Here is a 48,337-nt window from a genome sequence, read left to right as displayed (position 1 = left end):
CCTCGGCAGGCTGAGTGGAGGCGTTCATCCGGGGGTGGGCGCGCAGCGCCGTTCGGCGCAGCCGAACACATCGAGAGGAGGTCGAGCGAAGCCGACCGGAGGCGATGCCCCCGGATGAATGCCGGAGCGAAGGAACCCCGAGCCCAGGCGAGGGGCCGGACGTTCGGGGCGAGCGTTTTTTGGGTTACTTTTTTTAGGCGCTTGTAAAAAAAGTGACTCGCCGTCAGGGCGAAACCATAAGCCGCCGTTACCGAAGAAACGGATATGTACTCAGTCAACAAAGCAAACGCCGGCTATCAGGCCGCCTGAGCAGGCAAACCGGATTGCCGAACCGCCGCTTGATTGAGAATTAGAAATCCCGCTTGTAGAAGATGTCCAGCGAACTGGCCACGCCGCCGGCGGCTTCGAGGTAGACCTTTTTGCTCAGCTTGTAGCGCAAGGCAATGGTGTTGGCCGGTTCGAACACGCCGACGCCATAGCGCAGGCTGAGCTTCTCGGAAATATTGCCGCTGGCCACCACACTGGTAGCGTCGCCACTGCCCTGGGTGTCGAGCTGGAAGTCCTGGATGCCCAGGTTCTTGGCGATGCCGCTGGTCACACCGGAACTGCCCATCAAGCCCAACCCGAGGGCTGCCTGGGCGAGCATGTTGTTGTCTTCGCCATTGCTGCTCAGCGGACGCCCGAGCACCAGATAGGACAGGGCCTGCTCCTGGCTCATGGCCGGTTCGGAGAAGATCTGCGTGGTCGGCTGCTCGGCGCTGCCACTCAAACGGATGCCGGCAATGATGTCGTCGGTCTTGCGAATGGCCTCGATGTCCAGGTACGGCTGATCGATGGGCCCGGCAAACAGCAAACGCGCCCGGCGTACCGAAAGCCGCTGGCCGTAGGCGCGATAGCGCCCGTCGTTGAGCCACAGCTCGCCCCGGGTGTCCATGTTGTCGCCGATGTGCACATGCCCCTGCACATTCGCGGTCAGGCCAAATCCTGCAAAGCTCAGCTTGTCCTCGCCGACCACCACTTCGATGTCCATCTTCATTGCCAGCGGCGGTTTGCCCTCCTCGGTCTGCTGACCGACGATCACCGTGTCATCGGAGACCTTGACTGTCGACGGCGGCAACTCGCGAATGATGATGTCGCCCTTGGGCACCAGCACTTTACCGGCGATGGCCAACTCGTCGCCTTTCATCGAGATTTTCAGGTCCGGTGCGACTTCCAGTTTGGCGTATGGCTCGACGGTGACTGGCAACTGCGACCCCTTAAGCGCCAGATCCACCACCAGCGCCTGACCCCAGGCGACGTTGCCGTTCAGGCTGCCCTGCCCGGCCTTGCCACTGTTCCAGCCACCGTTCAATTGCACGCTTTCACCGACAATGAGCGCTTGCACGTGCAGGTTTTTCAGCTCCATCGGCAACTCAGGCCCGGAGATCTGACCGTCGCTGAGTTGCAGGCTGCCATTAACCTGCGGCGCCAGCAGTCCACCGGAAATCGTTCCGCTGCCATTCAAGCGCCCGGTCAGTTTCTCGACCATCGGCACGAACGGCCGTGCCACCGACAGGTCCAGCCCGCTCAAGCGGAACGAGCCGCTCAACGGTTTGTTCTTTGGCAACGGATTGAGCTGCGCTTGCACCATCAGCTCGCCGAGTTTGCCGCCGACGAAGTTGAGCTCGGTGTCGATGCGCTTGGGCGTGAGTTTGCTGGTGAGTTTCAGGGTCTGGTACGGGAAGTCCAGCCACTGGTCCTTTTCCTTGATGCGCAACGTGCCGCCGCCGGCATCGACGCTGACCTGGCCGTTCGGGCCACTGGCCGGCAGGTCCAGTTGCAGGTCGGCGTTGAGCCGGCCCTGCCAGGCGAAATCCTTCGGCAACCACTGCGCGAGGCTGTCGATCGGGAATTGCTTGAGGTGATAACGCAGCTTCGGCTCGGGCATCAGGCGCGAGTCTTCCCCGCACAGGCTGGCCTGGCCGGATGCCCAGCAATGGGCGCCAAAGTTGATTTTGCCGTCCGCCATACGTTCGAGCTTCGCCGGCCCTTGCAGCTTCCAGTCCTGGCCGCCGGCCTGGATATCACCGCTGGCCAGGCGTCCGCGCCAGTTGCCTTTATCCAGCGCACCATCCAGACCCAGCGCCAGTTTCAGCTTCGGCCCTTGCAGATCGAGGCTCAGCTTCTGGTTCTTGATATCGCCCTGGCCGCTGGCGGTCAGGGTTCCCAGTGAAGTGTCGCCGGCCTGGATGCCGCTGCCCTTGAGGTCGATTTTCGCCCGTTGCGCACTGTCTAGCGTCGCGTCGAGGTTCAGGCTTTGCAGGCGATTGTCCTGGAAAGCCAGTTGCGAGCCTTGCAGGTCAAGCTTGCCCTGGGGCGCCTTGAGCGTACCGGCGACATCCACGCGGCCATTGAGCTGGCCGCGCAGCTCCGGCCAGAGCTGGGCCAGGCGCGGCAGCTTGAGATCGATCTGGCCGGCGAGTTTCTGTTGCAGGCTGCCTTTGCCGCTGATGCTGTTATCGCCGAGGCGAACCTGCAGGGCGTTGAGGTTCCATTGCTCGCCACGGCCATCGGCCTTGGCCTGGATCACCGCTGGTTGACCGCGCAGTTTACCCTTGAGGTCCAGGTCGGCATTGAGGCTGAGCACTTCGTTCTTCATCTCGCCCGTGCTGCGCAACGGCCCGGCCAGTGTGCCCGGCAGCTGCGCGACCCAGTACGCCGGGTTGATCGCCGACAGGTCAAGCGCGGTGTCCCAGGCAATGCCGTCGGCGAATTGCAGGTTCAGGTGCCCTTCAGCCTTGCCCTGCCCGGCCTGGAGTTGAATCTGTTGCAGGTAGATCTTCGTCAGGTCGCCCGCGAACGGACTGGCAAGGGTGAAAGCGCCGGCCGGACCATCCGCCGCCGCAGCGAAATGACCGAGGTACTTGCCGTCGGTGTAAGAGACTTCGCCGGTGAACGTGCGAAGCGCTACCTGCGGTTCGTCGATGAGCGGATAGAGCCTGTGCCACGGAAAGTCCAGCCAGTCGATCTTCGCCTCGGCGCTCAGGCCCTTGCTCCAATCCACAAGCCCTGTGAGCTTGAGGCTTTGCTTGTCGCTGGCGGTCAGGTCCAGCGCGGCGATCTGCGCGCCCTTGGCGTCGACCTTGCCTTGCAGCACCACGGCGACTGGCCCTTGCTCGGCGGGCAGCGTGGCTTTGCCGAGCAGCGCGTAGCCGTTCTTCAAGTCGCCAGCGCCGGTGAGCTCCAGCTGATTGAGTTGCAGGGTGTCCGGCAGATCGGTACTGGGCTTGAAGCCATCGGCGGTGATCCGGACCTTGGCCGGCAGGTTTTCCGCCAGCGGTTGCAGTTCGCCGGTCAGTTGCCCGTTGAGGTAACCGCTGCTGTCGGCTTTCAGGTTCAAGGTCTTGAGCAGGTCGCCGTCGACTTTCAGCGCCAGCGCCAGGGGCTCAGGTGTCGACAACAGGGTCAGCTTGCCGGAAGCGCTGAGGGGCCAATTGCCGGCGGGTTGCAGCAGACCGGACAGGTTCAGGCTCAGGTCATCGCGCTGTATCGACACCGCGTCGATCTTCAAACCGGCCGAGGTCCAGTGCGCCGCCAGTTGCAAACCCTTGAGCTCCTCGCTGCCATTGAACAACAGGCTGCCGACCTTGATCTCCCCCAGTTCGAGGGCCAACGGTAACTTGAGCTCCGGGAGCGTGATCGGGCCGTTGTCTGGCTCTTCGGCAACCGGCGGGAACGTCAGGCTGACCTGATCGGCCTGCAATTGCTCGATGCACAAGGTCATGCGGGTCAGGCACAACGGCGACCAGGCGAAAATCACCTTGCTCAGTTCAACCCGGTTGCTGTCCTGTTGCCACAGCACCCGGTCGGCACTCCACTGCCCGCCCAGCCGGCCCTGAAAGTTTTCCAGGGTCAAGCCCGGCACGAAACCCAATGCCCAGCGGCTGCCCGTCGCCGTGCCCAGCACCGTGGCGAGCGTCAGGACAACCATTGCCACCAGCGCCGCCATCGTCAGCAGTGTTGCTTTCAAACCACGCTTCACAGCTCAGGCCCCATGGAAAAGTGCAGTCGAATGCCGCCATCGTCATCCAGCGCGTGGGCCAGGTCGAGGCGGATCGGCCCCACCGGCGATACCCAACGCACGCCGATACCGACCCCGGTCTTGAGGTCCGGCAATTCGAGTGTGTTGAAGGAGTTGCCCTGATCGACAAAGGTCGCGATCCGCCATTTTTCGGCGATGGAATACTGGTATTCCGCGCTGGCAGCGACCATGTAGCGGCCACCGATGCGGTCGCCGTCGGAGTTTTCCGGGGACAGGCTCTGATAGTCGTAGCCACGCACGCTCTGGTCACCACCGGCGAAGAAACGCAACGATGGCGGCACCGATTTGAAACCGTTGGTGGCACTGCCGCCGACCTGCAGCCGCCCGAGGAAGCGGTGATTATCGAACACCGTGGTCAGGCCTTTGACCAGCGCCGTGCCGTAGATCAGGTTGCTGTCGGAACCCAGGCCTTCCTTGGCCACTTTGGATTCGAATTGCAGGCGATAGCCGTTGTGCGGGTCGATGCGGTTGTCGCTTTTGAGGTACGAATAGCTCACGCCTGGCATCAGCAAGTTACTGAGTCCCGAGTCGTCGCCGAGCTGGTAATCCTCGCGCTGCCATTTGAGCGATACCACCCGTTGCCAGCCGCTGGGCAGTTTGCTGTGCCATTCGGGGCCCAGGGTCAGCAGCTTGCTGTGGGTGTCGGTGCCGGCAATGTCCTCATTCTGATAGCCACCGGCAAAACGCAGTTTGTCGGTCAGTGGCGGGTCCAGCGGAATGTCGTAGAACAGCCCGACGTTTTGCCGAGGTGCCGAGACTTCGGTTTCCCAGCCATAACTGTGCCCTTGCGCGTTGACCCAGTGCCGGGTCCAGTTGGCCTTGGCGCGTGGACCGACGTCGGTGGAGAAACCCAGGCCCAGGCCCATGGTCCGCGGCTTGCGGGTTTCGAGCTTGACGTCCACCGGGATCGCATCGTCCCTGGACCCCGTGGGTGCCGCGTCCACGCGAACACCTTCGAAGTAGCCGCTCGATTGCAGGTTCTGATTGAGTTCGGCGATCAGTTCCGAGTCATACGGCGTGCCGGTCTTGAACGGCACCATGCGTTGCAGCAGCTCGTCATCGAACGGCGTATCGCCCTCGAAACTGACCTTGCCCAAGGTATAGCGCGGACCGCTTTCATAGATCAGTTCGATATCGGCGACACCGGCACGGGGGTCGACCGACAATTTTGAACGGGTGAAACGGCCGCTGAAAAAGCCATAACGCGAAGCCTGATTCTGGATCAGCCGCTTGGCGTCCTCGTAATGCCCATGATTGAGCACGGCGCCAGGCTTGAGCGCATCGCTCTTGGGGACTCGAAAGGATTTGAGGGCGGCTGCCGGACCGTCAACACGCACCGTGACATTGCGCAAGTGCACCGGCTCGCCGGGGTCGACCTTCAGCACCAGGCGCGGCTTTTCGCCACCCTTCACCTCGCTGTCGATGTGCGGCTGGTAATAACCCAGGGCCTGGGCGGCCTTGCGCGCCTGTTCTTCGGCGCCACGGCTGAAGCGCAGCAACGCTTCTTCATCGCGATCGCCGAGGCTGCCGATATAGCCTTCAATATTGGCTTTCAGCTCATCATTGGACGGTTTGATCCGTACATCCAATTCACTTTGTGCCAACGCCGCACAGCTGGTCATCAGCATCAGTACGCCGCTGGTAATTCTTCCTGGAAACTTCATAGGCGCGGATGCTATCACGAGCTTGAGAGCGTGATAGAGCCTGACATGCCCGGAAAGTTCGCCGTTCAAGCCGTTGCAGTATGTAACACCTGGGGATTGGGGTGAAAAAACACGTGTTCGCGAATCGGTCCTACAGCAACTTCACCGATTTCCTCATAGCCCTGACGCTTATAGAACTCCAGGTAGCGAGGGTTCCCGGTATCGAGGATCACTCCCTGTGAATTTTCATCCACCGCGCACCAGTTGTGCACGGCTTGCAACAGTTGCTCGCCGAAATGTTTGCCCTGGAACTGCGGATGAACCCCCAGCAACGGCAGGACGTGCACCGATTCGTTCGGTACGCAGGCCTCCACGGCGGCGTGATAATCGAGGTAGCGACGGGTGCAGCGAAATCCCGTACTGAGCACCATGCGCAAGCGCCAAGCCCAACTTTCGGTGACGCCGAGACGACGTTGCGGGGGTGCGATCAGGGCGATGCCGATCAGGCGGTCGTTGACCAGCAGGCCGATGGCCGGCAGGTCCTGGAGAAAGTGCTGGGTCACCAGCTCGCGCACGGTGGCGCGAACCCGCTGTTCGTAGCCAAGGCGCTCGGCTTCGAACAGATAGCCGAAGGTCGGCTCGTGTCGATAAGCCTGGTACAGCAGCGAACGCGCTTCGCGGGCGTAGCCGCTGTCGAGCATATGGATATCGGCGATGACGGTTGAGGTTTCGGGCATGACGGTTGATCTCCCCGGCACAGCTCGGGTGGCTGCGCTCTTGTTGTTACGAGCCTGTCGGCGCTGACACAGTTCCTTACAGATCCGCAATGAGTGTAGGCAATGAAATCGCCTTCGCGAGCAGGCTCGCTCCCACAGGTGCCGTTGTGTGAGCAAATTCTGTGGACGATACAACCCACTGTGGGAGCGGGCTTGCTCGCGAAGGGGCCAGGACTGCCTACACAGATCTGACAGAACCCAGTAAATCCCCTCACCCCACACTGGCCCGATTCCCACATGTCAGCTAGCATCGCCCTTTTGCCAGGACTGCCGACCATGAAGATCGTCTCCTTCAACATCAACGGGCTGCGCGCCCGTCCCCATCAGCTGGCGGCGCTGATTGAAAAGCACCAGCCCGATGTGATCGGCTTGCAGGAAACCAAGGTCCACGACGATCAGTTCCCGCTGGCCGAGGTTCAGGCCCTGGGTTATCACGTGTACTTCCACGGGCAAAAAGGTCACTACGGCGTCGCCTTGCTCTCGCGCCAGGAGCCGCTGGCCCTGCATAAAGGTTTCGCCACCGACGAAGAAGACGCCCAGCGGCGCTTCATCTGGGGCACCTTCGCCGATGCCAACGGCGTGCCGGTGACCATCATGAACGGCTACTTCCCACAGGGTGAAAGCCGCGACCACCCGACCAAGTTCCCGGCCAAGGAACGTTTCTACGGCGACTTGCAGCAATTACTGGAAAGCCAGTTCAAGAACGACCAGCCGCTGGTAGTGATGGGCGATGTGAACATTTCCCCGGAAGACTGCGACATCGGCATCGGCCCGGATAACATGAAGCGCTGGCTGAAAACCGGAAAATGCAGCTTCTTGCCGGAAGAGCGCGAGTGGATGGCCCGCCTGAAGAACTGGGGCCTGGTGGACAGTTTCCGCCACCTGAATCCGGACGTGACCGACACCTTCAGCTGGTTCGACTACCGCAGCCGTGGCTTCGAAGACGAACCCAAGCGTGGCCTGCGTATCGACCTGATTCTCGCCTCCCAGGGCTTGCTGCCACGGGTGAAGGCTGCGGGGGTGGACTACGAACTGCGTGGCATGGAAAAACCATCGGACCATGCGCCGATCTGGCTTGAGTTGAGCTGATTTCTCCCGGCCACATCAATCCCCTGTAGGAGCGAGCTTGCTCCGGGCGGCGTTCCGACGATTGCGGTGTGACATTCAGCACCAATGTTGACTGACAGTCCGCCATCGCGAGCACGCTCTCTCCTACAAGTGTCATTTTTCGGAAACCTTACTGACTTAATCTCCCGACACCTCCTTTGGCTATGTAAGGTGCCGGCATGATGCTGCGCGTGTTGTTCCTGTTGATGCTGTGCACGGGCTTGCCGCAGGCGGCCTCGGCTGGCGACTTGCCGACACCCGAACACGGCCCGGTGCTGCGAATTCAGGGTTCCAACACCATCGGCGCCGCATTGGGACCGGCGCTGGTCGAGGGCCTGCTGAGTGAACAGGGCCTGCGCAGGATCCACCGCGAAACCCCGGACACCGCCAACGAACTGCGCATCGTCGGCGAAACCGTTCAGGGCCGTCGGGTCGTGGTAGAAGTAGCGGCCCATGGTTCCAGCACCGGTTTCACTGCGCTAAAAACCGCCAGCGCCGATCTTGCCGCCTCGTCGCGCCCGATCAAGGACAGCGAACTGGCCAGCCTGCAATCGCTCGGTGACCTGAAAAGCCCGAGCGCCGAACAGGTCATCGCCATCGACGGCCTGGCGATCATCCTTCACCCGGACAATCCGCTGAATCAACTCGACACCGTGCAACTGGCGCGCATCTTCAGTGGCGAGGTGAAGACCTGGGAAGACATCGGCGGTCGCGGCGGGCCGATTCATCTGTATGCGCGGGATGATCAGTCCGGGACCTACGACACTTTCAAGGAACTGGTCCTCAGCGGCCGTGGGAAAACCCTCGGCATCGCGGCGAAACGATTCGAGTCCAGCGATCAACTGTCCAATGCGGTCAGCGCAGACCCGCAAGGCATCGGTTTTATCGGTTTACCCTACGTGCGCCAGGCCAAAGCCGTGGCCATTGTCGACGGTCAATCGCAAGCCATGCTGCCGCTCAACAGCCTGATTGCCACGGAAGATTATCCGCTGTCCCGTCGGTTGTTCTTTTACCTGCCACCGACGGGGAAAAATCCCTGGGCCCAAGCGCTGGTGGCCTATGCCCAAAGCAGCAAAGGGCAAGCGATTGTCGCCGCCAACGGGTTTATCGCCCAGACCGTCCAGGCCATGGCCGTTACGCCGAATGCGCTGATGCCAGAGGGATACCAGTCCCTCAGCCGTCATGCCCAGCGGCTGTCGGTGAATTTTCGCTTCGAAGAAGGCAGTGCCAGCCTGGACAACAAGGCGCGGCAGGACCTGACGCGGGTGCTCGACTATATAAAGCAGCAAGACAAAATGTCCGGACAAGTGACGCTGGTGGGTTTTGGCGATGCCAAGAGCGACCCGGCGCGCGCCGATCTGTTGTCGAAGCTGCGGGCCATGGCGGTACGGCGGGAGTTGGTGAAGAACGGCGTGGTGTTTCGCGAGATACGCGGATTCGGTGCCGAGATGCCGGTGGCGGCCAATAGCGCCGATGAGGGAAGGATCAAGAATCGGCGAGTTGAGGTTTGGGTTTACTGATTTGAATACAGAACAATGTGGCGAGGGGGCTTGTCGGAACGCCGCACCGCCCCGTTCGGCTGCGAAGCAGTCGCGAATCATCCACCGCGTTGTATCAGAGCCAACACGGTGAATGGATTCAGGCCCGCTTCGCGGTCCAACGGGGGCAAGCCCCCTCGCCACAAATACTCACTGCCCACAAATTCTTTGCGGTCTTAGTGTCCGCTACGCATCATTTCCTTCGGCACATATTTGCCGATCTCAAACTTGCCGATCGCCGCACGGTGCACTTCGTCCGGGCCGTCGGCCAGGCGCAGGGTGCGCTGCATCGCATACATGTAGGCCAGCGGGAAATCGTTGGAAACCCCTGCCCCGCCATGGATCTGGATCGCCCGGTCGATCACCCGCAGCGCAACGTTCGGCGCCACGACCTTGATCTGCGCGATCTCGCTTTTCGCCACTTTGTTGCCGACGGTGTCCATCATGTACGCCGCTTTCAACGTCAGCAGGCGTGCCATGTCGATTTCCATCCGCGAGTCGGCGATCTTGTCGATGTTGCCACCCAGGCGTGCCAAAGGCTTGCCGAACGCCGTGCGGCTCACCGAGCGTTTGCACATCAGTTCCAGTGCGCGCTCGGCCATGCCGATCGAACGCATGCAGTGGTGAATCCGACCCGGGCCAAGGCGACCCTGTGCGATTTCGAAGCCGCGTCCTTCGCCCAACAGGACGTTTTCGTACGGCACCCGCACGTTTTCAAAGTGCACTTCGGCGTGGCCATGAGGTGCATCGTCGTATCCAAACACCGGCAGCGGACGCACGATCTTCACACCAGGCGCATCCACCGGCACCAGGATCATCGAGTGCTGGGCGTGACGTGGCGCGTCCGGATCGCTCAGCCCCATGAAAATCAGGATTTTGCAGCGCGGGTCGCAAGCACCCGACGTCCACCATTTCTTGCCGTTGATCACCCACTCGTCGCCATCGCGCACGGCCCGGGCGGCCATGTTGGTGGCGTCGGAGGACGCAACGTCCGGTTCGGTCATGGCGAATGCCGAGCGGATCTCGCCGCGCAGCAAGGGTTCGAGCCAGCGTTGCTTCTGCTCTTCGTTGGCATAGCGCACCAGCACTTCCATGTTGCCGGTGTCCGGTGCCGAGCAGTTGAACGGCTCTGGTCCCAGCAGCGAACGGCCCATGATTTCCGCCAATGGCGCGTATTCGAGGTTGGTCAGGCCGGCACCGAGCTCGGACTCAGGTAGAAACAAATTCCACAGGCCCTCGGCCTTGGCCTTGAGTTTGAGTTCTTCCATTATCGCGGTCGGCTGCCAGCGATCGCCCTCGGCGACCTGGCGCTCGAACACGGCTTCGGCGGGATAGACGTAGGTGTCCATGAACGCTGTTACGCGCTCACGCAGTTCCTGAACCTTGGGCGAATAAGCGAAATCCATGAGCGAGATACCTTCTTGGGGGAGGTTGTTTAGGTCATGTATCGATGCTAGAACAGCGTTGATAATTTACCTAGCCTATTCTCGGCGTGTATAAACATTCATCACCGATATATGATCGGCTGATCGTCACGGTCAGCCCGCCCACACAATAAGAGAGCCGCGTAATGAATCTGAGCAAGGTCGATCTCAACCTTTTCATCGTCTTCGACGCGATCTACACCGAAGCCAACCTGACCCGCGCCGGGCAGATTGTGGGCATTACCCAGCCGGCGGTGTCGAACGCTCTGGCCCGGTTGCGCGAAACCTTCAACGACCCGTTGTTTGTGCGCACCGCCCAAGGCATGGTGCCCACGCCCATGGCGCAGAACATCATCGGTCCGGTGCGCAATGCGCTCTCGCTGCTGCGCGTGTCGGTGCAGGAAAGCCGCATTTTCAATCCGCAGCAAGCGGTCAAGACCTATCGCATCAGCATGACCGACCTCACCGAAGCGGTGATCCTGCCGCTGCTATTCCAACGCCTGCGTCGCCTGGCGCCGGCGGTGATCATCGAAAGCTTCCTGTCCAAACGCCGGGAAACCACCAAGGAACTGGCGGCCGGTCGTCTCGACTTCGCGGTGGATGCGCCACTCAACACCGACCCGCAGGTGCGTCACGTCAAGTTGATGGAGGACCGCTATGTGTGCGCCATGCGCAAGGGGCATCCGCTGGCGGGCAAGGAGAAACTCACGCTGGATGATTACCTGAGCCTGACCCACATCCATATTTCCAGCCGTCGCAGCGGCCTCGGCTATGTCGACCTGGCTCTGGGCAAGATGGGCATCCAGCGCAAGATCGCCCTGCGCTCCCAGCATTACCTGATGGCCTCGCAAGTGTTGCAGCAGACCGACATGGTCATGACCGTGCCGGAGCGCTTCGCCCGCCGTAACGACCTGCACGCCTTCTATCTGCCGGTCAACGATGTGCCGCCGGTGGAAACCCACCTCTACTGGCACGAAAGCACCGACCAGGACCCGGCGAACCGCTGGATGCGCGAGCAGATGATCGAGTTGTGCCAGCAGGTGACGGCGCAGGAGAAAAAGCTCGAGAAGGTGTAGGGCCTTGTACCGAGTTATCGTTCATCGCGAGCAGGCTCGCTCCCACATTGAATCTACTGTGAACACGAAATCTGTGTACTACGAAGATCCCCTGTAGGAGCGAGCCTGCTCGCGATGGGGCCAGCAAGAACAGCAAAAATCGCTACCCCTTGACGTAAACGTCAACCTGCCATTAGCTTAGCGCCATGACCTTTTGCGAGCGCGCCCATGAGCAGCCAGACCTACAGCATTTCCGATCTCGCCCGCGAGCTCGACATCACCACCCGCGCCATTCGCTTTTATGAAGAGCAAGGCCTGCTCAGCCCCGAGCGTCGCGGTCAGGAACGCATCTACTCGCCCCGCGACAAGGTCAGCCTGAAGCTGATCCTGCGGGGCAAGCGCATCGGTTTCTCCCTGGCTGAATGCCGCGAGCTGATCGAGCTCTACGACCCGTCCAGCGGTAACACCAAACAGTTGCACAGCATGCTGGCGAAAATCAGCGAGCGCCGGGAGCAGCTTGAACAGCAAATGCTCGACATCGAACAGATGAAACTGGAACTGGATACCGCCGAGGAGCGCTGCGTGCAGGCGCTGGAGCAGACGCTCAAAAGCCAGGAATCAGTTCAGTAACCCGACACAATTCCCTGTGGGAGCGGGCTTGCCCGCGATGGGGGCATGCCATTCAACATTGATGCTGACTGATCCTCCGCCATCGCGGGCAAGCCCGCTCCCACAGGTTCTTTATAGCCTCAAGACAATAACAACAGGTCGAACCCCATGCCCCTCCCCACCCACGTACGCATTGTCGAAGTCGGCCCACGCGACGGCCTGCAAAACGAAGCCCAACCCATCAGTGTTACCGACAAGGTGCAACTGGTCGATGCGCTAACCGCAGCCGGGCTCGGCTATATAGAAGTCGGCAGCTTCGTTTCGCCCAAGTGGGTGCCGCAGATGGCCGGCTCTGCCGAGGTCTTCGCGCAGATCCAGCGCAAACCGGGTGTGGTCTACGGCGCACTCGCCCCCAACCTGCGCGGTTTCGAAGACGCCCTCGCCGCCGGAGTCAAGGAAGTGGCCGTGTTCGCGGCGGCATCCGAAGCGTTTTCCCAGCGCAACATCAATTGCTCGATCAGCGAAAGCCTGGAGCGTTTCGGGCCGATCATGGAGGCCGCCAGACAGCATGGTGTAACAGTGCGCGGGTATGTGTCCTGCGTGCTGGGCTGCCCCTATGAAGGTAACGTCGCCCCGGAGCAGGTCGCCGTGGTCGCTCGCGAGTTGTATGCCATGGGCTGCTATGAGGTTTCGCTGGGGGACACCATCGGCACCGGCACCGCTGGCGCAACCCGCAGGATGTTTGAAGTGGTATCGAAGCAGGTGCCCCGGGAGAAACTCGCAGGTCACTTCCACGACACCTACGGCCAGGCTGTGGCCAACATCTACGCCAGCCTGCTGGAAGGCATCTCGGTGTTCGACAGCTCCATCGCCGGTCTGGGCGGCTGCCCCTATGCCAAGGGCGCCAGCGGTAACGTCGCCACCGAAGACGTGGTTTACCTGCTCAACGGCCTGGGCATCGACACCGGAATCGACCTCGACGCCTTGATGCTCGCCGGCCAGCAGATTTGCACGGTATTGGGTCGCCCTACCGGTTCCCGCGTAGCCAGGGCCCGCAGCGCACAGTGAATGCGCTGAGTGTGTCCGGGTGTTACCGCTGAGTCTGAAACGTGGGCGCAAGCGAGTAACACGGAAACAAAATCTAGGGTTTTGCCTGACGCGTAAAACCCTACAAATTTGTAAGTAGTTGATTTTAAATGCTTTTAAAAAGTTGGCACGCCTCCTGCTATATCTATCGCACAACAAGAATAAAAAAATTGCGGCAAACCTAATAAAAACAAGACGTAACGACTCTGACATAACAAAAACAACACGGCAGAGACGCAGCTAACAGATTTTTTTGGAGAAGATGTGCTTTTCAGGGTGCTTTTCGGAGTTACCCGCAACCGGACAGAGAATAATAAAACTACCTTCAGGTAGCTCCCGTACTGGTTGGATCGCTCAGCGAGAAAGTAGATCAGCGCTCAAAAAAATACGTTTGCTCTTGATCCCGAATGGGGATCGCCAAAAACAGCGGTAAAGGGCAACGGTTGCCAAAAACAAAAACAGACCGACCCTCAATAATAAAAAAAGAGCACGCGCAACGAAAATTAAAGGGGAGCTTCGGCTCCCCTTTGTGCTGTCTGGCATTCGTGTTTGACACCAATCCCTGTGGGAGCGAGCTTGCTCGCGATGGCGGCGGATCAGTCAGCACAAATGTTGAATGTCACACCTTCATCGCGAGCAAGCTCGCTCCCACAGGGGATTGTGGTCAGCCCCGGGTCCCGCGCAACTCCTCGATACTGATCTCGCGCATCCGGAATTTCTGGATCTTGCCGGTCACCGTCATCGGAAACTCCTCGACGAACTTGAAGTAACGTGGCGTCTTGAAGTGCGCGATGCGCTCCTTGCACCAGGTTTGCAGCTCTTGCTCGGTGATGCTGTGGCCGGGGTGGAGCTTGATCCAGGCGACAATCTCTTCACCGTAGCGCGAGCAAGGAATGCCAATCACCTGCACATCCGCAACGGCCGGGTGAGTGAAGAAAAACTCTTCAAGCTCCCGTGGGTAAATATTCTCACCTCCGCGAATGATCATGTCCTTGTTGCGCCCGGCAATGCACACGTAACCCTCGTCGTTCATGCTCGCCAGGTCACCGGTGTGCATCCACCCTGCCTGATCGATGGCGTCCGCTGTGCCTTCGGGGTTGTTCCAATAGCCGAGCATCACGCTGTAACCGCGGGTGCACAGTTCGCCGATGGTGCCACGTGGCACCAGGTTGCCCGACTCGTCGATGATCTTGCTTTCCAGTTGCGGCTGCGTGCGGCCGACGGTGGTCACGCGCAGTTCCAGGTCGTCTGAAGGACCAGTCTGCAACGACACCGGACTGGTTTCCGTCATGCCGTAGGCAATCTGCACTTCGCTCATGTGCATTTCACTGATGACCCGGCGCATCACCTCGATAGGACAGGTTGCGCCTGCCATGATCCCGGTGCGCAGGCTCGACAAGTCGAACCCGACACGCTGAGGTTGATCGAGCATGGCGATAAACATGGTCGGCACACCGTACAGCGCCGTGGCTTTTTCTTCGGCCACGGTGCCGAGGGTCAGTAACGGATCGAATGCGTCGTTCGGGTAAATCATCGTACTGCCATGGGTGATGCAACCGAGGTTGCCCATGACCATGCCGAAGCAGTGATACAGCGGCACCGGGATCACCAGGCGATCGGCCGCCGTCAGACCCAGGCTCTCGCCGACCATGTAACCGTTGTTGAGAATGTTGTAGTGACTGAGGGTCGCGCCCTTGGGGAAACCGGTGGTGCCGGAGGTGTACTGGATGTTTACCGGCTGATCGAAATGCAGGCTGTCCTGGCGCTCATGCAGTTGCTCGACCGTCACACTGTCCGCCAGATCGGCCAGTTGCGACCATGGCAGGAACCCAGAAGGTGGCTGCGCATCCAGGCTGATGACGCCGCGCAGTTCCGGCAGGCGTTCACTGTGCAGTTTGCCGATGGATTGCTCGGCCAGCTCCGGCACCAGGCCTTGCAGCATCGCGTGATAGTTCGAGGACTTGAAGGCCCCGGCACACACCAGCCATTGGCAGCCGGACTGCTTCAACACGTATTCGAGTTCGGAACTGCGATAGGCGGGGTTGATGTTGACCAGGATCACGCCGATTTTTGCGGTGGCAATCTGGCTGATGCACCACTGCGCACAGTTCGGCGCCCAGATGCCCAGGCGGTCCCCGGCTTGCAGGCCCAGCGCAAGCAGTGCTCTGGCGTGCAGGTCCGCGGCCTCGGCCAATTGCCGCCAGGTGTAACGCAGCTGTTGGTGGCGCACCACCAGCGCCTCCCCGTCCTGGTACTGCGCAACCGTGTTGTCGAATGCCTGGCCAATGGTCATCGCCAGCAAGGCTTTGTCCTGGGAACCTCGGGTGTAACTGCGTTGCGGGCTTGCACTGGGTTGATCCATGACGACCCCTATTGTCTTTATTGTGTAGGAGCGCGGCTTTTTGTGGCGAGGGAGCTTGCTCCCGCTCGGCTGCGTAGCAGTCGTGAAATCAACCACCGGGATTTACCTGATGTACCCCGATCATCGATTTGCGACCGCTTCGCGCTCGAACGGGAGCAAGCTCCCTCGCCACGGAGAGCGACGCCGATCATTCAGAACTGCCTCTACTCTCGCTCAAGTTGACGTTAACGTAAAGGGTGATTGACAGCCATTCGTCACAGGCTTACGTTAACGTAAAGGTGAGAACCCATTGACAGTCTCACCAACCGACAAAAAAGCCAAAAGGTGACCCATGAGCTATCCATCCCTGAATTTTGCCCTCGGTGAAACCATCGACATGCTGCGCGATCAGGTTCAGTCCTTCGTCGCCAAAGAGATCGCCCCGCGCGCCGCTCAGATCGACATCGACAACCTGTTCCCCGCCGACCTGTGGCGCAAGTTCGGCGACATGGGCCTTTTGGGCATTACCGTGCCGGAAGAGTACGGCGGTGCCGGCCTGGGTTACCTGGCCCACGTGGTGGCCATGGAAGAAATCAGCCGTGGCTCGGCTTCGGTGGCGCTGTCCTACGGCGCGCACTCCAACCTGTGCGTCAACCAGATCAACCGCAACGGCAACCACGAACAGAAATCCAAGTACCTGCCCAAGCTGATCAGCGGCGAGCACATCGGCGCCCTGGCCATGAGCGAGCCGAATGCCGGTTCCGACGTGGTGTCGATGAAACTGCGCGCCGAGAAACGCGGCGACAAGTACGTGCTCAACGGCAGCAAGACCTGGATCACCAACGGTCCGGACGCCAACACCTACGTGATCTACGCCAAGACCGACCTGGAAAAGGGCCCTCATGGCATCACCGCGTTCATCGTTGAGCGCGACTGGAAAGGCTTCAGCCGCAGCAACAAGTTCGACAAGCTCGGCATGCGCGGTTCGAACACCTGCGAGCTGTTCTTCGATGACGTCGAAGTGCCGGAAGAAAACATCCTCGGCGTACTCAACGGCGGCGTGAAAGTGCTGATGAGCGGCCTCGACTACGAGCGCGTTGTCCTTTCGGGTGGCCCGACCGGGATCATGCAGGCGTGCATGGACCTGATCGTGCCGTACATCCACGACCGCAAGCAGTTCGGCCAAAGCATCGGCGAATTCCAGCTGATCCAGGGCAAGGTCGCCGACATGTACACCCAACTCAACGCCAGCCGCGCCTACCTGTACGCCGTGGCCCAGGCCTGCGAGCGCGGCGAAACCACGCGCAAGGACGCCGCCGGCGTGATCCTCTACAGCGCCGAACGCGCCACGCAAATGGCCCTCGACGCGATCCAGATTCTCGGCGGCAACGGCTACATCAATGAATTCCCGGCCGGCCGCCTGTTGCGTGACGCCAAGCTGTACGAAATCGGCGCGGGCACCAGTGAGATCCGTCGCATGCTGATCGGTCGCGAACTGTTTAACGAGACGAAATAAATTTCGTCAGCTGCAAGCGGCAAGCTTCAAGCCACAAGTAGAAGCGATCCTCTTGCAGCTTGTAGCTTACCGCTCAAAGCTGCTTACGGAGTAAGCCATGATTTTGCATACCCAGCTCAACCCCCGTTCAGCGGAGTTCGCCACCAACAGTGCGGCGATGCTCAAGCAGGTCGACGCGTTGCACACCCTGCTCGCCCAAGTGGCGCAGGGTGGCGGCCCGAAGGCTCAGGAACGCCACACCTCGCGGGGCAAGCTGCTGCCTCGCGAGCGCATCAACCGCTTGCTCGATCCAGGTTCGCCGTTTCTGGAGATCAGCCAACTGGCTGCGTACGAGGTGTATGGCGAAGACGTTCCGGCAGCTGGCGTGATTGCCGGGATCGGCCGGGTAGAAGGCGTCGAATGCATGATCGTCGCCAACGACGCCACGGTGAAAGGTGGATCGTATTACCCGCTGACCGTGAAAAAGCACCTGCGCGCCCAGACCATCGCCCAGCAGAACCGTCTGCCGTGCATCTATCTGGTGGATTCGGGCGGCGCCAACCTGCCGCGCCAGGATGAAGTGTTTCCGGACCGCGAGCACTTCGGGCGGATCTTCTTCAATCAGGCCAACATGAGCGCCATGGGCATTCCGCAGATTGCCGTGGTCATGGGTTCCTGCACCGCTGGCGGCGCCTATGTACCGGCGATGGCCGACGAAGCGATCATGGTCCGCGAGCAAGCGACGATCTTCCTCGCCGGCCCACCGCTGGTGAAAGCCGCGACCGGTGAGGTGGTCAGTGCCGAAGACCTCGGCGGGGCCGATGTACATTGCAAGATTTCCGGGGTGGCCGACCATTACGCCGAGAGCGATGAACACGCCCTGGCACTGGCACGCCGCAGCGTCGCCAATCTCAACTGGCGCAAGCAAGGTGAGGTTCAGCAACGTACGCCGATCGCCCCGCTGTACAGCAGTGACGAGTTGTACGGCGTGGTCCCGGCCGACGCCAAGCAACCGTTCGACGTGCGCGAAGTGATTGCGCGGCTGGTGGATGGTTCGGTGTTCGACGAGTTCAAGGCGCTGTTCGGGACAACGCTGGTCTGCGGTTTTGCCTACCTGCATGGTTACCCGATCGCGATCCTCGCCAACAACGGCATCCTGTTCGCTGAAGCGGCGCAGAAAGGCGCGCACTTCATCGAACTGGCGTGCCAGCGCGGCATCCCGCTGCTGTTTCTGCAGAACATCACCGGCTTCATGGTCGGCCAGAAGTACGAAGCCGGCGGCATCGCCAAGCACGGCGCAAAACTGGTGACGGCTGTGGCATGCGCCAAGGTGCCGAAGCTCACCGTGATCATCGGCGGCAGTTTCGGCGCCGGTAACTATGGCATGTGCGGGCGCGCCTACGATCCGCGCTTCTTGTGGATGTGGCCGAATGCGCGCATCGGCGTGATGGGTGCCGAACAAGCGGCCGGCGTGCTGGTGCAGGTCAAGCGCGAACAGGCTGAACGCAGCGGCCAGGGTTTCAGCGCCGAGCAGGAAGCCGAGATCAAGCAACCGATCCTCGACCAATACGAAGAACAGGGTCACCCCTACTATTCCAGCGCGCGCCTGTGGGACGACGGTGTCATCGACCCGGCCCAGACCCGCGACGTACTGGCCCTGGCCTTGTCCGCGTCGTTGAACGCGCCAATCGAACCGAGCCGCTTCGGCGTGTTCCGGATGTGATCGGGAGAAGAACATGAGCGACTTCAACACCCTCGAACTGCTGACCGACCCCCGGGGGTTTGCCACCCTTTGGCTCAGCCGTGAAGAAAAAAACAACGCCTTCAATGCCGAAATGATCCGCGAACTGATCCTTGCCCTCGACAAAGTCGCGAGCGATGCCAGCCTGCGGTTCCTGATCGTGCGTGGTCGCGGCAAGCATTTCAGCGCCGGCGCCGACCTTGCCTGGATGCAGCAATCGGCCGAACTCGATTACGCCACCAACCTCGATGACGCCTGGGAGCTGGCGGAGTTGATGTACAACCTGGCCAAACTGAAAGTCCCGACCCTGGCGGTGGTGCAAGGCGCAGCCTTTGGTGGCGCCCTGGGCCTGATCAGTTGCTGCGACATGGCCATCGGCGCCGATGATGCGCAGTTCTGCCTCTCGGAAGTGCGCATCGGCCTGGCGCCAGCGGTGATCAGCCCGTTCGTGGTGCAAGCCATTGGCGAGCGCGCGACCCGTCGCTATGCCTTGACCGCCGAGCGTTTCGGTGGGCAACGGGCACGGGAAATCGGTTTGTTGTCGGAGAGTTATGCAAGTGCCGAGCTGGAACAGAAAGTCGAGCAATGGATCGACAATCTGCTGCTCAACAGTCCGGCCGCGATGCGCGCCAGCAAGGATCTGTTGCGCGAAGTCGGCGACGGCTCACTGACCCCGGCATTGCGCCGATACACCGAAAACGCCATCGCCCGCATCCGCGTCAGCCCCGAAGGCCAGGAAGGCCTGCGCGCCTTCCTGCAAAAACGTCCGCCGAGCTGGCAAGCCGAAACCACCAAGGAGCCCCGTTGATGAGCGCACCTGTCCTCACCACCCTGCTGGTGGCCAACCGTGGCGAAATCGCTTGCCGTGTGATGCGTACCGCCAAGGCCCTGGGCATGACCACCGTGGCCGTGCACAGCGCCACCGACCGTGACGCCCGGCACAGTCGCGAAGCCGACATTCGGGTCGACCTCGGCGGCAGCAAAGCCGCCGACAGTTATCTGCAGATCGACAAACTGATCGCTGCCGCCAAGGTCAGCGGCGCCCAGGCGATTCACCCCGGCTATGGCTTTTTGTCGGAGAACGCCGGGTTCGCCCGCGCCATCGAAAACGCCGGCCTGATCTTCCTCGGCCCGCCCGCCTCGGCCATCGACTCCATGGGCAGCAAGTCTGCCGCCAAAGCCTTGATGGAAACCGCCGGCGTGCCACTGGTGCCCGGTTATCACGGCGAAGCCCAGGACCTGGAAACCTTCCGCGCCGCCTGCGACCGCATCGGCTACCCGGTGTTGCTCAAGGCCACGGCCGGTGGTGGCGGCAAAGGCATGAAAGTGGTCGAGGACGTCAGCCAACTGGCCGAAGCCCTGGCCTCGGCCCAGCGTGAGGCGCAATCGTCGTTCGGCGATTCGCGGATGCTGGTGGAGAAATATCTGCTCAAGCCACGTCACGTGGAAATCCAGATTTTCGCCGACCAGCACGGCAACTGCCTGTACCTCAACGAACGTGACTGCTCGATTCAACGCCGTCACCAGAAAGTCGTCGAAGAAGCCCCGGCGCCAGGACTGAGCCCGGAGTTGCGGCGTGCCATGGGTGAAGCCGCTGTCCGTTCGGCCCAGGCCATCGGTTATGTCGGTGCCGGCACCGTGGAATTTTTGCTGGATGCGCGCGGCGAGTTCTTCTTCATGGAGATGAACACCCGCCTGCAAGTGGAACACCCGGTCACCGAAGCCATCACTGGCCTCGACCTGGTGGCCTGGCAGATTCGCGTGGCACGGGGCGAAGCCTTGCCCATGACTCAGGACCAGGTACCGCTGGTGGGCCACGCGATCGAAGTGCGGCTGTATGCCGAAGACCCGGGTAATGATTTCCTGCCGGCGACCGGTCGTCTGGAGTTGTATCGCGAATCCGCCCAAGGGCCGGGGCGTCGAGTGGACAGCGGCGTTGAAGAAGGCGACGAGATCTCGCCGTTCTACGATCCGATGCTCGGCAAGTTGATTGCCTGGGGCGAAGATCGTGAACAGGCGCGCTTGCGCCTGCTGAGCATGCTCGACGAATTCGCCATTGGCGGGCTGAAGACCAACATCAATTTCCTGCGACGCATCATCGGCCACCCGGCATTTGCCGCTGCTGAACTGGATACCGGCTTCATTCCGCGCTATCAGGAGCAGTTGCTGCCGGCGCCAGCGGAACTCAGCGATGATTTCTGGCAGGCCGCCGCCCAGGCGTTTGCCCAGAGCCAGCCGCCTGCCACCCGCGCCGATGACCCGAGTTCGCCGTGGGCGACGGGTAACGGGCTGCGCGCTGGATTGCCGAGAGAAATCACCCTTCACCTGAGCTGTGAAGGCCAGGACCGGGCGCTGACGCTGGGCGACATCAATGCCCACAGCGCTCGGCTCAAGGGCGAACATCTGCTGACCGAACAGGCGGGTGTGCGCCGTCAACACCGCGCGATACGCCGTGGCGAACATGTGTATTTGCAGTGGGATGGCGAGTTGCACCGCATCGAGGCTTACGACCCGATCAGCGCCGTCGAGGCCAGCCACAGTCATCAGGGCGGGCTGACCGCCCCCATGAACGGCAGCATCGTCCGGGTGTTGGTGGAAGCCGGGCAATCGGTCGAAGCCGGGGCGCAATTGGTGGTACTGGAAGCGATGAAGATGGAGCACAGCATCCGCGCGCCCCACGCCGGGGTGATCAAGGCGCTGTATTGCCAGGAAGGCGAAATGGTCAGCGAAGGCAGTGCACTGGTCGAACTGGAAGAAGCGTGAAATGAAGATCGGTCCTACGCATCGCGAGGACCGATCTGATCAGAACTTGGCCGTTGCCTGAACCACTACGCCGATGATTCGACATTCTTCGGTGTACAAGGCTTTCGGATACGTCGGATTGAGCGGGACCAGATAACGCTGCCCGCCCTCTTCGATGAGCTTGCGGAACGTGGCTTCGGTGCTGTCCGGCCACTGGGCAATGACCAGTTTGCCAGGCTCGGCATCCACCGCCGGGTCCACCAGGATCAGCATGCCTTCCGGGATGCTGATGCCATTAGGTGCGGTCATCGCATCGCCTGCCACTCTCAACCAGAATGCCGGCCCCCGGGCGTGGTAATCGGACAGTTCAAAGTGCCCTTTTCCATACACCGCAACCTCGCCGTCGCGCACTTCGGCAGGTTCGCGCCAGTCACTGACCGGGTAGCGAAAGTACGGGTTGTACTTTTGTGTCAGGGGAATTTCGTCGTCCGTTGACACCTGCGGTTCCCGGATCACCAGCGCCACTTCGAGAAACTCAAGGCCCAGCGCCCGCAGCACACGGTTCATGTCTTCGATGCCGGGCTCACGACGTTTGTTGAGCCAGTGGCCAATGCCGCCCTGGGACATCCCGAGGCGCTCGGCGAGTATCTCTTGAGTGATTTTGAGCTCACTCATTTTGGCCTTGACCAATTCAATCCATTTATCCATGTGCGGCACGATACGTGGGCGACTCCAGCCATCAAAACACAAAATGTAGTATTTAAATTGTCGTCACAAATACAGTTCGTATTAGGATCAATCCACGGATCTGAATCTAACACGGAGCTTGCCATCGCCATGAACCAACCCACCAATGACCGCCCGGACATGCAAATCGACAACACCTTCACCTCGCCCCTGGACTCTGCGGCGGCACAACGCGCGCTGGACTATTACTTGAAACCAGCTATTTCAGAGGAAGTGGCCGAGCCGCGTTTTTTTGATGTGAACCGCAATATCAGCGGCGAAGAGGCGCTGGTCCATGCTCTGGACCTGTTGCGCTGCGCTGCCGCCACCGCGTACGAGTCAGCCAGTCACCTGCAAGGCGCAAACCGCGACCTGGCGTTTTCGACGGTGCACATGATCGACATGGCCAAGGCGATGGTCGATCGATCACTGGAGAAGTATGAAAACGGTTGAGGTGAGAAGGCAAATCGAGAGGACAGGAAAGAGTTTTCCTTTCGCGCAGGTAAAAACGCTTGACCTTCAAACGAGAATGATTATTATTGCACCAACTGATCGCGAGATCAGTCGATGGACCAGGTGACCTTAGGTCGGTCTCCTGGACTATCTCCTCATCAGGCTAATCACGGTTTTTGACCCGGCTTTTTGCCGGGTCTTTTTTTGCCAGTTTTTCCTGGCTTTGACTTCAGGCTAATGAAGTCTTTGGGTGCCGCAAATTCGATGGCGCGGATGATATCAAAAGAATGCAGGCTGGCAGGAGAAGCCCGGCATCATGGGTTGAAACCAGCGACAGATAGCACTTGAGAATCAATCGCACAGTCTCTAAGCTGCGACGGCGTCAAGGAGGACGCCCCCCACCTCTGCACCCCGCAATTTCCCTCGGTTTCACCCCACTCTTGCGTGTAAAGTAGCCGCCATAAAAAATCATATTCAGGACCCGATTATGGCCGTGGCTAAATCCTCTTTCGACATCAGTGCCAACTTCGACAGCGGCAACATCCAGGTGATCGACCTCAGCGACCCGCTCAAGCCCCTGCTGGCGATCCGCCCTGATACCAAAAGCGACCATTTCCAATGGTTCCACTTCAAGGCCAGCGGCCTGCATGTCGGCCAGGAGCATTGGTTTCGCCTGAACAATGCCAGCCAATCCTCCTATAACAAGGCCTGGACCGGCTATCAGGCGGTGGCATCCTACGATCACGTCAACTGGTTCCGCATACCGACCATCTTCGAAGGCGACTGCCTGCGCTTCAGCCTCGAAGCTGAGCAGACCCACGCCTGGTTCGCCTACTTCGAACCCTACAGCCGTGGTCGCCACGACTGGCTGATCGAGCAGGCGCTGACCAAGGCCGGCACCGAACTGCTGGCCACCGGCAAGAGTGTCGAAGGGCGCGACATCCAGTTATTGCGCAAAGGCACCGGTGCCGAAGGCCAGCGCAAAGTGTGGATCATCGCCCAGCAACATCCGGGCGAGCACATGGCCGAGTGGTTCATGGAAGGCGTGATCGAGCGCCTGGAAAAGCACGACGACCCGGTGCTGAACAAACTGCTGGCCAGCGCCGACCTGTACCTGGTGCCAAACATGAACCCGGATGGCGCGTTCCACGGTCACCTGCGCACCAACGCCATGGGCCAGGACCTGAACCGCGCCTGGCAGAACGCCAGCCAGGAAATCAGCCCGGAAGTCTTTTTCGTACAGCAGCAGATGGAAAAGTACGGCGTCGATCTGTTCCTCGACGCTCACGGTGATGAGGAAATTCCTCACGTGTTCACCGCCGGTTGCGAAGGTAATCCAGGCTACACGCCACGGATCGAAAAGCTCGAAGAACAATTCCGCAGCCACCTGAAGCACACCACCAAAGACTTCCAGACCAAGTACGGCTACACCCGCGACGAGCCGGGCCAGGCCAACATGACGCTGGCCTGCAACAGCGTGGGCCAGAAGTACGACTGCCTGTCGCTGACCCTGGAAATGCCGTTCAAGGATCACGACGATCATCCGAATCCGTTGACGGGCTGGTCGGGCAAGCGCTCGAAGCAGCTGGGCAAGGATGTTTTAACGACTGTGGCGGATATGGTTGATACGCTGCGTTAAATCCTCACTAAAAACAAACATGACCTATTAAGAGGTCATGTTTGTTTTTCCAAAATCAAAATACACGCCGGAAGAAAGACCTCTATACGAAACCTCTCATCATTCCAACATAAAATTTAGTAAGGCTTAGCGGTTACAACATTGCTATTCGGAGATCTCCCCCCACCAGCATAAACTGCAACCAAATGATAAGGCCTAAGACCACTAGGAACATTAACAATCGTTCCACTCAGCGTTGAGAATTCACCGTATTTTTTTGGCGGCAGCAATATATCATCCCGCCCCCATATTTCATACTTCACAGCACGCGGAGATTGATCCCAGACAAAACTGATACTTCCATAGGAATTATTATCAGACCGGAATCCTGTAGGGGGTTTCGGAGTAAAATGGGCATAGGATGAAAGTCGTTCAGCATTCTCGCGCCAGACTCTGGCCATATCGGCAGTCGCCGCGTCACCTAGTGGTAAGTTGAAAGCATCTCTGAGATCGGGATTCGAGTAATACGGAAAAAAAGTACCACATTGAGCAGTGCCTGTCTTACCATTATCGTAACCATAGCCATAAGGAACAGATGCACCTCCATCCTTGTGGCAATGTACACCTCCGACATTATGCCCAACCTCATGGCGAAACAATTCTGGGGTAGGCACTCCAATTGCAAGATTACTTGATATGTATGCAATACCACCAGCAACATCCCCCTCATGCTGACCAAACGCACCGTAAATCATATCCGGTTCAAACTCCGCTATACCTGCGGCAAAAATACTGCGCAACTCGGATAATGTTTGACCGCTAATATAATAATCGTGCTCAACTATTTGCGTCCCAACCAGCCTCATCGAAACACCAGACACGAGAGAATTGCGTAGTACTAAATTTAGATTCTCCACTAAAGATAATGCATGAGCATGAACACCCCCTCCAACCCAGTTAGCAGCATTTCGCGAATAGCCAACAAACATATCAATGACATATGGCGCTGCAACCTCGGAGGACTTCGATTTTGTGGGTACTGTTTTTTGTTTTTCTACTACAGCATCCGATAATGGGTAATGCTGACGAGAATATTGAATAAAACGCGCCTCACCTCTTTTATTGATCACCAGCAAACCACTTTTGTCGGGTTGCTCAATCTGCGCCGTAAGACTGCCATCGGTAGACCTGACCGTAACCAATGCCCCCACCGACTTATCCGGCATCCTCAAATTCCCGCTCTCAACGGTATAACCATCAATCACCTTCGAACTCGACCGTTCAAACACCCCCGGTTTAATTGCGTCCGCATACAATTCTGCCGTCGTTTTACTCGCCACATTCTCCACAACCCAACTTTTCGGCCCAACAGGATCTGGCGGAGACGAATGCACGCAGGCCCCGAGCAACCCGGCCAATGACACAATCGACAGCGCCAAAGAAACACGCCGCATGAACCACATATCTGCATTTTTGAACATGATCTGACTCCCTGAATAACACGATCAGTGCTGTTGGACTGACCTCATTGGGGGCCACTGCAGTCTTTGAACATTGAACGTGCTTTTTCAGGGGAGCGAAACTGTCAAAGTTGACAGGTGCGCGAGCCGTCTTGTGCAACAAGACAAACTCGCAATCTCATCAAATCACCCGCGATCCTTACCCCGCAACATGCTGTCCAGCACATCATCCCGCCGCACCCAGCCGTGAAACAACGCGGCCGCCAAATGCAGCAACACCGTCAGAAACAGCAGGTACGCCAGATACCCATGGGCCTTGCGTAAAAACGCAAACAGCTGCGCGTTCGACGGCACAATCGATGGCAACTGCAACGAACTGCTGAGCATCACCGGCTCGCCCGATGCCGAAATCATCGCCCAGCCCAGCAGCGGCAAGACCAGCATCAATGCATACAACAAGACATGCGAAGCTTTGGCCGCCAGTACTTGCACACCCGGCAGATCCGCCGGCAGCGGCGGTTGCGTGGTGGAGAAACGCACCACCAGCCGCACGATCACCAGCAGCAAGATCGCGACGCCCAAGGGTTTGTGCAGATGAATCAGCCACTCATGCCGCTCAGAGACTGAGGCAACCATACCGGCGCCGATAAACAGCATGGCGATGATCATCAGCGCCATCAGCCAGTGCAGCAGACGCGCCAATGGAGCGAAGTGGTTCGGTTGAGTGCTCATTGCTGGGCCTCCTGTTTGGCGGCGGGCAACTGGCTGACTTCGCTCGTGCGACGCAGGTAGGAATTGGCGTAACCGGCTGAGCGAGCGGCGAGCAACGGGTCGTCGGAACCTTCGATGCCAGCGGGCAATACCAATGGGTCGTAGTTGATGTCACGGCATTCGCCATTGAGCTGCGGCTGAGTTTTTTCCAGCACCAGGGTGCCCGCGTTCAACACTCTGCGCCCGTCGGGCCAGGCTTTGCTGGCGTCGTTCACTGGATCGCCAGGATTGGCCAGGATGATGTTCAACTGCCAACGCAATGGCCCTGCGGCAATGCGCTGAACCAGGTCTTTCTCCAGAAAATCGGTCCCCTCCGGCGCCGCAGCCCCCGGCGCATCTTGAGCCACCGGCACCATGCTCCAGCGCACGGCCTGACGCTGTCCGGTGGCGCTCACCAGATAGAACGCGTTGACGCTGTTATAGGTCTCCGTGACGTAACTGGCTGACGGTTTGGCGGTCTTGATCCAGGCCAGGAACGGTGCGGCTTCCGGGTGCGCACCGAAAAACGCCGGAACCGCCGTAGGGTTCGGCTTTCCGGTAGCCGGGTCCGGTGACTGCGCCTGCTGCAATTGATAGAACGCCTCGGGCGTGGCCACCGGGAACACCGGCATGCTGTTCATCCCGGTGCGCCATTGCTGGCCGTTGGCCTGATTGAAGCGCAATGCCAAGCTGCGGATCGGCACGGCACTGTCCGGTGCATAGGGGTTTCCGGCCGGCAAGGCGAAACGCCCGACCACCGGCGTCCGCGCTTCGTTGAACACCTGGGCGGTGGAATAGCTGCGCGCCTCACCGCTGCTCTCGAAATGCCCGATCACGCACACGCCTTTGGAATGGTTGCGACGGAAACCCGGATGCACGCCGTTGTTGGTTTCCAGCACGTTGATCAGTTTCTTCGGGGTCAGGCGCTGTGGGTCAAAGGTGCCGTTGACGTAGGCAAACGCCCCAGCCACAACGGCAACGACCACGGCAATGCCAGCCAGGCGCAACGTCAGGCTCGCCGCACTCAAGGGTAGCCGGGTTGGCGGTGATGATCGATCTACCATGAAAGACTCCAGGGCCATCGGCCACAAGTGAGAAGAATCAAGCAGACGAACCCCACGCAGGTTTATTCCCACGCGCGGTTTTTATTTTTTCTGACGTGGAATAACCTCGAATGCCGGGCGTCTTCCTGGTCCACAGTCCAGCGTAGTGACTAGCCAGAACTTCATGAACGATATCGACGAACAACTCAGAGAAATCATTCCCGGAATGCGGCGGTTTGCCGTGTCGTTGACGCGCAACACCAGCAGCGCTGACGACCTGGTGCAGGCGAGCCTGGAGCGGGCACTCTCGAGTTGGGCTGGCAAACGCGCCGAGGGCGACTTGCGCGCCTGGCTGTTCTCGATTCTCTATCGGCAGTTTCTCGATGCGCACCGCCGCTCCCGGCGCTATGCGCGCATGCTCGAGTTCTTCACCGGGCGTGACGATGCCCAGCCCTCGGTGGAGCGCACCGTGATTGCACAATCGACCCTCAACGCCTTCGACCGGCTGCCCACCGAGCAACGCGCGCTGCTGCTCTGGGTGTCGGTGGAAGGCTTGAGTTACAAAGAGGTCGCCGAGATTCTCGACGTACCCACCGGCACCGTGATGTCCCGCCTGTCCCGGGCTCGCCAGGCCCTGCGCCAACTCAGCGAGGGCGAAATCAATCGCCCTTCCCTGCGGAGACTCAAATGATCAGCATGCCCCCCAGCGAGCGAGACCTGCACGCCTACGTCGACCACCAACTGAGCGACGCTGACCGACGCCTGGTCGAGACCTTTCTGGCCAGTGACCCGCAGGTGGCCGCGCAAGTGCGCGCCTGGCAGCAGGATGCCCAGACACTGCGCGCAGCCCTGAGTGGTGCCTTGCAACAACCCTCGAACCCGGACCTGGATCCGGCGGTGATACGCCAGCGCCTCAAACGCCAATCCCGTCGACACCTGGCCAGTGCCGCGGTGTTGCTCATCGCCGTCAGCGTCGGCGGTTTCAGCGGTTGGCAAGCGCGGGAGATGACACTGGCGAGCCCCCAACTGCCGATGACCGATGCCCTGCAGGCGTATCGCCTGATTGCCCAGCAAGGCCTCCTGCCGGCGGATTACCAGGCCAGTGACGACGGCGACATGCAGGGTTGGCTCGACCGCTACTTCACCCAGGCCAATCGCCTGCCCGACCTCTCGGGTGCCGGGTTCAAGCCGGCCAGCGGGCGTTTGCTGAGTACCGAGCAAGGCCCTGCGGCAATGGTGGTCTACGAGGATCAGAGTGGGCAGAAAATCAGTTTCTATGTGCGCCCGCCAGGGCCGAAAAACTTTCTGCTGCCAAGGGGCAGTCGCAGTGATGGCGAGTTGCAGGCCGAGTACTGGTCGGGAAGTGGCTACAACTATGCGATGGTCAGCCCGGCGGATACACCGGCGGCGCGGATGCTCAGCAAAACCGCACAGTTTTGAACGATACGCCGACACCGCTGGAAGCAGATTCCCTGCTCTGGTTACACTATCGCGCCGCAGCACAAAGAGCCCGCCCGCACACCAGAGGTGATACCCCAGTGGCCGTTCGACCGCCCAACCGTTCGCCAATCAAATCGCGCTGGCAAACGTTGCGTCGCCTTCTCGGCAAGGTACCGGCTGCCGGCAGCGCCGCGGCAGGCCAAGTCATTCACGACTACTTTCGCCATCAGGCCCATGCCCAGGGCTACACCCTCAGTCACAGCCAACAGCGGGTGATCGACTGCATGGCCCGGCATGCCTGCATGCTGATGGGCACTGCGCCGAAACCCCTTCCCGGCCTTTACCTGCATGGTGCCGTGGGGCGTGGCAAAAGCTGGTTGCTCGACGGTTTTTTCCGGGCCATTCCCCTCGCGCAAAAACAACGCCTGCACTTCCATCAGTTTTTCGCCCAACTGCACCAGGGCATGTTCGAACACCGCGAACAGGCCGACGCCCTGGCGATCGCCCTCGATGAACTGCTCAGCGATTGCCGGGTGCTGTGTTTCGATGAGTTCCATGTGCACGACATCGGCGATGCGATGCTCATCACCCGGTTGTTCAAGGCGCTGTTTCAGCGCGGCATCCTGTTGCTGGTGACCTCCAATTACCCGCCCGAAGGCCTGCTGCCCAATCCGCTGTACCACGCACGCTTCAAACCGGTGATCGACCTGATCAATGCGCGCATGCAGGTGATGGAAGTCGGTGGGCCCCACGACTATCGCAGCCAGGCCCGAACCCATGCGCATCAGTTGTTCACTCAAGGACACTACGTCTGGCCGGCGAGCGTGGCGCAACGTCAGTCATTGAACCTGCCGGGGGGCGACGCCCCAGCCGTGTCGTTGCCCGTCGGCACCCGGCATTTCCAGGCCCGTTTCTGCGAAGGACGCCGCATCGGTTTTACTTTCGCCAACCTGTGCGACCAACCCACAGCCGTGATGGACTATCTGGAACTGTGCCGTCGTTTTGACCGCTGGATCATCGATGACCTGCCGCCGCTCGGTGAGTGCTCGATTGCCGCTCAACAGCGCTTCATCAATCTCATCGACGTGCTGTACGACCAGGACAAGCACCTGACGTTGCTCGGGCAGCACTCATTGCGCGAAAGCCTGGATGGCGATGCCATTGATCTGGCGCGCACCCGCAGCCGACTGGGGCAACTGGTCGAAGTCAGCGAGCCGGTCTGATCGATAGCTTTTTGTTGCGTAGACTGACCCCTTCGCGAGCAGGTCGAATCGTCGCACCGTCGCTCCTACAATGGATTTGTGTGGGAGCGAGCCTGCTCGCGAAGGCGACCTGACAGTCGCCACATCTTTCCCGCTATCATGTCGCCCATTTCCAGGGCCCCGCGCCCTCCCCTTGGTTAATGGCGAATCTGTTCATGCATACCCTTGCTCAATTGCGCGCCGGCGAGTTGTCGGGCATCACGCGGCTGGATCTGGTTGAAGGACTGACCGAGTTTCCCCGGGAGATCTTCGACCTGGCGGATTCGCTGGAGGTGCTCAACCTCAGCGGCAATGCCCTGAGCGCGCTGCCAGAGGATTTGCATCGCCTGACCCGTTTGCGCGTGCTGTTCTGCTCCGATAACCGTTTCACCGAGTTGCCGGCCTGTGTTGGCCAATGCGCCGCACTGACGATGATCGGCTTCAAGGCCAACCGCATCGCCCAGGTGCCCGCCGCGGCACTCCCACCGCTACTGCGCTGGCTGATCCTCACCGACAATTGCATCGAGACGCTGCCAAGCGAGTTGGGAGAGCGGCCATACCTGCAAAAACTCATGCTTGCCGGTAACCGCCTGCAGGCGCTGCCGGAGTCGATGCGCAATTGTCATCGGCTGGAGCTGATCCGCATCGCCGCCAACCAGTTCACCGACTTGCCACAATGGCTGCTGACGCTGCCGAGCCTGACCTGGCTGGCCTACGCCGGCAATCCGCTGGAAACCGAAGCCGATGCCGCCGCCCTCGACACCACACCGCGCATTGACTGGTCGGCATTGCACCTGGAGAAAAAACTTGGCGAAGGGGCGTCCGGGGTGATTCATCAGGCCGTCTGGCAACTGGCCGACCAACCGGCCACGCCAGTCGCGGTGAAGCTCTACAAGGGCGAAATGACCAGCGATGGCTCGCCACTGCACGAGATGAACGCCTGCATCACCGCCGGGCTGCACCCGAACCTGATTCGCGTCGAAGGGCAGATTGTCGATCACCCGCAACAAACCGCCGGGCTGGTCATGCAGTTGATCCCGCCGAGTTTTCTCAACCTCGCGAGCCTGCCGAGCCTGGCGTCGTGCAGCCGCGACATTTATGCCGATGACTTGCGTTTCAGTGCCTCGGTGGCGTTGCGCATTGCCTCGGGCATTGCCTCGGTGGCCGAACACCTGCACAACCACGGCATTACCCATGGCGACCTCTACGGGCACAATATTCTGTGGAATGAGCAGGGCGATTGCTTGCTGGGGGATTTTGGCGCGGCATCGTTCCACGAGATTTCCGACAGCCTGGAAAGCCGTGCCTTGCAACGGATCGAGGTGCGGGCATTCGGGGTGCTGCTGGGGGAATTGCTGGCGCGAATCGACTCGGGGTTGAGCGATGAACTGCGTGGGGTGCTGGAGGATCTGGAGCGGCGTTGCTGCCAGCCGCAGGTGCTGGAGCGGCCTGGGTTTGATGGAGTTGTTCAGGAATTAGCTGAATTCAAACTGTAAATACAAAACAATGTGGCGAGGGGGCTTGTCGGAACGCCGAACCGCCCCGTTCGGTTGCGCAGCAGCCGTCGCTTTTGGGACGGCTTCGCCGTCCAACGGGGGCAAGCCCCCTCACCACAAGTCAGACCTAGGCCAGTTCGATCAACCCGCCAAGCCGACAAACATATCCTGCACGTCGTCATGGTTATCGAGGCCTTCGAGGAACGCTTCGACTTCCGCCATCTGCTCATCGCTCAGGCCGCTGACCGGGTTTTTCGGCTGGTAGCCCAGTTTGGCCGACAGCACGGTGAAGCCTTGTTCCGGCAGGGCTTTCTGTACCGCGTCGAGGTCGGTCGGCTCGGTCAGGAACAGGGTTGCACCCTCTTCACCCGGCTCGAAATCCTGTGCACCGGCTTCGATGGCGGCCATTTCCGGATCGGCGTCCGGGGTGTCCGGCGACGCCTCGATCATGCCGACATGGTTGAAGTCCCAGGCCACCGAACCGGAAGCCCCCAGCTGGCCCTTGCGGAACGCTACGCGGATCTCGGCGACGGTGCGATTGATGTTGTCGGTCACGCACTCAACGATCAACGGTACCTGATGCGGGGCGAACCCTTCATAGGTCACGCGATGGTATTGCACGGTTTCGCCCAGCAGGCCCGCGCCCTTCTTGATGGCGCGATCCAGTGTTTCCTTGGGCATCGAAGCTTTCTTGGCCTGTTCAACCACCAGGCGCAAGTGCGCGTTGGTAGTAATATCAGCGCCGTTGCGCGCAGCAATGGTGATTTCCTTCACCAGTTTGCCGAAGATCTTGCCCTTGGCATTGGCTGCCGCTTCTTTGTGTTTAACCTTCCACTGTGCGCCCATTTCTCACTCTCTTATCTGTGGCATCTGTGGCGCCGAGACATCTATTGGCCGACGCTTTGTGCAAGTTTATACGGCCTAAAGTTGGCAATCGACCAAAAAATCCCTACTTGCATCGACATCTTCACCAGCGGTTGTAGGGCGATTCGGAAATGTCGCTTTACCGTGCCCGCAATGCGCCGGGGTTTCGTACGCTTTGCACCCTACTCCACGGCGGTAGCGCATTCGATGCACAACGACAAGGAAAGTCCCACCACCCTGACGCTTCTGGACGACGACCTGAGCTTCCAGGTGGTCCGGTTCAGTGGTCATGAAGCTCTCAACCAGTCCTATCGATTCGACATCGAGGTGATCGGGCTGGCACCGGCCCTGAACCTTGGGCGATTACTGCACCAACCGGCGTTCCTCGAGTTCAGCCACGACCAAGGCATTCATGGCGTGCTGCACAGCGCCAGTTGTGAACATCGAAGCGGACACCGGGTCGCTTACAAACTGGTGCTGATGCCCCGCGTCCAGGCGCTGGAACAGCAACGATGCCGACGTATTTTCCAGCGCGCCAGCGTGCCCATGATCCTGCGTCAATTACTGGAGGAGCATGGGTTGCCCGCCGGCAGCTATCGCTTTGAACTGGCAACCGGGCACTATCCCCTGCGACCTTTTTGCATTCAGTACGAAGAAACCGACCTGGCGCTTCTGCAGCGGCTGTGCGAGGAAGAAGGCATCCACTATCACTTCGAGCATCAACGCGACGGCCATGTGCTGGTGCTGGCCGATGACTGCCTGAGTTTTCCCCAGGAACCACTGCTCATGTCGATGAGCAGCGACGCCCCCGGCGAACACCAGGAACCTGTGATCAGCGAACTGTTCCAGCGTCATGACGCTCCGCTCTCAACCGTGCGCCCAGGCACCCGGAATCCGGGTGCAGCGGACATCAGCGAAGGCGCAGCCAATCACCCCTTCGCCACGGCGAGGCACTGTCCCGCTCGTGAACAACAACATCGCGACCAGCTCAGCCGTCGACAACTGGAACGCCTGCGCTGCCGACACCTGCAGATCCACGGTCAAAGTAACCAGGGGGCATTACGCAGTGGCCGGATCCTGCAGGTGGCCGAACACCCGCTGGCGAATTTCAATGATCAATGGCTGGTTACCGAAATCCGCCATCAGGGCCGTCATTCATCCATTCTGCTCGATGACACACCCGACATGGCCCCGGGTTACCGCAATAAATTCAGCGCCATCCCCTGGTCGACGGTGTTCAGGCCAACGCTCAAACAACCCAGGCCGAGTATCCCCGGGTATCAGCCCGGCCGGGTGTGCGGCCCGGTCGGGCAACCGGCGACAGTGGACGAGGAGGGCAGGGTTCAGGTGAGCCTCTGGCCCGTCACACCATCAGCCGCAGAGGGGGCCGACGGCCTGTGGCTACCGCTGGCGCTGACCACCGCCGAGGAATGGATCGATCCGGCCCGCTTGCCCGTGGCTGGCAGTGAGGTACTGGTGATTTTCCTCGACAGTGACCCGGATCGCCCGGTGCTTTGTACGGCCCTGGGCCCTCGGCCACAAGCTCACCGCCCTCGCCCGCGTGAGCCCCGTGGCGATACCCGCCTGCTGTTCGACTGGCTGCTCAACCGCTCGGACCTTGCGCACTGACGCTCAGCCCTTGTCAGCCTTGCCGGCTGCGGCGGCGAATTTCGCCAGGTGCACGTCCAGATGCCGTGGTCGACGCCCGTGATCCTCCGCGTGCTCCTTGCGACGGATGGCGTTGCGCACCATCAGCGAGCCGATGTAGCGAATCGGCTCCGGCGGGAAAAACCCCAGCGGTCCGTTGACCAGCGGCGAGCGGGTCCAGGGGTTGTCCAGGCCCTGGACCATCGACGCCAGAATCTGCCCACCCATATGGCAGGGCCCGACACCGCTGCCGGAATAGCCGAAACCGTAGAACACATTGCCACTAGCGCTCATCTGCCCGAAAAACGGCAGCCCGGTCACTGAACGATCCGACGGACCATTCCAGGTCGCTTCGACCTTGACGTCGGCAAATGCCGGGAAGAAATCCGTCAGGCTGTTCTGCAATAAAGCGGCGTAAGGCGATGGCTGATCGAACACCGGTAGCATGCGCCCGCCATAGGCGAAGGTATTGCCGCCCTTGCCGAGCATGATCCGGCCGTCCGGGGTGTTGTGGTAGTAGTGCACGAAAATCCGCGAATCGAGCACCGTGACGCCGCTGGTCAAGCCGATTTCGTCGAGCAAATCCGGCCTTGGCTCGGTGATCAGCATGTCGCTGGAAACGATCGCCACGCTGCGCTCGAACTGCGGGAACGCCCGGGCCATCCAGGCGTTCATCGCCAGCACCACGCGGTCAGCGCGAATGATGCCCTTGGGGGTTTGAATGCCCGCCGGCCGGCCCTCCTCCAGCCCGGTCATCGCGGTGTTTTCATGAATCTTCACCCCCAGTTGCAGGGCTACCCGGCGCAAGCCACGCACCAGTTTGCCCGGCTGCACACTGGCCGCGGCCGGGGAAAACCAGCCCTCCAGATGCTTGCTGGAACCGGCCATGCGCTGCACATCGGCCACTGGCCGCTGGGTGAACGAGTTGATGCCGTTGCGCTCCAGCGCCGCGATCACAGCGTCAGTCGAGCCGACCTGAGCGCGATTGGTCGCGGTGTAGAGGGTGCCATCGAGGTGGTAATCGGCGTCCACCCCATACTGTTCGCAGAAGGCACCGATGGCATGGATGCTGCGCTCGGACTCCTTGACCAGTCGCACGGCTTCTTCGACGCCGAACAAACGTTCGAGGGTGAAATACTTGGCCGACCACGACAACGCACAACCGCCGTTGCGTCCACTGGCCCCGGCGCCGCAGATATCCGCTTCGATCAGCAGCACATCCAGCTCGGGGTTCTGCTCCTTGAGCATGATCGCGGTCCACAACCCGGTGTAACCACCGCCGACGATACACACGTCGGCGCGGGTGTCGCCTTCCAGTGGCGGACAGGTTTCGGATGTATCAGCCTTCAAGGCCTGGTCCAGCCAAAAGGGTCTCATGGGGTCAATCTCCGGTCAGTGGCCCACACGCCGGCCTGCCGCAGGTGCAGCAGGCGACGAGGGGCTGGATTCAGGTACGCAGGGGTTTGATGGTCATCGCTTGATTGGGCACGTAGGCGAAGTGGGTACCCAAGCCACCGGGGCGGCTGTTCCAGTGCGGGATCAACACCAGTGCCGAGAACATGGCGCAGCCGGCGAAGACGATGAACACGGTAACGGTGTCGAAGTAGCCCGGCAGCAGCCCGCCGAGAATCGCCCCGACCGAGCCGCAGCCGTTGACAAAACCGGCTGCCGTGGCGCCGGCCTTGGCGGTGCCGAAGTCGATGGCGGCCGAGCCGCTGATCATCGAGTCCGGTCCGTAGAGGGTCAGGCCCATGACGAACAGCAGCGCCACCACCAGCAGCACGCTGCCGGTATGCAGGGCGCCCATGAAAAACGCCAGGGACACGGTCAATGCCAACAGACTGATCACACAGGCCGGCATGCGCCGGGCGCCGAACAGTTTGTCCGAGGCGAGGCCAATCAGGATCGGCCCGAGCAACCCGGCCAGTTCAAACGAGGTCGGAATGATCGCCGCACCGACCTTGCCCACCGAAGGCATCTGTTCGAAGACGATCACCGGCCCCCACAGCAGAATCGCGTAGCGCGCCGGCTTGAGCATGAAGTACGCCAATCCCAGCACCAGCACCGTGCGGTTGCGCAGGATTTCCTTCAATGGCTCCCACATGCTGATTTTGCTTTGAGCGTCAGCCTCTTCGGCGGTCAGCTCAGGTTCCGGCTCCACCGCCGGCAAGCCGACGTCTTCCGGTTTGTTGCGTTGGAAAATAAAAAACAGCACGGCGACCAGCCCAACCACCGCCGCACTGGAAATGAACGCCGCATGCCAGCTGCCGATGAGCGTGTACGCCCACCAGCCGGCAAACGGCGAGGCTACCAGACCACCAAAGGCGTAGCAGGAACTCCACAGTCCCAATACCCGTCCGCGTTGCTCGGAGGGAAAGAAGCTGCCGAGGTTCTTGCACAGTCCCGACCAACCGGTGGACTGCGCCAGGCCTTGTATCAGCATGCAGGTAGCGAAAATCGGTAACGTTGCGAAGTTGCCCATCACCAGCGCCGCGGCGGCGGAAATCAGCAACCCGCCGAGCACCACCACCCGCGGCCCGAAGCGGTCGGCCAGGATGCCCCAGGTGAATTGACCGACGGCGTAGGCCGTCAGGTAGATGGCGTCGAGGTTGGCCATGGCCATTTTGTCGAGCATGAAGGTCGGGTCTTCGCCAATACCGAGTTTGGCGACCGAGAAGGCTTTGCGGGTGAAGTAGAAGGCGGCGTAGGCGAGCCAGGTGATCGCGAAGATCTGCACGCGCCAACGCTTGATGGTGCCGATGTGCTTGTTCATTGTGGTTCTGACCTCAGGGTGTGAGTGTGCCGGCAGAATTGGAAGAAAACGCCTGTTTTTTTATTGTTGAGCACTTCGATATCGCCCTGTCCCTACGGCGGATACCGGTCAGATGAGTCCTGCTGTTGCACGCACAGGCTCATGGCACCCGCTGCTGTTCGACTGATCAGTCACCGGGGCTGAGGTGGATAAAAACAATTACTGATTAATAAGTGAAATCGATTTATCGTATTTCAAATATAAGCTCAGCTTGTTACTGGAGATTCCCATGTCGGTGTCCCACGCCCAGCTCAAAGCTTTCCATGCCGTGGCGGTCCATGGAAGCTTTACCAAGGCCGCCGAACGCCTGTTTCTGACGCAACCGGCGATTTCCGACCAGGTGCGCAAACTCGAAGAGCGCTACGGGGTTTTGCTGTTTCACCGCAACAAGCGCTCGGTGCGCCTGACCGATCTGGGCGAGCGCTTGCTCGGCGTGACCCAGAAACTGTTCGTCATTGAAGCCGAGGCCCAGGAGCTGCTGCAGGATTCCCAGGCGTTGCAGACCGGCAGCCTGATTCTGGCGGTGGATGCGCCAGTGCATGTGCTGCCGCAGATTGCCCGATTCTGTGAGCGTTACCCCGGCATCAGCGTGAAGATCGAAACCGGCAACACCGATGAATCACTGTTCCGACTGTTCAACTATCAGGCCGACCTGGCGTTGCTGGGCCGTGACGTCAGCGATGAACGCCTGATGTCGCTGCCCCTGCGTAACGATTCGATGGTGGCATTCGTGTCGCGCAATCATCCGTGGGCCGAACGCGAATCCATCACCCTTGCCGACCTCGACGACACGCCGCTGGTGTTGCGGGAAATCGGTTCGGTGACCCGGCAGACGCTGGAGGAGGAAATGGCCGGCGCCGGGTTCCGCATTCGCCCGGCGATTCAGGTTGAAGGTCGGGAGGCAGCGCGGGAGGCGGTGGTTGTGGGGATTGGGGTGGGCGTGGTGTCGGCTGCCGAGTTTGGTGCGGATTCGCGGGTGTGTGCGTTGCCGATTATCGATTGCAAGCGACGGTTGACTGAAACCCTGGTGTGCTTGCGCGAGCAGAGTTCTCGGCGGGTGGTGGCGACCTTTCTGGAGATGGTGCGCGAGAGCCTTGGGTAGGCAGGTCCGACGTCATCGCGGGCAAGCCACGCTCCCAGAGGTATTGGGCCGTACACAAAATCGGCGAACCTGCATAAATCCCTGTGGGAGCGAGCTTGCTCGCGATGCAGGCAACTCGGTCTACCTGCCTGGCGCCAACCCGAAAAACGCCTGAATCAAGCGCAAATCCCGCCGCCGCTCCATGCACCCCATCATGTGTCGATTCACCAACCCCTCACCAATGATCGGCACCGCAGCCACCCGCGGATCGTGGCTGACCTCCACCGACGACACCACCCCCACCCCCAGTTCGGCGGCCACCGCCTCGGTCACCGCTTCGCGGCTGTCCAGTTCCAGCAACACCCGTGGATTGACCTTGGCCTGGGCGCAAGCCTCATCGAAGGTGCGCCGGGTAATCGAGCTCGGTTCGCGCAGCACCATGATCACCTGATCCAGTTCCTTGAGCTGCACGCCTTTGGTTTTCTGCGCCCAAGGATGCCCGTCGGGTACCAGCGCGCAAATCCGTGATTCGTTCAGCGCCTGCAGATGCAAGCCCTTGCGCGGCTCGACCTCGGTCAGCACCGCCACGTCGGCATGTTCGGACAGCAGCGCCGCCAAGGTTTCCTGGGCGTTGCCCAGGCGCAGGTTCACCGTGATCCCCGGATAGCGCGCCCGCAGGCTGGCGAGCATCGGCATGACCATGTGCGGACCGTCCGCCGCCACCTCCAGGCGCCCGGTCAGCAATTGCCGGTTGGCTTCGAGCATCACCTGCGCCTCTTCGGCCAGGCCGAACATCGCCCGGGTGATTGCCGCCAGTTTGGTGCCCTCTTCCGTCAGTTCCACCCGTCGGGCGGTGCGGCGCAGCAGGGTGATCTGGTAGTGCTCCTCCAGGGCCTTGATGTGCCCGGTGACCGCCGGCTGGCTGATGAACAGCCGCGCCGCCGCCCGGGTAAAGCTGCCTTCCCGGGCCACGGCATCGAAGGCGCGGAGCTGGAACAGGTTCATGAATAACCCTCACTGATGGCTGGCATAACAACAAACAATTTGATTGATAACTTGGCAAATTGCAATTTAAGCCCCGTAGCTTCATCCCATCGATTGCGAGGACACGAGAATGAGTACTGCCGAACCCATCCTGCTCACCCCCGGCCCGTTGACCACGTCGGCCCGCACCCGTCAGGCAATGATGGTTGACTGGGGTTCATGGGATGACCGCTTCAATCAACTGACCGCCAGCCTCTGCGAGCAACTGCTGGCAATCATCAACGGCGCCACCACCCACCACTGCGTGCCCCTGCAAGGCAGCGGCACCTTCGCGGTCGAGGCAGCGATCGGCACGCTGGTGCCTCGGGACGGCAAGATTCTGGTACTGATCAACGGCGCCTACGGCAAACGCCTGGCGAAAATCTGCGAAGTGCTGGGTCGCTCCTTCAGCACTTTCGAAACCGCCGAAGACGAGCCGACCACCGCCGCCGACGTCGACCGCTTGTTGCGTGCCGATCAAGACATCACCCACGTTGCCCTGATTCACTGCGAAACCAGCACCGGCATCCTCAACCCGCTGCCACAGATCGCCCAGGTCGTTGCAGAACACGGCAAGCGCCTGATCATCGACGCCATGAGCTCCTTCGGCGCCCTGCCAGTGGATGCTCAGCAAGTGCCGTTCGATGCACTGATCGCCGCCTCGGGCAAATGCCTGGAAGGCGTGCCGGGCATGGGTTTTGTCTTCGCTCGCAAAGAATCCCTGGCCAGCGCCGCCGGCAACTCGCATTCGCTGGCGATGGACTTGCAGGACCAGCACGCCTACATGGCCAAGACCGGCCAGTGGCGCTTCACCCCGCCGACCCATGTGGTCGCCGCACTACACGAAGCCCTGCTGCAATACAACGAAGAAGGCGGCTTGCCAGCGCGGCACGAACGCTACGCCGCCAACTGCCAGGCATTGATGGAAGAGATGGGCAAACTGGGGCTGCGCAGCTTCCTGCCGGCGGCGATTCAGGCGCCGATCATCGCCACCTTCCACGCCCCGAAAGATCCGCGCTACGCATTCAAGGAATTCTACGAGCGGGTCAAGGCCAAGGGCTACATCCTCTACCCCGGCAAACTGACCCAGGTCGAAACCTTCCGCGTCGGCTGCATCGGTCATGTCCAACCCGTCGAAATGCGCGAAGCCGTGGCGGCGATTGCTGAAGTGTTGCGTGAAATGGAAGTGCTGGAAATCTGATCCACACCGCAATTCCCCTGTAGGAGCGAGCCTGCTCGCGATGAGGCCAGACCAGTCGACACCGATGTTGAATGACAGCCCGCAATCGTGAGCAGGTTCGCTCCTACAAAGAACCGCTTTCCTAGATAGCCATTTATTACAGGACTCAGATCACCATGAACTACTCCAACCCAACCAAACTGCAAGCCGCCATCCTCGACTGGGCCGGCACCGTGGTCGACTTCGGCTCCTTCGCCCCGACGCAGATTTTCGTCGAGGCCTTCGCCGAGTTCGATGTCCAGGTATCCATCGAAGAAGCCCGTGGCCCGATGGGCATGGGCAAATGGGACCACATCCGCACCCTGTGCGATCAACCGGAAGTTGCCGAGCGTTATCGCAAAGTGTTCGGCCGCACGCCGACCGACGATGACGTCACCGCGATTTACCAACGCTTCATGCCGCTGCAGATCGAAAAAATCGCCGAACACTCGGCGCTGATTCCCGGGGCGCTGGAGACCATCGCCAACCTGCGCCAGCAAGGGATCAAGATCGGCTCCTGCTCCGGCTACCCGAAACAGGTCATGGACAAAGTGGTCGAACTGGCCGCCACCAACGGCTACGTCGCCGATCACGTGGTCGCCACCGACGAAGTCCCGAATGGTCGCCCATGGCCCGCCCAGGCACTGGCCAACGTCATCGCCCTGGGCATCGACGATGTTGCCGCGTGCGTGAAGATCGATGACACGGTGCCAGGCATTCTCGAGGGTCGCCGCGCCGGCATGTGGACCGTGGCGCTGATCTGCTCGGGCAACGCCCTGGGCCTGGACTACGAAGGTTATCGCGCCTTGGGCAGCGACCAACTGGACAGCGAGCGCAAGCGCATCCACGCAATGTTCGAAGGTTCACGCCCGCACTACATGATCGACACCATCACCGATCTGCCGGAAGTGATCGCCGACATCAACAAGCGCCTGGCCAAGGGCGAAATGCCACAGTCGAGCTGATAAATCCCCGTAATACCCCTGTGGGAGCAAGCTTGCTCCCACAGGTTTTTCTCTGTCCATTACCTAAACCAGAGTATCCAGCGACCAATCGCCTCAGGCAATCCCGGTGAAACAGGATTACAGTTAGAACACACCGTCGGACAAGAACGGTGGCTTTAAACCGGACCTCTGAGGAATACCGTATGCCGTGGAAAAACTCCGAATCGCGCTACAGCACCGTATCGATCGCGCTGCATTGGTTGATGCTGGTCCTGCTGGTGCTGGTTTATGCCTGCATCGAGTTTCGCGGGCTCTTTCCCAAGGGCAGTGGCGGGCGCACGCTGATCGTCGAATCACACTTCATGCTCGGCCTGACCGTTTTCGTTCTGGTCTGGGTGCGATTGTTCGCGCGCAGCCTCGGCCCGGCGCCGCAGATCTTCCCGGCCTCGGCGCACTGGCAAACGACGCTGGCCAGGCTGATGCACTGGGCGCTGTACATTTTCATGATCGTCACGCCGATTCTCGGCTGGCTGGTCACCAGCGCCAAAGGCAATCAGGTGATGTTCTACGGTGTCGACCTGCCGATGCTGGTAGAGGAAAACAAGGACCTGGCCAAACAGCTCCAGGGCTGGCATGAGCTCGGCGGCACTATCGGCTATTGGCTGATCGGCCTGCATGCCGTGGCCGGGCTGTATCACCATTATGTGGTGGGCGATAACACCTTGCTGCGGATGATGCCCAAGAGCGTGAACCGTGACTCCTGAGACCAATGAATGCCAATGAGGGAGCGAGCTTGCTCGCGATGCGGGTATTGCATTCGGCGCATTTGTCGACTGACACACCGCCATCGCGAGCAAGCTCGCTCCCACATTGATTTGCGGTGCGTTTCAGGTTTGTGAATTGAATCCCCGCCGCCCCTGCAAGCCGCCCGTGTGGACGAATATCAGTCGCGTGCCATGGGCAAACTTGCCCGCCTCGACTTGTTGCTTGAGGGCCATGAGTGCCTTGCCGGTGTACAGCGGTTCCAGGGGAATGCTGCTGACCTGCTCCGTTTTTTCGATAAAGTCGAGCAGCAGTGGATCTACCTTGGCAAACCCGCCGCGACTGGCTTCGAACAGCTCATACACCGCATCGACCACACCCGCTTCCTGCACGATCCTCTCCACCTGCTGCGCCACCCCGTGGTCATCCGGCACCGCCAGGGCACCGAACACCGGATGATCCCCCGCTTCGGCCAGTACCAGGCCGGCCAGGGTCGTGCCGGTTCCGCAGGCCAGCCACCAGCCGTCATGGTCGCTCCAGCCCAAGCCCGGCAATTGCGCGCAAACAGTGGCCCGCAACTGCATGCAACCCAAGGCACCAGGCAAACCGCCTCCCCCTTCAGGCACCGGATGCAACCTCGGGTAGCGGGTTTGCCAGGGTTGCCAGAAACCCGCTTCATGCCTTGCCCGATAGCCTGCATACCCCAGCCAGTGCAACTGCATGCCGAACGCCTGCAAGTCCTTGACCGTCGGGGTTTGCTGAGGATGCCCGCGCAACAGGCCGACGGTGGCAAAGCCGAAACGCTGGCCCGCCGCCGCCAACGCGTGGAGGTGATTGGAGTGCGCGCCACCGAGACTGATGATGCCTTCGGCACCCAGGCGGTCAGCAGTTTTCAGGTGTTCGATGAGCTTGAACCACTTGTTGCCGCTGATCAGCGGGTCGATCTGATCCAGACGCAGGATTGCCACTTCGATGCCGGCTTGAGTGAGCCAGTCGAGGTGAAGGGGTTCGAGGGGGGCCTGGGGTAGCCAGTTGTCTGAAGGAGAAAGCATGATGCCGGATCGATGAAAAGATCCGGCATCTTAGCAGCACCTTTGTGGCGAGGGAGCTTGCTCCCTCGCCACAGACCTGACTGTTACAACTGTGCCGCCAATCGCGAACCCTGATTGATCGCCCGCTTGGCATCCAGCTCTGCCGCGACATCCGCGCCGCCGATCAGGTGCACGCTCTGCCCCGCCGACACCAGGCCGTCATGCAACTCGCGCAGCGGATCCTGCCCGGCGCAAATCACGATGTTGTCCACTGGCAGCACCTGTGGCTCGCCGGTTTCGCCGATGCGGATGTGCAGGCCTTCGTCGTCGATCTTCAGGTATTCAACGCTGTTGAGCATCTGCACCTGTTTGTTCTTCAGACCGGTGCGATGAATCCAGCCGGTGGTCTTGCCCAGGCCGTCGCCGACCTTGGATTTCTTGCGTTGCAGCAGGAATACCTCGCGGGCCGGCGCATGGGGCGCTGCCTTGATACCCGCGACACCGCCGCGGGCTTCAAGGTGCGTATCGATACCCCACTCCTTCCAGAACGCGGCGCGATCCTGACTGGTGGCGACACCTTCATGCACCAGGAACTCGGAGACGTCGAAACCGATACCACCGGCACCGATCACCGCTACACGCTTGCCCACCGCTTTGCGCTCCAGGATCACGTCCAGGTAACTCAGCACCTTGGCGTGTTCCACCCCTGGAATGGCCGGCAGGCGCGGCGCAATGCCGGTGGCCAGAATGATCTCGTCGTAGCCGCCTTCGACCAGCCCGGCCACGTCGACGCGAGTGTTCAGGCACACCTCGACGTTGGTGGTCTGCAACTTGCGGTTGAAGTAGCGAATGGTCTCAAAGAACTCTTCCTTGCCCGGAACGCGCTTGGCGATGTTGAACTGACCGCCAATTTCGCTGGCCGAATCGAACAGCGTCACCTGATGGCCACGCTCGGCGGCCACGGTCGCGGCGGACAAACCGGCAGGACCGGCACCGACCACGGCAATTTTCTTCAGCTGCTGCACCGGCAGATAGTTGAGTTCGGTTTCGTGGCAGGCACGCGGGTTGACCAGGCAACTGGTCAGCTTGCCGCCGAAGGTGTGGTCGAGGCAGGCCTGGTTGCAACCGATGCAGGTGTTGATTTCATCGGCGCGACCTTCAGCGGCCTTGTTGACGAAGTCCGGGTCGGCGAGGAACGGCCGCGCCATGGACACCATGTCGGCATCGCCCTCGGCCAGGATCTGCTCGGCCACTTCCGGGGTGTTGATACGGTTGGTGGTGATCAACGGAATATTGACCGAACCACGCAGCTTGGCCGTGACCTTGCTGAAGGCCGCGCGCGGCACTTTGGTGGCGATGGTTGGAATCCGCGCTTCGTGCCAGCCGATACCGGTGTTGATGATGGTCGCGCCGGCCTGCTCGATGGCCTTGGCCAGTTGAACGACTTCTTCCCAGATGCTGCCGCCTTCGACCAGGTCGAGCATCGACAGGCGGAAGATGATGATGAAGTTCGGGCCGACCGCTTCACGCACGCGGCGAACGATTTCCACCGGCAGGCGCATACGGTTTTCGTAGCTGCCGCCCCAGCGGTCGGTACGGTGGTTGGTGTGGGCGGCGAGGAACTGGTTAATGAAATAACCTTCGGAGCCCATGATTTCCACGCCGTCGTACTCGGCGCTTTGCGCCAGTACCGAGCAGGTGACGAAATCGCTGATCTGCTTCTCGATGCCTTCTTCGTCCAGCTCTTTTGGCTTGAACGGGTTGATCGGCGCCTGGATCGCGCTGGGGGCAACCTGTTTCGGGCTGTAGGCATAACGACCGGCATGGAGGATCTGCATGCAGATCTTGCCGCCTGCGTCATGCACGGCACGGGTGACGATACGGTGCTTGAGCGCCTCTTCTTCGGTCGTCAGCTTGGCCGCACCGGAATACACGCCACCCTCTTCGTTCGGGCCGATACCGCCAGTGACCATCAGGCCGACACCGCCACGGGCACGCTCGGCAAAGTACGCCGCCATGCGCTCGAAGCCACCCGGTTTCTCTTCAAGGCCAGTGTGCATCGACCCCATCAGGGTGCGGTTGCGCAACGTGGTGAAACCCAGGTCCAGCGGAGCCAGCAGGTGCGGGTATTGAGCGGCGGTCATCGGTAACTCCACATCGAGCGATCACGGAAAGTGCAGGAGCTCTGTGGCCCCCATCAGTCATGTTCGACAGACTAAGAGTCGCGCTGCCATCCCTCAATGACCGTAACTGACAAATTATTGATCGAAATGAGCAACAGCTTTGGGCAACCGGGAATGACTTAAAACAAAAACGACCTTGCGGTGCAGGTCCGGATTGAAACCTGCACCAGAAGGCCGCTTCCTTTCGGGCTCTGGAGAAGCCCGCAAGGTTTACGCGCAGAACCGGCTTAGCATGCGCTTGCTACTGACCGCGCAGGCGCAACATAGTCGTCCTGTTGTTTCGCTCGCTGGGTCAACGCCACCATCGCCAGGAACCCGAGCACAATCAGCACCGGATAAGCCATCAACAGTTCGGAAAGGGAATACTTCCAGGCCAAAGGGCGCCCGACACCCAGCATGGCGGCATACATCCAGGACACTGCCGACAACGACCCGCAGGCCAACGCCAGCATTCGTGCACTGAATCCGAGATTGAGCAAGGAGCCTGCCTTTTGCAGGGCTGGCAGTACCATGCGATGCAACAAGATGCCGTTGTAAGTCAGCAACGCCACAATAATGACTTTGGCTTGAAGTTTTGGATTCAAAAAGTAATCGGCACCCTTATCCAGGTAATCGATACCGACAACAGCGACACCCGTTACCCACAGCGCTATTAGTGCAACGATGACAGACTTCTGAAGACTTTCCATGTGAGCATTATCATGCTCAGTGAATACTTTCCGTTTTAAAAGATCCCTGACCATCGCAACATCACTGGTCAGCACCAGACCGATGGCCACACAACACGCCACCAAATGAACGTAAATAACGCCCAGACGTAAAAACTCCAGGAATTCCTTATTTTCCAGCAGACTCATAATGGTATTTATCGCCACGGTATTTTCTCCACCTTATTCGAGAGTACGGATCGACCACCTGACAGAATCTTTAATTATTAAAAACCCTGTACGACCTTACTTCTAAAAGATAAGCCAAATCATGGACTCGGCACTGGCAACCTCATTGACTCGCCTGGCGAATCAATGACCGGCTGGTTTATCACCTCCCTGAGTTTCAGATAAAAATCCCCAATTTGCATTCACTGCATTTGAGATTCCATTTCCACTTCTTTTTTTACAATCACGGGGGCTGGTCATGGCTGACGAGCTCAAGGATCAGAGGCCACAGACGCTACAATGTTCATTTTTCGCACAAGCCACCGACAAACGGCGCGTAGCGCTAGTGCGCCCGAAGCGACAGTCATGAGCCAACTTCTACGCTATTGCCCACGGTAACTGGCCTGCTTGATTACATGCACTTCGACAACTGCATATTGGATCCGCTAGTTGTTACACATCCCATAACTTGCGCAATAGCGAGCAGTTCTCATCCAGAGCAATCTCCAAATTCGGATTTCACGGTGATCCAGCCACCCTTTCAGGCAGATAGCAACGCAGAATCAACTTAAACAAACAAGACACTAATCAAGTCAAAATCAATCGTCAGCGAATTGAACTACGTTCGCTCAAAGTACATCGGATGGTTAGTACCTTGAAACGGTATATTCGCTAATTGTGAACATAATCAAAACCCGAAGTAAACAAATGCCGTAGCTGCCACGACACCCCATGCGAGCAACGCCATTACCGTTGAATTTTGCATTGACCGGGATTCGCCGAATCGCTGCAAACCGGGCTTCGAAAAACCGGCCTGGTCATAACAGCAATGCATGATCGCCCGGTAGGTATATCGCAGGCCAGCCAATAGAAACAGGGTGATCAAGCCAAGGACAAGTCCATGCCTGATTGCCGGTTTGACCAATGGCATAAGGTGATCCTGTTCGCAAGCAACGCTATCGAGTTCCACAACGGTTATTTGCTGGTAGTCCGCCGAAGACCGCTTTTGGCCAATCTGGATTACCGCCTGCTGCTCCAGATCCAGCGCCTGATACTTCCAGAGCGTTGATGATCCTTCTCGGCAGAACGTAAACGCAGCAGGACTTGAGATGGCGACAATACTAGCGTCGTTGATGTCCAGTTTTTTCAGCGTTTCCGTGGCTGACCTGGTGAAATCCAGGTCGAACACCGGATTAACCCTGGTAGCAGATGCCGCGACCGAAACCAAAAGGCCGCTCAAGAGGCAGATGGCTGAAATGTTCAAGGCCGGGTTTCCTTTTTCCATTGATTCTTTGATTTCGCAGCTCGGTTCCAACCTGCTTTGATGAGTTCCAGTACGCTGCTGGCACTCCGATAGCTAATGGGCAATTGAATGGAAGGAGAAAGGGAGGGCATCCATTGCCCTCCCCTCTGCTGTCCACGCTCCCTGCGACAGTACTGGCCAGGACCTCAAGTGGCCATAAGGAAGTCCGTCTGATCAACGGCCGCGCTGTTGACACCAACCAGGTGAATCGTGTCCCCACCGATCCCTACCACCGTGTCCGCCCCGTCAGCCGTTATGGTCACATTGGCAGCGAACGTCGCGCTGGTGATCCCCATCCCCGCGATATTCAGCAAGTCCTGCCCTGCGGCCGGACTGGCTCCGAAGCTCAGGATCGTATCGTTGCCGAAACCCGCGGCATCAAACTCGAAAATATCGTTGCCGGCGACGCCACCACTCATCAGGTCGTTACTGCCACCGCCGATGAGGATGTCGTTACCCGCACCACCCACGAGCATGTTGGAGAGCGCGTTGCCGGCCCCCACGAAATTGCCGCTGCCGCCGAAAAACAGATTTTCGACGTTGGCACCCAGGGTGTAGGTCCCGAGCGAGGTCCAGACCGAGTCGTTGCCGGCACCGGCGAGCTCGTTCACCACGTCCCCAAGGTCGGTGACTTCGAAGATATCGCTGCCGACACCGCCGACCATCGTGTCGGCTCCTGCGCGACCGATGAGGACGTCGTTACCTGCCCCGCCGTTGAGGATGTCGTT

Annotated in this window: 38 protein-coding genes; 20 read left to right on the top strand and 18 right to left on the bottom strand. The window is 60.1% G+C overall.

Annotated features, from left to right (window positions below; genetic code table 11):
* Positions 1-349: 349 nt before the first annotated feature.
* From VC35_RS03690 to VC35_RS03680, 3 genes are all read right to left on the bottom strand, one after another.
* Positions 350-4,021, bottom strand: a complete 3,672-nt coding sequence (locus VC35_RS03690; RefSeq protein ID WP_046037814.1) for a translocation/assembly module TamB domain-containing protein — start codon at positions 4,019-4,021, stop codon at positions 350-352.
* The gene (locus tag VC35_RS03685) at positions 4,018-5,745 is read right to left on the bottom strand and encodes an autotransporter assembly complex protein TamA (protein ID WP_046037813.1); all 1,728 of its coding nucleotides are present in this window, start codon (positions 5,743-5,745) and stop codon (positions 4,018-4,020) included. The genes VC35_RS03690 and VC35_RS03685 overlap by 4 nt, the downstream gene beginning before the upstream one ends.
* A 65-nt stretch (positions 5,746-5,810) precedes the next feature.
* Positions 5,811-6,461 carry a GNAT family N-acetyltransferase gene (locus tag VC35_RS03680; protein ID WP_046037811.1) on the bottom strand — a complete coding sequence of 217 codons (651 nt, stop codon included), beginning with the start codon at positions 6,459-6,461 and terminating at the stop codon, positions 5,811-5,813.
* A gap of 315 nt (positions 6,462-6,776) precedes the next feature.
* Between VC35_RS03680 and xthA the strand changes: the two genes are divergently transcribed.
* Together xthA and VC35_RS03670 are read left to right on the top strand one after the other, a co-directional pair.
* Positions 6,777-7,589, top strand: a complete 813-nt coding sequence (xthA, locus tag VC35_RS03675) for an exodeoxyribonuclease III (RefSeq protein ID WP_046037809.1) — start codon at positions 6,777-6,779, stop codon at positions 7,587-7,589.
* Between the two features lie 197 nt (positions 7,590-7,786).
* A complete protein-coding gene (locus VC35_RS03670; protein WP_046037808.1) occupies positions 7,787-9,127 on the top strand; it encodes a substrate-binding domain-containing protein in 1,341 nt (446 codons plus the stop codon).
* A gap of 194 nt (positions 9,128-9,321) precedes the next feature.
* Here VC35_RS03670 and VC35_RS03665 read toward each other — a convergent pair whose 3' ends face one another.
* Positions 9,322-10,551, bottom strand: coding sequence for an acyl-CoA dehydrogenase (locus tag VC35_RS03665; protein ID WP_046037806.1), 1,230 nt, complete (start codon positions 10,549-10,551; stop codon positions 9,322-9,324).
* A 164-nt stretch (positions 10,552-10,715) separates the two neighbouring features.
* On the opposite strand from VC35_RS03665, the gene VC35_RS03660 reads away from it, so the two are divergent.
* The 3 genes from VC35_RS03660 (at position 10,716) to VC35_RS03650 (ending at position 13,301) form a co-directional block, all read left to right on the top strand.
* Positions 10,716-11,645, top strand: a complete 930-nt coding sequence (locus VC35_RS03660; RefSeq protein WP_046037805.1) for a LysR family transcriptional regulator — start codon at positions 10,716-10,718, stop codon at positions 11,643-11,645.
* Positions 11,646-11,852: 207 nt separating this feature from the next.
* The gene (locus tag VC35_RS03655; protein ID WP_046037804.1) at positions 11,853-12,254 is read left to right on the top strand and encodes a MerR family transcriptional regulator; all 402 of its coding nucleotides are present in this window, start codon (positions 11,853-11,855) and stop codon (positions 12,252-12,254) included.
* 147 nt (positions 12,255-12,401) lie between these two features.
* Complete coding sequence (locus VC35_RS03650) at positions 12,402-13,301, top strand: hydroxymethylglutaryl-CoA lyase (RefSeq protein WP_046037803.1); 900 nt, start codon at positions 12,402-12,404, stop codon at positions 13,299-13,301.
* A 682-nt stretch (positions 13,302-13,983) separates the two neighbouring features.
* Here the strand turns inward: VC35_RS03650 and VC35_RS03645 are convergent.
* Complete coding sequence (locus VC35_RS03645) at positions 13,984-15,681, bottom strand: AMP-binding protein (RefSeq protein WP_046037801.1); 1,698 nt, start codon at positions 15,679-15,681, stop codon at positions 13,984-13,986.
* Between the two features lie 331 nt (positions 15,682-16,012).
* Here VC35_RS03645 and VC35_RS03640 point away from each other — a divergent pair, with 331 nt between their 5' ends.
* The 4 genes from VC35_RS03640 (at position 16,013) to VC35_RS03625 (ending at position 21,659) form a co-directional block, all read left to right on the top strand.
* Positions 16,013-17,176, top strand: a complete 1,164-nt coding sequence (locus VC35_RS03640; protein WP_046037799.1) for an isovaleryl-CoA dehydrogenase — start codon at positions 16,013-16,015, stop codon at positions 17,174-17,176.
* 97 nt (positions 17,177-17,273) lie between these two features.
* A complete protein-coding gene (locus tag VC35_RS03635) occupies positions 17,274-18,878 on the top strand; it encodes a carboxyl transferase domain-containing protein (RefSeq protein ID WP_046037797.1) in 1,605 nt (534 codons plus the stop codon).
* Between the two features lie 13 nt (positions 18,879-18,891).
* Positions 18,892-19,704 carry a gamma-carboxygeranoyl-CoA hydratase gene (locus VC35_RS03630; protein ID WP_046037796.1) on the top strand — a complete coding sequence of 271 codons (813 nt, stop codon included), beginning with the start codon at positions 18,892-18,894 and terminating at the stop codon, positions 19,702-19,704.
* A complete protein-coding gene (locus VC35_RS03625) occupies positions 19,704-21,659 on the top strand; it encodes an acetyl/propionyl/methylcrotonyl-CoA carboxylase subunit alpha (protein ID WP_046037795.1) in 1,956 nt (651 codons plus the stop codon). The genes VC35_RS03630 and VC35_RS03625 overlap by 1 nt, the downstream gene beginning before the upstream one ends.
* Positions 21,660-21,698: 39 nt before the next feature.
* Here VC35_RS03625 and VC35_RS03620 read toward each other — a convergent pair whose 3' ends face one another.
* Entirely contained in the window at positions 21,699-22,346 is a 648-nt protein-coding gene (locus VC35_RS03620; RefSeq protein ID WP_046037793.1) for a LexA family protein, read from the bottom strand.
* Positions 22,347-22,475: 129 nt separating this feature from the next.
* Here VC35_RS03620 and VC35_RS03615 point away from each other — a divergent pair, with 129 nt between their 5' ends.
* Together VC35_RS03615 and VC35_RS03610 are read left to right on the top strand one after the other, a co-directional pair.
* Positions 22,476-22,817 (top strand): DUF6124 family protein, encoded by a 342-nt coding sequence (locus VC35_RS03615; protein ID WP_046037792.1) that lies wholly within the window; start codon positions 22,476-22,478, stop codon positions 22,815-22,817.
* 487 nt (positions 22,818-23,304) lie between these two features.
* Positions 23,305-24,456 (top strand): M14 family metallopeptidase, encoded by a 1,152-nt coding sequence (locus tag VC35_RS03610; protein WP_046037790.1) that lies wholly within the window; start codon positions 23,305-23,307, stop codon positions 24,454-24,456.
* 116 nt (positions 24,457-24,572) lie between these two features.
* On the opposite strand, the gene VC35_RS28580 is transcribed toward VC35_RS03610, so the two are convergent.
* The 3 genes from VC35_RS28580 to VC35_RS03595 form a co-directional block, all read right to left on the bottom strand.
* A complete protein-coding gene (locus tag VC35_RS28580; protein ID WP_080925246.1) occupies positions 24,573-25,916 on the bottom strand; it encodes a hypothetical protein in 1,344 nt (447 codons plus the stop codon).
* A 165-nt stretch (positions 25,917-26,081) separates the two neighbouring features.
* The gene (locus VC35_RS03600; RefSeq protein ID WP_046037788.1) at positions 26,082-26,627 is read right to left on the bottom strand and encodes a cytochrome b; all 546 of its coding nucleotides are present in this window, start codon (positions 26,625-26,627) and stop codon (positions 26,082-26,084) included.
* Positions 26,624-27,709, bottom strand: coding sequence for a catalase family peroxidase (locus VC35_RS03595; protein ID WP_046037787.1), 1,086 nt, complete (start codon positions 27,707-27,709; stop codon positions 26,624-26,626). Before VC35_RS03595 ends, VC35_RS03600 begins: the two co-directional genes overlap by 4 nt.
* A gap of 163 nt (positions 27,710-27,872) precedes the next feature.
* Here VC35_RS03595 and VC35_RS03590 point away from each other — a divergent pair, with 163 nt between their 5' ends.
* The 4 genes from VC35_RS03590 (at position 27,873) to VC35_RS03575 (ending at position 31,865) form a co-directional block, all read left to right on the top strand.
* Positions 27,873-28,379 carry a sigma-70 family RNA polymerase sigma factor gene (locus tag VC35_RS03590; protein ID WP_046037786.1) on the top strand — a complete coding sequence of 169 codons (507 nt, stop codon included), beginning with the start codon at positions 27,873-27,875 and terminating at the stop codon, positions 28,377-28,379.
* Positions 28,376-29,128 (top strand): anti-sigma factor family protein, encoded by a 753-nt coding sequence (locus VC35_RS03585; RefSeq protein WP_046037785.1) that lies wholly within the window; start codon positions 28,376-28,378, stop codon positions 29,126-29,128. Before VC35_RS03590 ends, VC35_RS03585 begins: the two co-directional genes overlap by 4 nt.
* Before the next feature lie 98 nt (positions 29,129-29,226).
* Positions 29,227-30,351 (top strand): cell division protein ZapE, encoded by a 1,125-nt coding sequence (gene zapE / locus VC35_RS03580; RefSeq protein ID WP_046037784.1) that lies wholly within the window; start codon positions 29,227-29,229, stop codon positions 30,349-30,351.
* A 194-nt stretch (positions 30,352-30,545) separates the two neighbouring features.
* Complete coding sequence (locus tag VC35_RS03575) at positions 30,546-31,865, top strand: leucine-rich repeat-containing protein kinase family protein (protein WP_046037783.1); 1,320 nt, start codon at positions 30,546-30,548, stop codon at positions 31,863-31,865.
* Positions 31,866-32,006: 141 nt separating this feature from the next.
* On the opposite strand, the gene VC35_RS03570 is transcribed toward VC35_RS03575, so the two are convergent.
* Positions 32,007-32,711 carry a YebC/PmpR family DNA-binding transcriptional regulator gene (locus VC35_RS03570; protein ID WP_046037782.1) on the bottom strand — a complete coding sequence of 235 codons (705 nt, stop codon included), beginning with the start codon at positions 32,709-32,711 and terminating at the stop codon, positions 32,007-32,009.
* Positions 32,712-32,936: 225 nt separating this feature from the next.
* Between VC35_RS03570 and VC35_RS03565 the strand changes: the two genes are divergently transcribed.
* Positions 32,937-34,358 carry a type VI secretion system Vgr family protein gene (locus VC35_RS03565; RefSeq protein WP_046037781.1) on the top strand — a complete coding sequence of 474 codons (1,422 nt, stop codon included), beginning with the start codon at positions 32,937-32,939 and terminating at the stop codon, positions 34,356-34,358.
* A 3-nt stretch (positions 34,359-34,361) separates the two neighbouring features.
* On the opposite strand, the gene VC35_RS03560 is transcribed toward VC35_RS03565, so the two are convergent.
* Both VC35_RS03560 and VC35_RS03555 read right to left on the bottom strand, forming a co-directional pair.
* The gene (locus VC35_RS03560) at positions 34,362-35,753 is read right to left on the bottom strand and encodes an FAD-dependent oxidoreductase (RefSeq protein ID WP_046037780.1); all 1,392 of its coding nucleotides are present in this window, start codon (positions 35,751-35,753) and stop codon (positions 34,362-34,364) included.
* A 70-nt stretch (positions 35,754-35,823) separates the two neighbouring features.
* Positions 35,824-37,149: an MFS transporter gene (locus VC35_RS03555; protein WP_046037779.1), complete on the bottom strand. Its 1,326-nt coding sequence runs from the start codon at positions 37,147-37,149 to the stop codon at positions 35,824-35,826.
* Positions 37,150-37,417: 268 nt separating this feature from the next.
* Between VC35_RS03555 and VC35_RS03550 the strand changes: the two genes are divergently transcribed.
* Positions 37,418-38,290 (top strand): LysR family transcriptional regulator, encoded by an 873-nt coding sequence (locus VC35_RS03550; protein ID WP_046037778.1) that lies wholly within the window; start codon positions 37,418-37,420, stop codon positions 38,288-38,290.
* A 120-nt stretch (positions 38,291-38,410) separates the two neighbouring features.
* On the opposite strand, the gene VC35_RS03545 is transcribed toward VC35_RS03550, so the two are convergent.
* A complete protein-coding gene (locus VC35_RS03545; RefSeq protein ID WP_046037777.1) occupies positions 38,411-39,274 on the bottom strand; it encodes a LysR substrate-binding domain-containing protein in 864 nt (287 codons plus the stop codon).
* Positions 39,275-39,383: 109 nt separating this feature from the next.
* Between VC35_RS03545 and VC35_RS03540 the strand changes: the two genes are divergently transcribed.
* The 3 genes from VC35_RS03540 (at position 39,384) to VC35_RS03530 (ending at position 42,219) form a co-directional block, all read left to right on the top strand.
* Positions 39,384-40,493 carry a 2-aminoethylphosphonate--pyruvate transaminase gene (locus VC35_RS03540; protein ID WP_046037776.1) on the top strand — a complete coding sequence of 370 codons (1,110 nt, stop codon included), beginning with the start codon at positions 39,384-39,386 and terminating at the stop codon, positions 40,491-40,493.
* A 155-nt stretch (positions 40,494-40,648) separates the two neighbouring features.
* On the top strand, positions 40,649-41,476 hold the full coding sequence (phnX, locus tag VC35_RS03535; RefSeq protein ID WP_046037775.1) for a phosphonoacetaldehyde hydrolase: 828 nt from the start codon (positions 40,649-40,651) through the stop codon (positions 41,474-41,476).
* 182 nt (positions 41,477-41,658) lie between these two features.
* Positions 41,659-42,219, top strand: coding sequence for a cytochrome b (locus VC35_RS03530; RefSeq protein WP_046037774.1), 561 nt, complete (start codon positions 41,659-41,661; stop codon positions 42,217-42,219).
* A 123-nt stretch (positions 42,220-42,342) separates the two neighbouring features.
* Here VC35_RS03530 and VC35_RS03525 read toward each other — a convergent pair whose 3' ends face one another.
* The 5 genes from VC35_RS03525 to VC35_RS03505 all read right to left on the bottom strand — a co-directional run.
* On the bottom strand, positions 42,343-43,269 hold the full coding sequence (locus VC35_RS03525; protein ID WP_046037773.1) for a 1-aminocyclopropane-1-carboxylate deaminase/D-cysteine desulfhydrase: 927 nt from the start codon (positions 43,267-43,269) through the stop codon (positions 42,343-42,345).
* Between the two features lie 83 nt (positions 43,270-43,352).
* Positions 43,353-45,392, bottom strand: coding sequence for an oxidoreductase (locus VC35_RS03520; protein WP_046037772.1), 2,040 nt, complete (start codon positions 45,390-45,392; stop codon positions 43,353-43,355).
* A 266-nt stretch (positions 45,393-45,658) separates the two neighbouring features.
* Positions 45,659-46,306, bottom strand: a complete 648-nt coding sequence (locus VC35_RS03515) for a hypothetical protein (RefSeq protein WP_046037771.1) — start codon at positions 46,304-46,306, stop codon at positions 45,659-45,661.
* Between the two features lie 688 nt (positions 46,307-46,994).
* Positions 46,995-47,570 (bottom strand): hypothetical protein, encoded by a 576-nt coding sequence (locus VC35_RS29420; protein ID WP_046037770.1) that lies wholly within the window; start codon positions 47,568-47,570, stop codon positions 46,995-46,997.
* 185 nt (positions 47,571-47,755) lie between these two features.
* On the bottom strand, positions 47,756-48,337 hold a 582-nt coding region (locus tag VC35_RS03505), incomplete at its 5' end, for a calcium-binding protein (RefSeq protein ID WP_311132820.1).

This window comes from Pseudomonas fluorescens, from assembly GCF_000967965.1.
Lineage (GTDB): Bacteria > Pseudomonadota > Gammaproteobacteria > Pseudomonadales > Pseudomonadaceae > Aquipseudomonas > Aquipseudomonas grandcourensis.
Note: the sequence above shows the minus strand (reverse complement) of the source record. Positions and strands in the feature narration are given on the sequence as shown.

Excerpts from the sequence above, each read along its gene's own strand:
- VC35_RS03670 (WP_046037808.1), top strand. The coding sequence starts at position 7,787 with ATGATGCTGCGCGTGTTGTTCCTGTTGATGCTGTGCACGGGCTTGCCG.
- VC35_RS03565 (WP_046037781.1), top strand. The coding sequence starts at position 32,937 with ATGCACAACGACAAGGAAAGTCCCACCACCCTGACGCTTCTGGACGAC.
- VC35_RS03545 (WP_046037777.1), bottom strand. The coding sequence starts at position 39,274 with ATGAACCTGTTCCAGCTCCGCGCCTTCGATGCCGTGGCCCGGGAAGGC.
- VC35_RS28580 (WP_080925246.1), bottom strand. The coding sequence starts at position 25,916 with ATGTTCAAAAATGCAGATATGTGGTTCATGCGGCGTGTTTCTTTGGCG.
- VC35_RS03530 (WP_046037774.1), top strand. The coding sequence starts at position 41,659 with ATGCCGTGGAAAAACTCCGAATCGCGCTACAGCACCGTATCGATCGCG.
- VC35_RS03640 (WP_046037799.1), top strand. The coding sequence starts at position 16,013 with ATGAGCTATCCATCCCTGAATTTTGCCCTCGGTGAAACCATCGACATG.
- VC35_RS03685 (WP_046037813.1), bottom strand. The coding sequence starts at position 5,745 with ATGAAGTTTCCAGGAAGAATTACCAGCGGCGTACTGATGCTGATGACC.
- VC35_RS03665 (WP_046037806.1), bottom strand. The coding sequence starts at position 10,551 with ATGGATTTCGCTTATTCGCCCAAGGTTCAGGAACTGCGTGAGCGCGTA.
- VC35_RS03520 (WP_046037772.1), bottom strand. The coding sequence starts at position 45,392 with ATGACCGCCGCTCAATACCCGCACCTGCTGGCTCCGCTGGACCTGGGT.
- VC35_RS03570 (WP_046037782.1), bottom strand. The coding sequence starts at position 32,711 with ATGGGCGCACAGTGGAAGGTTAAACACAAAGAAGCGGCAGCCAATGCC.
- VC35_RS03525 (WP_046037773.1), bottom strand. The coding sequence starts at position 43,269 with ATGCTTTCTCCTTCAGACAACTGGCTACCCCAGGCCCCCCTCGAACCC.
- VC35_RS03680 (WP_046037811.1), bottom strand. The coding sequence starts at position 6,461 with ATGCCCGAAACCTCAACCGTCATCGCCGATATCCATATGCTCGACAGC.
- VC35_RS03630 (WP_046037796.1), top strand. The coding sequence starts at position 18,892 with ATGAGCGACTTCAACACCCTCGAACTGCTGACCGACCCCCGGGGGTTT.
- VC35_RS03655 (WP_046037804.1), top strand. The coding sequence starts at position 11,853 with ATGAGCAGCCAGACCTACAGCATTTCCGATCTCGCCCGCGAGCTCGAC.
- VC35_RS03650 (WP_046037803.1), top strand. The coding sequence starts at position 12,402 with ATGCCCCTCCCCACCCACGTACGCATTGTCGAAGTCGGCCCACGCGAC.
- VC35_RS03600 (WP_046037788.1), bottom strand. The coding sequence starts at position 26,627 with ATGAGCACTCAACCGAACCACTTCGCTCCATTGGCGCGTCTGCTGCAC.
- VC35_RS03555 (WP_046037779.1), bottom strand. The coding sequence starts at position 37,149 with ATGAACAAGCACATCGGCACCATCAAGCGTTGGCGCGTGCAGATCTTC.
- VC35_RS03645 (WP_046037801.1), bottom strand. The coding sequence starts at position 15,681 with ATGGATCAACCCAGTGCAAGCCCGCAACGCAGTTACACCCGAGGTTCC.
- phnX (WP_046037775.1), top strand. The coding sequence starts at position 40,649 with ATGAACTACTCCAACCCAACCAAACTGCAAGCCGCCATCCTCGACTGG.
- VC35_RS03615 (WP_046037792.1), top strand. The coding sequence starts at position 22,476 with ATGAACCAACCCACCAATGACCGCCCGGACATGCAAATCGACAACACC.
- VC35_RS03575 (WP_046037783.1), top strand. The coding sequence starts at position 30,546 with ATGCATACCCTTGCTCAATTGCGCGCCGGCGAGTTGTCGGGCATCACG.
- VC35_RS03590 (WP_046037786.1), top strand. The coding sequence starts at position 27,873 with ATGAACGATATCGACGAACAACTCAGAGAAATCATTCCCGGAATGCGG.
- VC35_RS03585 (WP_046037785.1), top strand. The coding sequence starts at position 28,376 with ATGATCAGCATGCCCCCCAGCGAGCGAGACCTGCACGCCTACGTCGAC.
- VC35_RS03610 (WP_046037790.1), top strand. The coding sequence starts at position 23,305 with ATGGCCGTGGCTAAATCCTCTTTCGACATCAGTGCCAACTTCGACAGC.
- VC35_RS03550 (WP_046037778.1), top strand. The coding sequence starts at position 37,418 with ATGTCGGTGTCCCACGCCCAGCTCAAAGCTTTCCATGCCGTGGCGGTC.
- xthA (WP_046037809.1), top strand. The coding sequence starts at position 6,777 with ATGAAGATCGTCTCCTTCAACATCAACGGGCTGCGCGCCCGTCCCCAT.
- VC35_RS03620 (WP_046037793.1), bottom strand. The coding sequence starts at position 22,346 with ATGGATAAATGGATTGAATTGGTCAAGGCCAAAATGAGTGAGCTCAAA.
- VC35_RS03625 (WP_046037795.1), top strand. The coding sequence starts at position 19,704 with ATGAGCGCACCTGTCCTCACCACCCTGCTGGTGGCCAACCGTGGCGAA.
- VC35_RS03540 (WP_046037776.1), top strand. The coding sequence starts at position 39,384 with ATGAGTACTGCCGAACCCATCCTGCTCACCCCCGGCCCGTTGACCACG.
- VC35_RS03635 (WP_046037797.1), top strand. The coding sequence starts at position 17,274 with ATGATTTTGCATACCCAGCTCAACCCCCGTTCAGCGGAGTTCGCCACC.
- VC35_RS03595 (WP_046037787.1), bottom strand. The coding sequence starts at position 27,709 with ATGGTAGATCGATCATCACCGCCAACCCGGCTACCCTTGAGTGCGGCG.
- VC35_RS03560 (WP_046037780.1), bottom strand. The coding sequence starts at position 35,753 with ATGAGACCCTTTTGGCTGGACCAGGCCTTGAAGGCTGATACATCCGAA.
- VC35_RS03660 (WP_046037805.1), top strand. The coding sequence starts at position 10,716 with ATGAATCTGAGCAAGGTCGATCTCAACCTTTTCATCGTCTTCGACGCG.